At 70.0% G+C, this 49,972-nt stretch carries 50 protein-coding genes and 1 pseudogene; 23 read left to right on the forward strand and 28 right to left on the reverse strand.

Translation table 11 applies throughout. From position 1 onward, the window contains the following. Window positions 1–112: 112 nt before the first annotated feature. Genes ABD747_RS01250 through ABD747_RS01260 form a run of 3 tightly spaced genes read right to left on the reverse strand, consistent with a single transcriptional unit; the run spans window position 113 to window position 1,406 of the window. On the reverse strand, window positions 113–559 hold the full coding sequence (locus ABD747_RS01250; protein WP_344801251.1) for an SRPBCC family protein: 447 nt from the start codon (window positions 557–559) through the stop codon (window positions 113–115). Window positions 560–579: 20 nt separating this feature from the next. After that, the gene (locus tag ABD747_RS01255) at window positions 580–948 is read right to left on the reverse strand and encodes an ArsR/SmtB family transcription factor (protein WP_344801252.1); all 369 of its coding nucleotides are present in this window, start codon (window positions 946–948) and stop codon (window positions 580–582) included. Then, entirely contained in the window at window positions 945–1,406 is a 462-nt protein-coding gene (locus ABD747_RS01260; protein ID WP_344801253.1) for an SRPBCC family protein, read from the reverse strand. Before ABD747_RS01260 ends, ABD747_RS01255 begins: the two co-directional genes overlap by 4 nt. Before the next feature lie 133 nt (window positions 1,407–1,539). On the opposite strand from ABD747_RS01260, the gene ABD747_RS01265 reads away from it, so the two are divergent. After that, window positions 1,540–2,553: an FUSC family protein gene (locus ABD747_RS01265; RefSeq protein ID WP_344801254.1), complete on the forward strand. Its 1,014-nt coding sequence runs from the start codon at window positions 1,540–1,542 to the stop codon at window positions 2,551–2,553. A gap of 22 nt (window positions 2,554–2,575) precedes the next feature. Here the strand turns inward: ABD747_RS01265 and ABD747_RS01270 are convergent, their stop codons facing one another. Continuing rightward, a complete protein-coding gene (locus tag ABD747_RS01270; RefSeq protein WP_344801255.1) occupies window positions 2,576–4,576 on the reverse strand; it encodes a maleylacetate reductase and hydroxyquinol 1,2-dioxygenase domain-containing protein in 2,001 nt (666 codons plus the stop codon). A 134-nt stretch (window positions 4,577–4,710) separates the two neighbouring features. On the opposite strand from ABD747_RS01270, the gene ABD747_RS01275 reads away from it, so the two are divergent. Together ABD747_RS01275 and ABD747_RS01280 are read left to right on the forward strand one after the other, a co-directional pair. Next, window positions 4,711–5,883: a DUF3048 domain-containing protein gene (locus tag ABD747_RS01275; protein WP_344801256.1), complete on the forward strand. Its 1,173-nt coding sequence runs from the start codon at window positions 4,711–4,713 to the stop codon at window positions 5,881–5,883. Window positions 5,884–5,914: 31 nt separating this feature from the next. After that, on the forward strand, window positions 5,915–6,904 hold the full coding sequence (locus ABD747_RS01280; protein ID WP_344801257.1) for an NAD-dependent epimerase/dehydratase family protein: 990 nt from the start codon (window positions 5,915–5,917) through the stop codon (window positions 6,902–6,904). 4 nt (window positions 6,905–6,908) lie between these two features. Here ABD747_RS01280 and ABD747_RS01285 read toward each other — a convergent pair whose 3' ends face one another. Beyond that, window positions 6,909–7,178 carry a hypothetical protein gene (locus tag ABD747_RS01285; RefSeq protein ID WP_344801258.1) on the reverse strand — a complete coding sequence of 90 codons (270 nt, stop codon included), beginning with the start codon at window positions 7,176–7,178 and terminating at the stop codon, window positions 6,909–6,911. 13 nt (window positions 7,179–7,191) lie between these two features. On the opposite strand from ABD747_RS01285, the gene ABD747_RS01290 reads away from it, so the two are divergent. Both ABD747_RS01290 and ygiD read left to right on the forward strand, forming a co-directional pair. After that, window positions 7,192–7,593: a DUF4232 domain-containing protein gene (locus ABD747_RS01290; RefSeq protein ID WP_344801259.1), complete on the forward strand. Its 402-nt coding sequence runs from the start codon at window positions 7,192–7,194 to the stop codon at window positions 7,591–7,593. Window positions 7,594–7,646: 53 nt separating this feature from the next. After that, window positions 7,647–8,510, forward strand: coding sequence for a 4,5-DOPA-extradiol-dioxygenase (gene ygiD / locus ABD747_RS01295; RefSeq protein ID WP_344801260.1), 864 nt, complete (start codon window positions 7,647–7,649; stop codon window positions 8,508–8,510). Between the two features lie 12 nt (window positions 8,511–8,522). Here the strand turns inward: ygiD and ABD747_RS01300 are convergent, their stop codons facing one another. Next, window positions 8,523–9,749, reverse strand: coding sequence for an MFS transporter (locus ABD747_RS01300; RefSeq protein ID WP_344801410.1), 1,227 nt, complete (start codon window positions 9,747–9,749; stop codon window positions 8,523–8,525). Between the two features lie 133 nt (window positions 9,750–9,882). Between ABD747_RS01300 and ABD747_RS01305 the strand changes: the two genes are divergently transcribed. Continuing rightward, window positions 9,883–10,245 (forward strand): DUF1330 domain-containing protein, encoded by a 363-nt coding sequence (locus ABD747_RS01305; RefSeq protein ID WP_344801261.1) that lies wholly within the window; start codon window positions 9,883–9,885, stop codon window positions 10,243–10,245. A 124-nt stretch (window positions 10,246–10,369) separates the two neighbouring features. Next, the gene (locus tag ABD747_RS01310) at window positions 10,370–11,776 is read left to right on the forward strand and encodes a hypothetical protein (protein ID WP_344801262.1); all 1,407 of its coding nucleotides are present in this window, start codon (window positions 10,370–10,372) and stop codon (window positions 11,774–11,776) included. Here ABD747_RS01310 and ABD747_RS01315 read toward each other — a convergent pair whose 3' ends face one another. Further along, a complete protein-coding gene (locus ABD747_RS01315; RefSeq protein WP_344801263.1) occupies window positions 11,777–12,940 on the reverse strand; it encodes an ROK family transcriptional regulator in 1,164 nt (387 codons plus the stop codon). Window positions 12,941–13,179: 239 nt separating this feature from the next. Here ABD747_RS01315 and ABD747_RS01320 point away from each other — a divergent pair, with 239 nt between their 5' ends. From ABD747_RS01320 to ABD747_RS01330, 3 genes are read left to right on the forward strand one after another with little or no spacing between them, the layout of a single operon-like run. Further along, entirely contained in the window at window positions 13,180–13,566 is a 387-nt protein-coding gene (locus tag ABD747_RS01320) for an ArsR/SmtB family transcription factor (RefSeq protein WP_344801264.1), read from the forward strand. Next, on the forward strand, window positions 13,563–14,066 hold the full coding sequence (locus tag ABD747_RS01325) for an SRPBCC domain-containing protein (RefSeq protein ID WP_344801265.1): 504 nt from the start codon (window positions 13,563–13,565) through the stop codon (window positions 14,064–14,066). Before ABD747_RS01320 ends, ABD747_RS01325 begins: the two co-directional genes overlap by 4 nt. Continuing rightward, window positions 14,063–14,617, forward strand: a complete 555-nt coding sequence (locus tag ABD747_RS01330) for a TIGR03086 family metal-binding protein (RefSeq protein WP_344801266.1) — start codon at window positions 14,063–14,065, stop codon at window positions 14,615–14,617. The genes ABD747_RS01325 and ABD747_RS01330 overlap by 4 nt, the downstream gene beginning before the upstream one ends. 7 nt (window positions 14,618–14,624) lie before the next feature. On the opposite strand, the gene ABD747_RS01335 is transcribed toward ABD747_RS01330, so the two are convergent. Beyond that, on the reverse strand, window positions 14,625–15,464 hold the full coding sequence (locus ABD747_RS01335) for an Fpg/Nei family DNA glycosylase (protein ID WP_344801267.1): 840 nt from the start codon (window positions 15,462–15,464) through the stop codon (window positions 14,625–14,627). Window positions 15,465–15,571: 107 nt separating this feature from the next. Here ABD747_RS01335 and ABD747_RS01340 point away from each other — a divergent pair, with 107 nt between their 5' ends. Both ABD747_RS01340 and ABD747_RS01345 read left to right on the forward strand, forming a co-directional pair. Next, window positions 15,572–15,931 carry a hypothetical protein gene (locus tag ABD747_RS01340; protein WP_344801268.1) on the forward strand — a complete coding sequence of 120 codons (360 nt, stop codon included), beginning with the start codon at window positions 15,572–15,574 and terminating at the stop codon, window positions 15,929–15,931. Window positions 15,932–15,936: 5 nt separating this feature from the next. Then, a complete protein-coding gene (locus tag ABD747_RS01345) occupies window positions 15,937–16,701 on the forward strand; it encodes a hypothetical protein (protein WP_344801269.1) in 765 nt (254 codons plus the stop codon). Between the two features lie 76 nt (window positions 16,702–16,777). On the opposite strand, the gene ABD747_RS01350 is transcribed toward ABD747_RS01345, so the two are convergent. The 5 genes from ABD747_RS01350 to ABD747_RS01370 form a co-directional block, all read right to left on the reverse strand. Then, on the reverse strand, window positions 16,778–17,719 hold the full coding sequence (locus ABD747_RS01350; RefSeq protein WP_344801270.1) for a ring-cleaving dioxygenase: 942 nt from the start codon (window positions 17,717–17,719) through the stop codon (window positions 16,778–16,780). Between the two features lie 17 nt (window positions 17,720–17,736). After that, the gene (locus ABD747_RS01355; RefSeq protein ID WP_344801271.1) at window positions 17,737–18,306 is read right to left on the reverse strand and encodes an NADPH-dependent FMN reductase; all 570 of its coding nucleotides are present in this window, start codon (window positions 18,304–18,306) and stop codon (window positions 17,737–17,739) included. Between the two features lie 38 nt (window positions 18,307–18,344). Beyond that, the gene (locus ABD747_RS01360) at window positions 18,345–20,030 is read right to left on the reverse strand and encodes an AMP-binding protein (protein WP_344801272.1); all 1,686 of its coding nucleotides are present in this window, start codon (window positions 20,028–20,030) and stop codon (window positions 18,345–18,347) included. Between the two features lie 138 nt (window positions 20,031–20,168). Further along, entirely contained in the window at window positions 20,169–21,140 is a 972-nt protein-coding gene (locus ABD747_RS01365; RefSeq protein WP_344801273.1) for a flavin reductase, read from the reverse strand. A 30-nt stretch (window positions 21,141–21,170) separates the two neighbouring features. Beyond that, a complete protein-coding gene (locus ABD747_RS01370) occupies window positions 21,171–21,905 on the reverse strand; it encodes a type 1 glutamine amidotransferase (protein WP_344801411.1) in 735 nt (244 codons plus the stop codon). Window positions 21,906–22,061: 156 nt separating this feature from the next. Between ABD747_RS01370 and ABD747_RS01375 the strand changes: the two are divergent. Together ABD747_RS01375 and ABD747_RS01380 are read left to right on the forward strand one after the other, a co-directional pair. Next, a pseudogene (locus tag ABD747_RS01375) lies at window positions 22,062–23,006 on the forward strand (PDR/VanB family oxidoreductase); the annotation flags it as partial. A gap of 38 nt (window positions 23,007–23,044) precedes the next feature. Beyond that, the gene (locus ABD747_RS01380; protein WP_344801276.1) at window positions 23,045–24,109 is read left to right on the forward strand and encodes an aromatic ring-hydroxylating dioxygenase subunit alpha; all 1,065 of its coding nucleotides are present in this window, start codon (window positions 23,045–23,047) and stop codon (window positions 24,107–24,109) included. Window positions 24,110–24,151: 42 nt separating this feature from the next. Here the strand turns inward: ABD747_RS01380 and ABD747_RS01385 are convergent, their stop codons facing one another. From ABD747_RS01385 to ABD747_RS01435, 11 genes are all read right to left on the reverse strand, one after another. Then, complete coding sequence (locus ABD747_RS01385) at window positions 24,152–24,919, reverse strand: SDR family oxidoreductase (RefSeq protein WP_344801277.1); 768 nt, start codon at window positions 24,917–24,919, stop codon at window positions 24,152–24,154. Window positions 24,920–24,974: 55 nt separating this feature from the next. Continuing rightward, window positions 24,975–25,670: a triose-phosphate isomerase gene (locus ABD747_RS01390; RefSeq protein WP_344801278.1), complete on the reverse strand. Its 696-nt coding sequence runs from the start codon at window positions 25,668–25,670 to the stop codon at window positions 24,975–24,977. Beyond that, window positions 25,667–26,473 (reverse strand): sugar phosphate isomerase/epimerase family protein, encoded by an 807-nt coding sequence (locus tag ABD747_RS01395; RefSeq protein WP_344801279.1) that lies wholly within the window; start codon window positions 26,471–26,473, stop codon window positions 25,667–25,669. The genes ABD747_RS01390 and ABD747_RS01395 overlap by 4 nt, the downstream gene beginning before the upstream one ends. A 23-nt stretch (window positions 26,474–26,496) precedes the next feature. Next, a complete protein-coding gene (locus ABD747_RS01400) occupies window positions 26,497–27,960 on the reverse strand; it encodes an FGGY-family carbohydrate kinase (protein WP_344801280.1) in 1,464 nt (487 codons plus the stop codon). A 2-nt stretch (window positions 27,961–27,962) separates the two neighbouring features. Beyond that, the gene (locus ABD747_RS01405) at window positions 27,963–28,460 is read right to left on the reverse strand and encodes a YjbQ family protein (RefSeq protein WP_344801281.1); all 498 of its coding nucleotides are present in this window, start codon (window positions 28,458–28,460) and stop codon (window positions 27,963–27,965) included. Window positions 28,461–28,546: 86 nt separating this feature from the next. Next, the gene (locus ABD747_RS01410; protein ID WP_344801282.1) at window positions 28,547–30,094 is read right to left on the reverse strand and encodes an APC family permease; all 1,548 of its coding nucleotides are present in this window, start codon (window positions 30,092–30,094) and stop codon (window positions 28,547–28,549) included. 148 nt (window positions 30,095–30,242) lie between these two features. Further along, window positions 30,243–31,136 (reverse strand): LysR family transcriptional regulator, encoded by an 894-nt coding sequence (locus ABD747_RS01415; protein ID WP_344801283.1) that lies wholly within the window; start codon window positions 31,134–31,136, stop codon window positions 30,243–30,245. An 81-nt stretch (window positions 31,137–31,217) separates the two neighbouring features. Next, window positions 31,218–32,606: a pyridoxal phosphate-dependent decarboxylase family protein gene (locus ABD747_RS01420; protein ID WP_344801284.1), complete on the reverse strand. Its 1,389-nt coding sequence runs from the start codon at window positions 32,604–32,606 to the stop codon at window positions 31,218–31,220. Beyond that, the gene (locus ABD747_RS01425; protein ID WP_344801285.1) at window positions 32,603–34,279 is read right to left on the reverse strand and encodes an amidase; all 1,677 of its coding nucleotides are present in this window, start codon (window positions 34,277–34,279) and stop codon (window positions 32,603–32,605) included. The genes ABD747_RS01420 and ABD747_RS01425 overlap by 4 nt, the downstream gene beginning before the upstream one ends. A 44-nt stretch (window positions 34,280–34,323) precedes the next feature. Beyond that, window positions 34,324–35,592, reverse strand: coding sequence for a cytochrome P450 (locus ABD747_RS01430; RefSeq protein WP_344801286.1), 1,269 nt, complete (start codon window positions 35,590–35,592; stop codon window positions 34,324–34,326). A gap of 54 nt (window positions 35,593–35,646) precedes the next feature. Beyond that, the gene (locus ABD747_RS01435) at window positions 35,647–36,999 is read right to left on the reverse strand and encodes a glutamine synthetase family protein (RefSeq protein ID WP_344801287.1); all 1,353 of its coding nucleotides are present in this window, start codon (window positions 36,997–36,999) and stop codon (window positions 35,647–35,649) included. A gap of 205 nt (window positions 37,000–37,204) precedes the next feature. On the opposite strand from ABD747_RS01435, the gene ABD747_RS01440 reads away from it, so the two are divergent. The 3 genes from ABD747_RS01440 to ABD747_RS01450 all read left to right on the forward strand — a co-directional run bounded on the left by ABD747_RS01440 (window position 37,205) and on the right by ABD747_RS01450 (window position 39,153). Then, on the forward strand, window positions 37,205–38,041 hold the full coding sequence (locus tag ABD747_RS01440; RefSeq protein ID WP_344801288.1) for an acetoacetate decarboxylase family protein: 837 nt from the start codon (window positions 37,205–37,207) through the stop codon (window positions 38,039–38,041). Between the two features lie 44 nt (window positions 38,042–38,085). Beyond that, entirely contained in the window at window positions 38,086–38,610 is a 525-nt protein-coding gene (locus ABD747_RS01445; protein WP_344801289.1) for a MarR family winged helix-turn-helix transcriptional regulator, read from the forward strand. Window positions 38,611–38,766: 156 nt separating this feature from the next. Continuing rightward, the gene (locus ABD747_RS01450; RefSeq protein WP_344801290.1) at window positions 38,767–39,153 is read left to right on the forward strand and encodes a carboxymuconolactone decarboxylase family protein; all 387 of its coding nucleotides are present in this window, start codon (window positions 38,767–38,769) and stop codon (window positions 39,151–39,153) included. A gap of 15 nt (window positions 39,154–39,168) precedes the next feature. Here the strand turns inward: ABD747_RS01450 and ABD747_RS01455 are convergent, their stop codons facing one another. After that, window positions 39,169–39,924: a gamma-glutamyl-gamma-aminobutyrate hydrolase family protein gene (locus tag ABD747_RS01455; RefSeq protein WP_344801291.1), complete on the reverse strand. Its 756-nt coding sequence runs from the start codon at window positions 39,922–39,924 to the stop codon at window positions 39,169–39,171. A gap of 165 nt (window positions 39,925–40,089) precedes the next feature. On the opposite strand from ABD747_RS01455, the gene ABD747_RS01460 reads away from it, so the two are divergent. From ABD747_RS01460 to ABD747_RS01475, 4 genes are all read left to right on the forward strand, one after another. Then, complete coding sequence (locus tag ABD747_RS01460; RefSeq protein WP_344801292.1) at window positions 40,090–41,565, forward strand: aldehyde dehydrogenase; 1,476 nt, start codon at window positions 40,090–40,092, stop codon at window positions 41,563–41,565. A 126-nt stretch (window positions 41,566–41,691) separates the two neighbouring features. Beyond that, a complete protein-coding gene (locus ABD747_RS01465) occupies window positions 41,692–42,645 on the forward strand; it encodes a DODA-type extradiol aromatic ring-opening family dioxygenase (RefSeq protein ID WP_344801293.1) in 954 nt (317 codons plus the stop codon). Window positions 42,646–42,666: 21 nt separating this feature from the next. Next, complete coding sequence (locus tag ABD747_RS01470; protein ID WP_344801294.1) at window positions 42,667–43,530, forward strand: fumarylacetoacetate hydrolase family protein; 864 nt, start codon at window positions 42,667–42,669, stop codon at window positions 43,528–43,530. Between the two features lie 179 nt (window positions 43,531–43,709). Further along, entirely contained in the window at window positions 43,710–45,215 is a 1,506-nt protein-coding gene (locus tag ABD747_RS01475; RefSeq protein ID WP_344801295.1) for an APC family permease, read from the forward strand. Window positions 45,216–45,219: 4 nt separating this feature from the next. Here ABD747_RS01475 and ABD747_RS01480 read toward each other — a convergent pair whose 3' ends face one another. After that, on the reverse strand, window positions 45,220–46,362 hold the full coding sequence (locus tag ABD747_RS01480) for an MBL fold metallo-hydrolase (protein ID WP_344801296.1): 1,143 nt from the start codon (window positions 46,360–46,362) through the stop codon (window positions 45,220–45,222). A gap of 122 nt (window positions 46,363–46,484) precedes the next feature. Between ABD747_RS01480 and ABD747_RS01485 the strand changes: the two genes are divergently transcribed. Together ABD747_RS01485 and ABD747_RS01490 are read left to right on the forward strand one after the other, a co-directional pair. Next, the gene (locus ABD747_RS01485) at window positions 46,485–47,738 is read left to right on the forward strand and encodes an MFS transporter (protein WP_344801297.1); all 1,254 of its coding nucleotides are present in this window, start codon (window positions 46,485–46,487) and stop codon (window positions 47,736–47,738) included. A gap of 163 nt (window positions 47,739–47,901) precedes the next feature. After that, complete coding sequence (locus ABD747_RS01490; RefSeq protein ID WP_344801298.1) at window positions 47,902–48,375, forward strand: DUF6069 family protein; 474 nt, start codon at window positions 47,902–47,904, stop codon at window positions 48,373–48,375. 22 nt (window positions 48,376–48,397) lie between these two features. On the opposite strand, the gene ABD747_RS01495 is transcribed toward ABD747_RS01490, so the two are convergent. Beyond that, window positions 48,398–48,964, reverse strand: a complete 567-nt coding sequence (locus ABD747_RS01495; RefSeq protein WP_344801299.1) for a cysteine hydrolase family protein — start codon at window positions 48,962–48,964, stop codon at window positions 48,398–48,400. Between the two features lie 54 nt (window positions 48,965–49,018). Continuing rightward, a partial coding sequence (locus ABD747_RS01500; protein WP_344801300.1) for an MFS transporter occupies window positions 49,019–49,972 on the reverse strand: 954 nt, incomplete at its 5' end.

The raw sequence follows: 49,972 nt of genomic DNA on the forward strand, positions 1-49,972 counted from the left end.
TCCGACGTGATCAACTCTGCGGCCGATCACGCCTGCGCACAGTCGGCCCGATGGCCGACGGAGGGGTTGAACCCGATGTCCCCCGATCGGACGACGCCCAAGGCGTGTCTGTCTAGTGCCAGTCGCTGATCTGGACGTCCCGCGGAGCGGGCGCGCCGGTGCCGGTCTCCACCAGCGACTTCAGGCTCATGAGGTACGAGCCCCATTTCGTGCTGCAGTGGGACATGAACTCCACCGGCTCCCGCCAGCCCCGGTGCTCGAACAGCACGATCGTGTAGTCGCCGTCCTGGCGAAGCTGCCAGTCGATGGTCGTGCCGATCCATTCGTCGGGCCCGGCCAGGACGCGCCAGCGCACCCGCTCCCCCGGCCTCTGCTCGAGCACCTCCAGGTCGAAGCCGCCGACCGGCGGAAAGCGGAGCTCGATCGTGCCGCCCACGTCCGGGTCACCGCTCGTCTCGTCGGTCCACCAGCCCGACAGTCCGTCGATCGTCGTCAGCGCGTCGTAGACGTTCGTCGGGTCGGGGGTCACGACGCCGATCCGGTGCCTGATGTCAACCATCTCGATTCTCCTTGTCTGGTTCAGTTCTCTTCGCTCTCGGCCCGTGGGGCTTCCGCCTGGATGGCCTCGGCCATCCGCTTGATCCGGTGCAGTCGGGCGTCCCAGGCGGATCCGACCGACGACAGCTGGGCGACGGCACGGCCGAGCTGCGCCTCGTCGACCCGATAGCGACGCTCCCGGCCGGCCGCGCTCCCGTGGACCAGACCGACCCGGTCGAGCACCGCGAGATGCTTCGCCACCCCCTGCCGCGTGATCGGCAGCTGGCGACCCAGGGTGGTCGCGGTGCCGAATCCGTCGACCAGCAACAGGTCGAGCAGCCGGCGCCGGGTCGGGTCCCCGATCGCCGACCAGAGGTCGTCGTCGACGTCCACCGGCGGCGCGGCCGTCACGGCTTGGCGTCCAAGCGACCGACGTACGCCGTGAGCCGGGGCAGGTAGTAGTCCCAGCCCGTCACGTGCTCGCGATACTGCTGCTCGAGCACCGCGGCCTCCCAGCCCAGCTCCCGGAAGCCAGTCTCGGTCATCCTGAGCAGCGTCCCCGGCCCGGATGGTGTCAGGTCGAACGTGACCAGCAGCGAGTTGCCAGCCGCCGCCGCTTCGTCGGCCGGATGCGTCCAGCGAAACGAGAACGTCCGGGGCGGCTCCACCTCGAGGACTGTGAACGCGGCTACCCCTCCGTCGACCTCTGGGTCGCCGAAGACGATCTCGCCGCGTGCCCCCGGCACGGCCTCGTAGTGCGCCTCGTCCGGCCACCACTCGCGCACATGCTCAGGGCTGCTGATCACGTCGAACACGATCTCGGGCGATGCCGCGATGTACAGCTCACGCTCGATGGTCCGCAGCTCCATGCCCGCCTCCTGCAACGTTCGGTTGCAGATCAGCCTAGCGGTCGCCTCACCAATAGGCAACTATTAGTTGCGCGTTTCGACAAGGCTCGAAGCCAGGGCACGGATCCGGCGGTGCCGAGTAGCGTTGGCCCTCGTGTCGAGCACGCCGGCAAGGGCAGGCCCACCGCGAATCGCCTGGGCCTGGTCGCGGTTCGGCTTCGGCCTCGTGCTCGCGCTCCCGGCCGCAGTGGCGATGCCGTTCGACACCCAGCTGGGGCTCGGCGCCGCCGTCGGGATGCTTCCGGCCGCGGCGGCGGGTGTGCTTCCGGTGCGCCGGACACGCGTGCTGAGCCTGGTGATCTCCGTTGTCGCCGCGATCAGCCTCGCCATCGGAGCGCTGATCGGGCAGCACGCAGCAACGGCGGTGCCCGGCCTGTTCGTCTTCGGCTTCGGCGCCGCGCTGGCCGCCAGCCGGGTCAAGGGCGGCGCGCTGGCCATGCTGCTCGCCGCGCCGCTGGTCGGCATCGGACTGAGTTTCGCGGTCGATGCCGTGCTCGGCGTCGCGGTGGTGATGGTGGTCGGCGGCCTGTACGCCTGGCTGGTCTCGCTGCTCTGGCCGGAGCGGCCCACGGCGCCGCGCCCGGCCGGTCGGATGAGCACGCCCCAGGCGATCACCTACGGGACCCTGCTCGGGCTGGCCGGCGCGACGGCGGCGGCGGGCGGGTTCGCGTTCCAGCTCGACCACAAGGGCTGGATCTGCGGCGCCGCCTTGCTGGTGATGCGGCCGGTGACGACCGCTCTGGTCGCCCGCGGGCTGGGCCGGGCGGGCTCGGTCCTGCTGGGCGGCCTGCTCGGCAGCAGCTTCATCCAGTTCGGACCGGCGGGCTGGCTGATCGGGGTCGCGGTCGCCGTGGCTCTCGGCTGCATGTCGGCCACCCAGGGCAGCCGCTGGTACGTGATGCCGGCGTTCACCACGTTCGTCGTGTTCATCCTGCTGCTCTGGGATCACCCCACCGACAGCGCGTGGCGCTTCGCCGAGCGCAACGCCGAGACACTGATCGGCATCGCGATCGCCTTGTTCTACGGCGTTCTGATCCCGTTGCTGATCAAGCGGATCCCACGCGCGGCCGAGCGCTCCAGGCGCCGTCCGGCCGATGCGCCGGCCTGACCCGGGCGACGACGGATCGGCCTCAGCCCAGCCGCGCCAGCACGATGTCGAACCGGGTCCGCGACCAGGCTGCGCCGCCGAGATCGCGGCCGTCCGGTGCCGGCGTGCCGGGTGGTTGGGCCTCGAAGTCGGAGATCAACGACTCCTTCACCCCGAACACGGAGTCGCCGATCTCCAGCTGCGGATCGTCGCGGACGAAGATGTGGGTGACCAGCGTGCGATATCTGGGCGCGGTGACCATGAAGTGCAGGTGGGCGGCCCGGACCGGTGAGCGGTCCGCCGCCGCCAGCAGCCGGCCAACCGGCCCGTCGTCGGGGATCGGGTACGGCGTCGGCTGCAGTGCCCAGAACCGGTAGGTGCCGTCGGAGTCGCTCTCCAGGTGGGCCCGGCCGGTGACTCTGCCGTCGCCGTACTGCACGTCGTAGAAGCCGTCCGCGTCGGCCTCCCAGACCTCGATCCGGGCCCCCGGCACCGCGTTTCCGTCCGTGTCGCTGACCGTTCCCTCTACCCAGCAGGGCATCCCGGCGGCGCCGCCGGCGATGTCGCCACCCTGCTCGATCGCCGGTGCGTCCGCGACGAAGAACGGTCCGAAGACCGTCGCCTCGGTCGCATCAGCGGCGGCCGGGTTGTTGACGGCGATGGTCTGCATGGAGATCCCGAGAACGTCGGAGAGCAGGATGAACTCTTGGCGCCGCTCGTCGGTGAGATGTCCTGCGTCGGTGAGGAAGGCGATCGCGCGCTGCCACTCCGGCTCGGTCAGCCGGACCTCGCGGACGTACGCGTGCAGGTGCCGGGTGAGCGCCTGCAGCAGCAGGCGCAGCCGGGGATCGGGCGTCCGGGCGAAGCTGTCCACCACCTGCCGCACCAGTTCCGCCTCGCGCCGCGCCTGCTCGGTCGCGGCGTCACCGGCACCGGGCGCCTCGCCGGTCAGCGCGGCGGCCAGCAGGGTGGCGATCGCGGTCTCGGTCACCGGCACCGGGTTCGACGCCGGCGCGGCGGCGACGATCCGCCGGGTCGCCTCGCCGATGCCGGACTCGGAGAACCCGTAGTCGGCCAGCCGGGTCGGGGCCCCGACCGCGCCGTACAGAGCATTGAGCGCCTCGATCGCCCGGACCGCCGGATCGCCCTCCGGCGGCGACCCGAGCGGCAGCGGAATGCTCTCCGACCCGAGCGCGTCGGCCAGCCGGCCGGCGAGTTCGGGCACCGCCGGCGCGTTCAGCGCCAGCACGTGGCGCAGGATCACCGCATGGGTCTGGGCGTGCGGCAGGCCGAAGGTGCCGCCGAGCACGTGGCAGATCTTGTGGTGCAGGCCGGACCCGGCCGAGGCGAACGCGGCGGCGGCGAGATAGCTGCCGTACAGCGCCTGCTCGCGACCGGCGAGATCGTCCGGCGCGACGTGGATCGCCGGCAGCGCCCGGGCCAGGGCACGGGCACCCTCCAGTGCGAGGGCCCGGTTGATCGGGTCACCCGCGGGTGCCCAGAGCGAGTCGATGCAGTGCGCCAACGCATTCAGGCCGGAGGCCACCGACTCCTCCGCGGGCAGGGTCAGGGTGAGCGACGGATCGTAGATCACCGCAACCGGGAGCACCCGCGGGTCGCTGCCGGTGGTCTTGGTCCGGTCCTCGGTCAGGCCCCAGACGTCGGTGGCCTCCGACCCGGCGTACGTCGTGGGCACGGCCACCACCGGCAGCCCGCTGGTCAACGCCACGGCCTTGGCCAGACCGGTGGTCGAGCCGCCACCGACACAGACCAGCAGATCCGCCCGGTGCTCCGCTGCGGCCGCGCGGGCTGCATCGGCAACGCCGACCGGCACATGCGGGCGGACGTCGTCGAACCACGCCACACCGGCCAGCCCCGCACAGATCACCTCGGCCCGGGTCCGCTCGCGCACCGACGCGATCACCAGCGGCCGCCTCGCGGCCAGCCGCTCCGCCTCGGCGGCGAGATTCGCACCCGCGGCGCCGCTGCCGAAGATCACCCGCTGACCGAGCGAGACGTGCGAGAAACTCGTCACGACGCTCACCACAGCAGTGTGCACCAGCCCGCGAGGGGCGTGCCGACACGTCGACCTGTGCACCGTCGTTTCGGTGCAAAGCGTTGTTCGCCTCTAGCATATGGATGCTGCCGCGAACCCAGCACCCCGGACGGAGGACCTGAATGGCGAAGATCAGCCGCCGCGCCGCGCTGCTGTCGATCGTCGGCATCGGGGTCGGCGCCGGCGTCGGGGTCGGCGTGGCAGCCACGTCGCGGGCCAAGCCGTCCGCGGAGCCGGTCCCGGCGGCAACGAGCGCCGCCGCTTCGACGGCGAGCACTCCCACCCCCACGCCCGAGCCGAGCCCGTCGCCGTCGGTCGACACGCGGCCGCGCTGGCCGCTGACCGGCCGGCTGCTGAAGGATCAGCACAAGGCCGAGCACGTCGCGGTCGCGGTGAAGGTCCCCGACAACCAGTACGAGCATCCGCAGCGGGGGCTGGACAAGGCCGACATCGTCTTCGTCGAGCTCGACGGCTACCGCGACGCCTCCGGCTACAGCGGCACCCGGCTGATGCCGGTGTTCCACTCCAAGATGGCCGACACGGTCGAGCCGGCGCGCTCGATCCGGCCGGTCGACATCCCGCTGCTGAGCCCGATCCATGCGGTGATCGGCAACACCGGCGCCGCCCCCTGGGTGATCAATTACGTCAAGCACAACAAGAAGCACCTCGAGGGCATGCTCTCGTACATGAACACGCGGGGCACGGGCTCCTACGGCACCGACCAGTCCCGGGTCTATACGTTCCAGGGGCAGACCTACTACGACCGGGCCACCACCTGCCATCCGGCGGTGCTCGCCAAGCAGACAAAGCGGTTCGCCGACGGGCCGCCGCAGCCGTACTTCCCCTGGGCGTCGGAGGAGAACGAGGTCAGCGCGGCGCAGGGCAAGAAGGCGACGTCGATGAGCATCCCGTACAAGGGACAGAACTACCGGATGAGCTACACCTACGATGCCAAGACCAAGCGCTACAAGCGCAACATGCCGTGGGGTCCGCACGTGCTCGCCGACGGCACCCGGGTGAGCACCGACAACGTGCTGGTGATCAAGTCCAAGCAGAGCTACGGCAAGATCTACAAGGGCAAGGGCCACGACGAGCCGCTGTACGCGATCATCGACGGCGAGGGCACCTTCTTCTACTTCAACCGGGGCCACTACGTGACCGGCACGTGGACGAAGGGCAAGGTGCAAGAGCCGTTCCAGTTCACGCTGGCCGACGGCACGCCGTTCAAGATGGCGCCCGGCCAGACCTACGTCGAGCTCCCCGACGTCAAGGCCAAGATCAAGGTCAAGGGCTGAACACGGAGGCATCGGGTGTGACAATGCCCGGGTGACCTCTCGAATCCTGTTCATCGGCGGCAGCGGCGTGATCAGCGCCTCCAGCGTCCGGCTCGCGGTCGACCGCGGCCACCGGGTGACGGTCCTGAACCGAGGCCGGAGCAGCGCCCGCGCGCTGCCGGCGGAGGTCGAGACGCTGGTCGCCGACGCCACCGACCCCGCGGCCGTGGCCGCTGCGGTCGGTGACCGCGAGTTCGACGTGGTGGCGCAGTTCCGGGCGTTCCTGCCCGAGCACGTCGGCAGCGACATCGAGACGTTCGCCGGCCGGACCGGGCAGTACGTGTTCATCAGCTCCGCCTCGGCCTATCAGAAGCCGCCGTCGCGGGTGCCCGTGACCGAGTCGACGCCGCTCCGCAACCCGTTCTGGCGGTACTCCCGGGACAAGATCGCCTGCGAGGACCTGCTGGTCGCCGCCTACCGGGACCGCGGCTTCCCCGCGACGATCGTGCGCCCGTCGCATACCTATGACAAGACCCTGCTGCCGACCACCGGCGGCTGGACCGACGTCGCCCGGATGCGGTCCGGGAAGCCGGTCGTGGTGCACGGCGACGGGACGTCGCAGTGGACGTTGACCCACGCCGACGACTTCGCGGTCGCGTTCGTCGGGTTGCTCGGCCATCCTTCGGCGATCGGCGAGGACTTCACCATCACCGGCACCCACGCCCCGACCTGGAACCAGATCTACACCTGGCTGGGTGAGGCGGCCGGGGTCGAGCCGGAGCTGGTGCACGTGGCCAGTGACACGATCGCCACGGTCGCGCCGGAGATCGGACCGGGACTGGTCGGCGACAAGGCGCACTCGATGGTGTTCGACTGCAGCAAGGTGCAGGCGCTGGTGCCCGAATTCGCGACCACGATCTCCTACCACGACGGGGCGCGGGAGCAGATCGCCTGGTTCGACGCGAATCCGGATGCCCGGGTGACCGATGCCGACCTGGACGCCGTCTTCGACCGGCTCGTCGCCGGGGCTCGCGCCTTCTGAGGCCCTACCGTGGTGACATGATCATCTCCCGACGTCCGGTGGCGCACGGTCTGTGCGTCGCGGCGCTGATGGTCGCCACGGTCGCCTGCGTGCCGATGTCACCCAGTGCCGGACCGAGCGCCGCAGCCACCACCGACGCGGCCTCCCCCGCTGCGTCGACATCGTCCGCCCCTTCGACGTCGTCCGCCCCTTCAACATCGTCCGCCCCTTCAACATCGTCGTCGGGCAGTCCGTCGTCTGCCGGCAGTCCGAGCGCACCGGCACCGTGCACCACCGGCGATCTCGCCGTGGGTGTCACCGAAGCGGAGGGCGGCGCGGGCGCCGGCAGCAACTACCTGTTGATCACGTTCCGCAATTCCGGCTCCACGAGCTGCACCCTGTACGGCTGGCCGGGCGTCTCCTTGGTCGGTGACGGCAACGGCGCGCAACTGGGCGCCGCCGCCGTCCGGGTGCAATCCGATCAGCGACGCAAGATCACGGTCCGACCCGGCAAGCAGACCACCGCCTTGCTGCAGGTGGCCGAGGCCGGCAACTACGCGAGTGCCGACTGCGACCCTGCCACCGCCGACGGGTTCCGGATCTATGTCCCGAACCAGACCGCGGCGAGCTATGTCGCGCGCAGCACGCCGGCCTGTCGCAAGAGCGGTGCGAAGTTGCTGCAGATCGCCCCGGTCGGCACCTCCGGCTGAGAAACGGCCGGGGCCTTCTGGTCGGCGCCGGCACGATGAAGGATGCTGGTGCGGTGAGCGAGAACCCGTTGATGCCGGCCGCGTTCATCGGCCACGGCAATCCGATGAACGCCCTGGCCGACAACCGCTATACCCAGGCCTGGCACGCGCTGGGCCGGGCCGTGCCCCGGCCGCGCGCCATCCTGGTCGTCTCGGCCCACTGGTACATCAACGCCACCGCCGTGACGGCGATGCCACGGCCGCGAACGATCCACGACTTCTACGGCTTTCCCCAGCCGCTGTTCGACGTGCAGTATCCGGCGCCGGGCCTGCCCGGTTTCGTCGAGGAGGTCAGCGACGTCGTGCACCCGACCTGGGTCGGCGCCGACGTCGACAGCTGGGGCATCGACCACGGCACCTGGTCGGTGCTGATGCACGTGTTCCCGGACGCCGACATCCCGGTGATGCAGCTGAGCATCAACGCCGACAAGCCGTTCGACTATCACCTCGACCTCGGCGCGCGGCTCGCGCCGCTGCGCGAGCGAGGTGTGCTGATCGTGGGCAGCGGCAACGTCGTGCACAACCTGGCCGGGATGAGTGCCGAGCTACCCGACGGCGGTTTCGCCTGGGCCGAGCGGTTCGACGAGCAGGTCAAGGCGACGATGGCCGAACAGCCGACCGAGACCGCGGCGCTGGACGGGCACCGGGACTTCCGATCGGCGGTGCCGACGCCGGACCACTACATCCCGCTGCTGTACGTCGCCGGTCTGGCGGGTGCGGCGAAGCAGGGAGCCGACGTGCTGGTCGACGGCTACGCGTACGGCTCGCTGTCGATGACCGCGTACACCCTCGACCTGGACTGTCCCGGTGCCGCGGACGGCACCGAGCCGGCCGCCGCCCTGCCGGACGGGGTGCCCTACGACGGAGCGAACATCTGAGCCTCGTCCGGCTCACGAGCGCGCCTCGGTCAGGGCGACGTCGAAGGCTCGCTCGCTCGGCCGGTAGCGCCGGTCGGTGAGCAGCAGACCGACGGTGCCGAGCAGGCCGAAACCGGCGGCGACGAAGAAGACGTGCGGAAGCCCGAGCAGGGCCGTACCCAGTCCCCCGATCGCCCCGCCGAGCCCACCGGCGAACATGATCGACCCCATGAACACCGAGGACGCCAGCCCGACGCCCTCCGGATACAGCTGCTGGGCCACGGTCACCCCCAGCCCCGCGATCGCGGCCCACAGCGCCGACATCAAGACCTGGCCCACGAACAGGCCGAGCACGTGGTCGCTGGTGGCATAGACGAGATTCGCTGCCACCCCGAACGCGGCGCCGAGCGCGACCACCCGGATCGCAGGAATCCGGCCGGCCAGCCACGCGAACACCGGCATCAGGGCGAACTCCACCAGCGGCTGGATAGCGATCACGGCGCCGCGGACGGTGTCGGAGACCCCGAGCTGGTTTGCCATATAGAGCGGGAGGTAAGCGAACTTGATGGTGTCACCGTTCATCACCAGCACGCAGCAACCGACGAAGGCGAACAGCGGGATCCGCGAGCTGCGGGCGGCGATCGGGAACGAAATCTCCGGCGCGGCCGCGCTGCCCGCCCCCAGGTCGTGACGCGGGACCCGCATCCGGCCCAGCGGGACGATCTGACCGGCGGTGAGCACAGCCGTCGCGAGCAGCAGCGGCCGGAGACCGAACTGGGCGCCGAACCAGCTGCCGAGCACCGGGCCGAGGATCCAGCCCGCGGTGAACGCCATCCGGAGCGTGGCGATCAGCCGATCGGCGTTGGGGACCCGGCGCCGGGTCAGGTCGTCGCGGGCCGCCGCGAACAGCTGGCCCATCGAGCCGCCGGAGACGCTGAGCGCGACGGCGGCGATCACGAACGGCATCCAGATCTGGGTGGCCAGGGCCATCGCGACCCAGCCGAGACCGCCGACGAGGGCACAGATCCGGTAGAGCCGGAGCCGGTCCGGCTGCCGGTCGGACAGCCCGCCGAGCCAGTAGCCCACGAACGGCGCGATGAAGTTGACCAGGTAGTAGAGCCCGGCCACCGGCACCGACGCGCCGAGGTCGTCGACCAGGAACAGGGTCAGCTGCGGGGTCGTGGCCGACACACCGATCCCGGACAGGAACAGGGCGAGGAACGCCGCCCGCAGGAACGGTGTGCTCAGGACGGTCCGCATCGGCGACACGACGGCGGGTCCTTCCGACAGGATGGAGGTCGATCCGGTCCGCGGGCGGCATCGACCGACGGACGGGCATCGACTGAAACGATTGAGTTCGATTGAACCACACTCGCGAGACGAGGAGAAAACGATGCTGGAACCGCCGACGTACGCGGTGGCGCTGCTGCAGGACCTGCACTTCGGCGCGGACCTGATCGAGTACCTGAGGCAGATCGACGCCACGCTGGACCCGTACGGCGGCCGGTTCCTCGTGCACCAACCGGGGCCGACGCTGGTCGAGGGTGAGCTGTCCGGCCGGACGGCGCTGATCGTCATCGCGTTCCCGGACCGGCGATCCGCGACGCAGTGGTACGACTCCCCCGCCTATCAGGAGATCCTCCCGCTGCGGACCGGCAACAGCCGGGCCTTCGCGCTGCTCGCCGACGGCGTTCCCGAGCACTATCGCGCCGCCGAGGGGCTGGCCGAGATGCTGGCGCGCCGGCCGGTGACCTGAGAACCTGGGACCCTGCACGTATCTGCCGCCGAGCTGCCCGCTCTGGCATCACGGTGGAGGACTTCGGGGGAAGCCCTTCGGTGCATCCACCGACGTCGCCGATCCGTCTCACCTGGAGGTCGTCGTGAGTGCACCGTATCCGTCCGCGTCGCGCCCGCGGCTCGACACCGCCGCGCTGACCGCCCCGGTCGACGATCAGAGCCTGACGGCGTTCATCGCCGAGTCGAAAGCGAGCAAGGCGCCGTGGAGCCGGATGACGACCGGGCTGCGGCAGACGCCGATCTCGGAGCTGGTGATGCAGATCGTCGTCGCCTCGATCCCGCTGGTCGCGATGCTCTACATCCTGTCCCAGGGTCGGGCGTCACTGGTCGACGCGATCTGGCGATTCACCAACGAGGCGCCCTTCCCGCTCAATCTCGTCATCGTCGGCTTCATCGTGGTCGTGCTGCTCGGGGTGGTCGTCGGCTACGTCCGAGTGATCATCGCCCTGGTCCGCCGGCGCATTCCGCGCTGGTGGTGGCAGGCCGCGTTCAGGCTGACCCGCTTCGCCGCGTCGAACGACCTGCGCTACGGCCACGACGAGGCGCCGTCCTACCCGGGGGTGATCTTCGGCACCGGCTCGGAGCGGACGATCGAGCGCCGGCTCGGCACCACCGGCGGACGCCGGGTGGAGATCGGCAACTATCGCTACACGGTCGCCTCCGAGGACCGGAAGAACGACCGGGTGTTCGGCTGGGGCTACGTGGCCATCACTCTGGACCGCCGGCTGCCGCACATGCTGCTGGACGCCAAGGCCAACAACAAGAGCGTGTTCGGGATCAAGACCTCGAACCTGCCGATCGACCTGGCGCGGGACCAGCGGCTCTCGCTCGGCGGCGAGTTCGACGACAAGTTCACCCTGTACGCCCCCAGCGACTACGGCCGTGACGCCTTCTACATCTTCGCCCCGGACCTGATGGCCCTGTTCATCGACCGGCTGGGAACGTACGACGTGGAGATCGTGGACGACACAATGTTCATCTACGGCAGCCGGTTCGACCTGCTGAACCCCCGGACCTACGACTGGCTGGTGGAGGTGGTCGAGACGGTCGTCGCCCGGACGGTGCGACGGACCGGCCGCTACACCGACGACTTCGCCACGCTGGAGACCGATCCCGGCACCGGCGCCGGGTCGGGCGCTGGCGGGCCGAGCGCGGGAGCCGGCGGTGGCGCCTCGACGCCTCGCTCGACCACCGGGTCGGTGCTGCTGTCACTGTTCACCGCGGGCGCGGCTCAGGGTGGCTCCCCCACGCCGTCCGCGGCGGGCGGCGGTGCAGCCGGACCGGGCGCACCGTACCACGACCCCGTCTTCTCCTTCGGCGGCGACGGTCCGCCCCAGGTTGCGACCAACACCGTGTCCGAACGGGGCCGGCGGCTGCGTCGCCGGCGGTGGGGGCTCTGGTCGGTGGTCGGCATCCTGCTGCTGCTGTTCTGGATCTACAACGACTTCGTCGCACCGATCTTCGGGCTACCCCGGCTCGAGAGCCGCTGATCAGCCGGCGATCTCGCGGGCCAGCGGGCCGACGAGGGAGTTCCGGGCGTCGCGGACGGCGGCCAGCCGTGCGCCGTGCAGCGGGGCCTCCTCCCCGAGCGCGGCCAGCCGGACCGGCAGCGCGATGACGGACACCTCGCCCACCCGCTGTGCCAGCCGGTCGACCAGGTCGGCCGCTGCGCTCCACGGTCCCCCGACGACGATGCCGGCCGGATCCAGCAGCGCCGAGATCGAGCCGATCACACCCGCGACCGCCTCGACGATCGCGTCGCGCCGGCGGCGACTCGCGACCGTACGCCCGGTCAGCACGTCGCTCACCCGGTCCACGTCGATGGCTGCCGACCCGGCCTGCAGCAGGTCCAGCGCGCCGAAGCACTCGACCAGCCGCATGGTCCGCCCACCGGGCCCGGCGGTGAGCACGTGCGCGATCTCACCGGCCAGCCCTTCGCTGCCGCGCACGATCTCCCCGTCCCGGACGACCGCGCCGCCGAGGCCGTGGCCGAGGTGGCAATAGCAGAAGTCGGCCAGGTCGCCGGCGGCGCCGGAGTGGTGCTCGGCGAGCGCGGCCCAGTTCACGTCGTTGTCGACCACCAGTTCCGGTCCGAGCCGGTCGCCGAGCAGGCGCCGAGGGTCGAGCTCGTCGACCAGGAACGGCGAGTCGGGCAGGTGCACCAGGCGCCCGGACGCGCGGTCGACCGGTCCGGCGACGCTGAGTGCGGCGGCCCGCACCCGGCCCGGAGGCTCGACCAGCGCGTCGTCGACGAGGTCGGAGAGAAGCGGGTCCAGCTGGGCCGCGGCGACCGGCGCCGAGGTCTCCCGCTGCACCCGGCGCAGCACCTGACCTCGGACGTCGAGAGTCTCCGCGATCAGCCCGTCCGGCCCGGCGCTGAGGGCGACCGCGATGCCGAGATCGTCGCGCAGGGTGTATCCGACACCGGCCCGACCGCGCCGGCCGCTCTGCTGCTGGCCGGCCTCGGCCAGCAGGCCCGCCTCGACCAGCCGACGTACGCTCTCGGAGATGGTGGGCTTGGAGATGCCGGTGCGCGCCGCGATCTCGGCCCGGGTCAGCGTCGGCTCGGTCAGCAGCTGATCGATCACGTGCCGATCGGTGATCTGCCGCAGCAGGTCGAGCGACGCCAGCGGCACCTGCTCCAGCTCGATCACCAGGTCACTCCCCTGCCAATTTTGGCTAGCACGCCTGTTGGTTAGGACTCCTGGCAATACCTTAGCCGCCCCCGACCCCAGGAAACTGTGCGGCTGTTGCAGCCGTCGCCGGCGTGTCGATGCAACAGCTGCACAGTTTCCGGAGTCGGGAGCGGGCGGGGGGGCGTATTCAGCCAGATGGTTGACAATGGGTGCGGGTCGAGGCTACCGTCTATTCAACCGGACAGTTGAGGAAGGTCATGGCTGATCAGCTCTCGCGGGTGTTCGCGGCACTCGCCGACCCGACCAGGCGCGACATGGTGGCCCGGCTGACCGTCGCCGACGCCACCGTCAACCAGCTCGCCGAGCCGTACGCGGTCAGCATCCAGGCGGTCTCCAAGCACCTCAAGGTGCTCGAGGACGCCGGCCTGGTCACCCGCAGCCGGCGGGCGCAGACCCGGCCCGTCCATCTGGAGGCAGAGGTGTTCGACCTGATGACCGCCTGGATCGAGCGTTATCGGCGCCAGGCCGAGGAACGCTACCGGCGCCTGGACGCTGTGCTGGCCGAACTCACCGACCCACCACCGGCCGACCTGCCGACCGGCCGACCACAGAAGGCTCAACCACAGAAGGGAAAGTCGTCATGAACACCACCCTCACCGAGGCCACCATCGAGGCCGACGAGAAACTCCCGGTGATCCGGATCACCCGCGACTTCGCCGCGACACCGGCCCAGTTGATGCGTGCGCATCTGGATCCGGAGCTGTTCAGCCGCTGGGTCGGGCCCGACGGGATGGACAACCGGATCGACGTCTGGGACGTCCGCGACGGCGGCAGCTGGCGCTATGTGGCACTCCGCGACGGCGAGGAGTACGGCTTCCGCGGCTGCTTCCACCGGATCGGCGACGACGCCATCGTGCAGACCTTCACCTGGGAGGGCATGCCGGAGGAGGTCTCGCTGGAGACGCTGCGCTTCGAGGACCTCGGCGACGGCCGCACCCGGCTGCACGCGCAGTCCCTGGTCGACTCGTTCGAGAGCCGTGACGCCTGGTTGCGCAGCGGGATGGAGGTCGGCGTGAACGAGGGCTACGCCAAGCTGGACGCCCTTCTTGCCCGGGACGGCTCGCCCGCCGAGGGAGTCCGATGACTCCCGCCGAGCACCACGCGGCCGTCGCCGCCGGCTTCACCCGCCGCGTGGATGGCGTACGGGACTGGCAGGCGCCGGCGCCGGTCGACGGTTGGGTCGCGCGGGACGTGGTCGGCCACCTGGTCGGCTGGCTACCCGGCTTCCTGGCGGGCGGCGGCATCCTGCTGGACACCGACGGACCGCAGGTCGAGGACGATCCCGCCGGAGCCTGGCACGCCCACGTGACAGCGGTCCAGGCGTTGCTGGACGGACCGGAGTCGGAGCAGGAGTTCAGCCATCCCCAGGTCGGCACGCACCGGCTCGGGTCGGCGATCGACATGTTCTACACCACCGACGTGTTCCTGCACACCTGGGACCTGGCCCGGGCGACCGGTCAGGACGACACCCTCGACCCGGCGTTCGCGGCCGAGGTGCTCGCCGGGATGGAGCCGATCGAGGAGATGCTGCGTCAGTCCGGGCAGTACGGCCCGAAGGTGCCGGTGGCCGAGGACGCACCCGTGCAGGACCGCCTGATGGGGTTCATCGGCCGCGATCCGGCCTGGGGACGCTGACCGCGACTCAGGCGGCGCCGACCCTGGCCCGAGAGCGGAAGCGGGGCTGGCAGCGTGGGCACCAGAACAGGTTGCGGCCCTTCAGCTCTTTGGTGCGGATCGTCGTCCCGCAGACATGGCAGGGCTGCCCGGTCCGGCGGTAGACGTACACCTCACCGCCGTGATCGTCCTTGCGGGCGGCCCGGCCCATCGCCTCCGGCGTGTGCTCCGGCCGCACGGTGTCGATCCGGCCGGTCCGCACCCCCTCGGCGAGCAGGGCGACCAGGTCGTCCCAGATCGCCTGCCATTGGGAGCGGCGCAGCGTGCGGCCGGCGCGCAGTGGGTCGATCCGGTGCCGGAACAGCACCTCCGCTCGGTAGACGTTGCCGACGCCGGCCAGCACCTCCTGGTCCATGATCAGGTCGCCGATCGCCCGGTCGCTGCGCTGGATCCGGCGCCAGGCGCGCTCCGGGTCGGCGTCGGGACGCAGCGGGTCCGGGCCGAGCCGGCCCATCACCTCGTCCCGACGCTCGCGACCGACCAGGTCGCAGAGGATCGCGCCGCGCAGGTCGGCATAGGCCGTGCCGTTGTCCAGCCGCAGCCGGACGGCCCCGACCGGCTCGGGCGCCGGGCCCCGGCGGACGTCCCACTTGCCGATCAGGCCCAGGTGCACGTGCACGAACCGGTCGTCGGCGAACTCAACGAACAGGTGCTTGCCACCGGACTCGGCCCCGACCAGCACGGTGCCGTCGATCAGCGCCGCATCGGCGGCGAACCGGCCCTGCGGGCTGCTGGCCCGCACCACCCGACCACCGAATGCCTCCGCGAGATCCCGGGCCAGCCGATACAGCGTGTGGCCCTCAGGCATCGAGGTCAGCAATCGTACGCACGCGCGCAGTCTGCCACCCGGCACCGACAGATCGAGCCCAAGTCCGGTCCAAGGCGACCCCAAGCGACCGGCCCCAAGGTTGTCCCATGACAAACACCATGGGGCCGATGCCCACCACGCCGTACGGCGCCACGAGCGCCTACCCGTCCTACCAGTCCGCCACCGCCGACCCCGGCCGCACCCTCGGCATCGTCGGTCTGATCCTGTCGCCGTTCGTCGGCCTGGTCGGCCTGATCCTCAGCCTGGTCGCACTCCGCCGCTCCAAGCGGGCCGGCTTCGGCAACGTGCCGGCGATGATCGGTGCCATCGTGGGCGGGCTCGCCACCCTCGGTGTGCTGGTCGCGATCGTCGTCGGCGGCCTGGCGATCGGCAGCGCCGTCGATGCCTGCCGCGACCTCGGCCCGGGACAGCACGTCGTCAACGGCGTCACCTACACCTGCGGCTGACCTGGATGAGCAGCATGATCGAACCGGGCGCCACACGGCGCCGATCAGCGGTGGCGCTGGCCGTGCTGGCGGCCGCGGCCGGCGCCCTGGCGCCCACCCCGGCGGCAGAGGCGGTGAGCGGCTGCCTCATCCCCGCCACCATCGTCGGCACCACCATCACGCCGACGCGGGTGGTCGTCGGCGTGGCCGAGCCGAAGGGCATCACGATCACGACGAAGGTCCGGACCAACGGCTGCCGGATCGACCGGGTCGAGGCCGGGCTCTACGGCCCGGATTTCGTCGACAGCTACGACCTCGCGCCGACCGGCAGCAGCAACGGCGTGACGACGTACGAGACGGGGCTGCGGATCAGCCCCGGCAGCCTGCCGAACTCCGAGGCCGGCCGGTGGCAGTCCTTCATCTCGGTCTGGGGTGCGACCACCCCCAACGCGCCGGGTCCGGACTTCAGCGTGGTCCGGGCGTCGCGGCTGACCACCGACGCGTCGCCGGAACCGGTGCGCAAGGGCAAGACCATCACCGTCCGCGGCAGCGTCCGGCGCGCCGACTGGCAGACCCTGCACTATGCCGGCCCCGGCAAGCAGAAGGTCGAGCTCCAGTGGCGATCCCCGAAGGGGACCTATCACCGGGTGGCAACCGTGACCAGCGCCCGCGACGGCTCACTGAAGGCGAAGATCACCGCGAAGCGGGACGGCTGCTTCCGGTTCGTCCTCACCGGCAGCGCCAGCACCGCCCGCGGCACCAGCAAGGGCGACTGCGTCGACGTGCGCTGACGCGAATCCGCCGCTCGAACCGCCCTGAGCCCGCTGTAGGGCCGGATTCACCGATCGAGCGGCGGAAACGCGTCAGTCACGGAACCTGCAACGGCGGCAAGGCGGCGGCGATCTGCTCGCGACTGGGCTCCAGCCACGGCGGCAACTTCAGGGCCCGGCCCAGCTCGAGCAGCGGCTCGTCGACCGCGAAACCCGGGGCGTCGGTGGCGATCTCGAACAGCACGCCGCCTGGTTCGCGGAAGTAGATCGACTTGAAGTACTGCCGGTCCAAGATCTCGGTGACAGCAACGCCCTGGCCGACCAGTTCCTCCCGCCAGGACGCCATGGTCGCCAAGTCGGGCGCCCGGAAGGCGATGTGGTGAACGGTGCCGCCGGCCTGCAGGCCGGGGTCGTCGACGCCGCCGAGCACGTCGACCAGCGCACCGGTGCCGCCGCCGGCCATCCCGAACCGAGCCCGGGCAGCGTCCTCGCCGGCCAGGTCCATGCCGAGCATCGAGGTCAGCATGTCCGCCGACGGGTCCAGCAGCCGTTCCGACAGGGTGACCGCGTGCAGGCCCCGGACGGCGTGCTCGGCCGGGATGTCGCCGACGCCGTCCCAGCCGGAGCGAGCGTCGCCGTCAGAGGCCACCAGGTCGATCACCATGCCGTCCTGATCACGGAACCTGAGCACCTCCTCCTCGTCTCGGGTGCGAGGCGCGTCGGCGTCCACGCCGAGCGTCTTGAAGCGCTCCTGCCACCAACCCAGGGAGGCGCCGGGAACGCTGAACGCCGTCGCGGTCGTCATCCCTGCACCCTGCAGGCCGCGGCCCGCGCCCGGCCAGGGGAAGAAGGTCAGCAGGCTGGACGGAGTGCCGTGCTCGTCGCCGTAGTACAGGTGATAGCTGTCCGGGGCGTCGAAGTTCACGGTCTGCTTGACCAACCGCAGCCCGAGCGTGCGGGTGTAGAAGTTCACGTTGGCCTGCGGATCCGTGGCGATCGCGGTCACATGGTGGAGCCCGTGCGGCTGAACTGGCGTCATCATCCCCTCCACGACGGCTACGCGGGCCGCGGCAGCACCGTCAACACTCGCGCGACATGGTCGCGGAACTCCGCCATGAACGCGCTCAGGAAAGCTGCCGTCGCCTCGTCGAAGACCTCGCCGTCGGCTCCGTACAGGTCCGGCTTGAACTGGATGTACGCCTCCGGCGACGTCATCTGCCGAGCATTGCAGAACCCCAGCACGGCTCGCAGGCTCTGCTGCCCGACGGCGGTGCCGATCAGTCCGGGCGAGGCACCGATTACCGCCGCCGGGATGTGGTGGAACGAGTTCTTGCCCCACGGCCGCGACGCCCAGTCGATCGCGTTCTTCAGCGCGCCGGGGATCGATCGGTTGTATTCGGGCGTGACGAACAGCACCGCGTCCGATCCGGCGATCGCCTCCTTCAGCGCGGTCGCCTCCGGTGGGTAGGCGCTGTCGTAGTCGGGGCTGTAGAGCGGCAGGTTGCCGATCGGGATCTCGGTGAAGCTGAGATCTTCCGGCGCCAGCCTGATCAGCGCCTTGGACAGGGTCCGGTTGATCGACGCCGACGACAGGCTGCCGATGAAGTAGCCGACCTGGTACGTCATTGAGGATGTCCTTTCCGGAGTGCTCCGATCGCTGGACGTCAGGCGTTCCTGATGGCGGCGGCCGATTCCAGGCCCAGCTCCTGGACCGAGATCTGGCGCATCTCGACCTTCCTGATCTTGCCGGTGACCGTCATCGGGAACTCGTCGACGATCTTGACATAGCGCGGGATCTTGTAGTGCGCCACCTTGCCGGTGCAGAACTCGCGCAGCCGCTCGGGGGTCAGCGGCTCGGCGCCGGGTCGCAGTCGCACCCAGGCCATCAGCTCCTCCCCGTAGCGCTCGTCCGGGACGCCGATCACCTGGGCGTCGACCACGTCGGGGTGGGTATAGAGGAACTCCTCGATCTCCCTGGGATAGACGTTCTCACCGCCCCGGATGACCATGTCCTTGATCCGCCCGACGATGTTGAGATAGCCGTCGGCGTCCATCACGGCGAGATCTCCGGTGTGCATCCACCGGGACGCGTCCAGCACCTCCCTCGTCTTCTCCGGCTCGTTCCAGTAGCCCAGCATCACCGAGTAGCCGCGGGTGCAGAACTCCCCCGTCTCACCGCGGGGCATCGTCAACCCGTTGCTGGGATCGACGATCTTGACCTCCAGGTGCGGGTGCACCCTGCCGACGGTGGACGTCCGCCGGTCCAGGTCGTCGTCCGCCCCGGTCTGGGTGGAGACCGGCGAGGTCTCGGTCATTCCGTAGCAGATGGTCACCTCGCTCATCCCCATCTCCTCGACGACCCGCTTCATCACCTCGACCGGGCACGGCGAGCCCGCCATGATGCCGGTCCGCAGGCTGGACAGGTCGTAGTCCGCGAAGTCCGGCAGACCCAGTTCGGCGATGAACATGGTCGGCACGCCGTACAGCGACGTGCACCGCTCGTCCTGGACCGCGTTCAGGGTCAGGGCCGGGTCGAACCCCGGCGCCGGGATGATCATGGTCGCCCCGTGGGTGGTGCTGCCGAGGTTTCCCATTCCCATGCCGAAGCAGTGATAGTACGGAACCGGGATGCAGACCCGGTCGTCCTCGGTATAGCCGCAGCCCTCGCCGACGAAAAACGCGTTGTTGAGCAGGTTGTGGTGGGTGAGCGTGGCGCCCTTCGGGAAGCCGGTGGTGCCGGAGGTGTACTGGATGTTGATCGGGTCGTCGGCGGACAGCTGGGTCTCTCGCTCGGCGAGCAGCCCGCGGTCTCGGCCCCGGCCGGTCTGCATCAGTCGCTCCCAGGCCGGCTCGCCGATGAAGATCACCTCGTGCAGGTCGGGGCAGTCGGCCCGGACCTGCGCCACCATGGCCCGGTAGTCGCTGGTCTTGAACGACACCGCGCTGATCAAGACCGAGATGCCGGCCTGCTTCAGCACGTACGCCAGCTCGTGGGTTCGGTAGGCCGGATTGATGTTGACCATGATCGCGCCCAGCTTGGCGGTGGCGAACTGGACGAACACCCACTCGGCGCAATTCGGCGCCCAGATGCCGACCCGGTCTCCCTTCGCCACCCCGAGCGCATCCAGCCCGAGCGCGCACGCGTCGACCTCGGCGACCAGCTCCGGGTAGCTGAACCGGCGGCCACTCACGCACTCGACCAGCGCCTCGTGCTCACCGACTCTGAGGACGGTGCGGTCGAGGTTCGCTCCGATGGTGTCGCCGAGCAGCGGGACCGTGGACGTTCCGCTGACGTACGAGGGCAGTTCGGGCGGCTGCCCGCTCGGACGCTCCGTGCCGGTCCGGTTCATCGTCGACTCCCCCGCCCCCTCGTTGGACGACTGCCACCTCGCAGTCTGCTTCAGTGCGGGGAACTTGTCACGGCCCGGCCGCGACGTCGTGAGCCGACGCGGACGCGGCTCGGCTCACCGGAAGCCCGTCCGGATCGCTCAGCCCACCTGGAGCTGCCCGCGGACCGCCGCGAGATGGGACTCCATCGCGGCGCGAGCGGCGTCCGGATCGCCGTCGCGCAGGACGCCCAGCAGCGATCGGTGGGCCGCGACCGCGGCCCTCGCCGAGGCCGGGCTGCCGCGATCGCGGTAGTGGCCCGACTGGACCAGACCGAGCCCGGACAACGTCGCCCGGAGCACCCGGTTGTCGGCGATGTCGGCGATCGCGCCGTGGAAGCCGAGCGCGAGCCGGTTGAACTCGTCCGGCTTGTCCACCAGCCGCTCGGAGCGCCGCACCAGGTCGTCGAGCCGGTCCCAGTCCGCCGGTGTCCCGCGCACCGCAGCGAGCGCCGCCAGCGCCGGCTCGACTCCGCGCTGAGCGTCGAGCATCTCCTCGACGCCCACGCCCAGCAGGTGCAGCGCGACCGCCAACCCGTCCGCGGCGTTGGACAGCCGGTCCGCCGCCCGCGCGCCGGATCCCTCCTGCTCGTTCGCACTGAGCTCTCGATAGCCGCCCGCCCAGTAGACCAGCGGCTCGCCGGCCCGGCCGCCGGCGGCGACCACCCGGCCGACCAGGATCTCGTGGTCGCCGCCCGGCAGGATGTCCTCCACGGCGCAGTCGAACCAGCTGAGCGCACCGTCGACCACGGGCGCGCCGGTCTCGATCGCGCTGGTCGGGACCTCCCGGAAGCCAGCCGGCTCGGGCACCCGCCCGCGCCGGGCGAAGTAGTCGGCGGTCGGCTGCTGCCCGCTGGACAGCACGCTGACCGCATAGGACCCGGCCTCCCGGACGAAGCCGAGCAGCGGGCTGGACCGGTTGATCGACACACTGACCAGCAACGGGTTCAAAGACAGCGAGGCGAACGAGGAGGCGGTCACCCCGTACATCCCGGCCGCGGCATGCGTGGTCACGACGGTCACGCCGGAGGCGAACTGACCCGCGGCCTGGCGGAATGCGCCGGAGTCGCTCACCGGACGCCCCCACTCACTCGAGTCCCTCGCTCATCGGCCCGCGTCCGCCTCGTCGCCGGTGGCGACCCGGTCCAGGAACGCGTCCACCAGCCGGTGCGCCCGCTGCCGGTTGGCGACGTCGCGCTCGCGGGTCTGCCGACGTACGTCCTCGGCGTCCAGCCCGAATGCCGCCGCATCCTTCGTCCCACCCGCTGCGAACCAGCCGGCCAGGATCTCCGACGTCATCTCGGGATGGAACTGCACGGCCAGATTGCGGCCCAGCACGAACGCCTGCGGCGAGCTGTCGTTCCGCGCGACCTCCCGGGCCTTTGCCGGTGTCTGCCAGCGGTCGTAGTGCCACTGGAACCACGGTCCGGACGGGATGAGCGCGTCGTCGTCGGAGTCGATCTCGGCCCAGCCGAGCTCCGGCGTCGCCGAGCGGTCGACGGAGCCGCCGTGGGCCAGGGCCAGCAGTTGGCCGCCGAAGCAGATCCCCAGCACGGGCACGGACTCGGCGTCCGCGCGGCGGAGCAGGTCGAGCTCGGGCAGCACCCAGGAGCCGACGGCGTCGTGGTCGTAGGCGGACCAGGGCGCGCCCATCGCCACCACGGCGTCGAAAGCGGCCGGGTCCGGGAAGTCGGTGTCCACGTTCGGCGTGTCGAACCGGTCGGCCTCCACCACCTGGTGGACGGCCAGCTCGTAGCCACGCTCGGCGAAGCGCTCGCCGACCGAGCCCGGCAAGCAGATGTGGTCGTGTTGGATCACCAGGACGCGCACCCGCAGCATTATAGTTCGGACCCGAACGATCATGGCAAGTGCGCTCGCCGGGGACTTGTGATCGGCGCCGCCAGCCGCTATCGTTCGGATCCGAACAATCACTGACTCCACTCGCCGATGATGACGGGAAGGTGACCGATGGTGGCCACGAAGACGATCGTCCGGGAGCATGAGGCGGACCTGGTCGTCCGGGCCGCGGACACCGTCGCCGACGGTGTGCTGGCGCTGACCCTGGCCGACCCGTCCGGGCAGCCCCTCCCCCCGTGGACGCCCGGCGCCCACGTCGATCTGATCCTCGGCGACGACCTGACCAGGCAGTACTCCCTCTGCAGCAGCCCCGGCCAGCCCGGCAGCTGGCGCGTCGGCGTGCTCCGCACCCCCGACAGCCGCGGCGGCTCGGAGCGGGTACACACCTCCCTGCCGGCCGGCGCCACGGTCCGCGTTCGCGGACCGCGCAACCACTTCCCGCTGGTGGCGAGCCCCCGATACCTCTTCATCGCCGGCGGCATCGGGATCACCCCGATGCTGCCGATGATCGCCGAGGCCGAGGCGTCCGGCGCCGACTGGTCGCTGCTGTACGGCGGCCGCGAGCGGTCGTCGATGGCCTTCCTCGACGAGCTGGCCGGCTACGGCGACAAGGTCACTGTCGCACCGCAGAACGAGACCGGGATGCTGGACCTGGCCGCCGTGCTCGGCACGCCGCAGCCCGAAACGCTGGTCTACTGCTGCGGCCCCGAAGGCCTGCTCGGTGCGGTGGAGAAGCTCTGCGAGGACTGGCCGCCCGGGGCGCTTCACCTCGAACGGTTCTCGGCCAAGCCGCAGGAGGCGGCCGAGGGCGGCGAGTCGAGCTTCGAGCTGGTGCTGGAACGCTCCGGCCTCACCCTGGAGGTGCCGCCCGAGAAGTCCGTGCTGGACGTGATCCGGGGGGCGGGAGTGAGCGTGCTCGCGTCCTGCTTGGAGGGCGTCTGCGGCACCTGCGAGACCGAGGTGATCGACGGCGACGTGGACCACCGGGACTCGGTGCTGAACGAGGAGGAGCGCGCCTCCAACGAGTTCATGATGGTGTGCGTGTCCCGCTGCAAGTCCGCCCGGCTCACCCTCGACCTCTGACCGACCCGCCCTCTGACTGCGGAAGGACGTATCCCGGCATGACACGGACCCATCCCCACAACTGCTGGTATCTGCTGGCCACGAGCGAGGAGGTCGGCCGGACTCCGCTCGGCCGACGGGTGCTCGGCCAGGGCGTGGTGCTGTTCCGGACCACCGACGGCACGGCCGTCGCACTGGAGGACCGCTGCGTGCACCGACCGTATCCGCTGAGCCTGGGCTGGCTCGAGGGCGACACCATCGTCTCCGGCTACTCCGGGTTCACCTACGACGCTCGCGGCTTCTGCGTGCACGTGCCGACCCAGGACGAGATCCCGGTCGGCGCCCGGGTCCGGTCCTTCCCGGTCCACGACGACGGGGTGTTCGTCTGGGGCTGGCTCGGCGATCAGGCGCTCGCCGCGCTCCGGCCTCCCGCCGCGCTGCCGTGGCTGCGCGACGACAGCTGGGTGACCATCGGCGACAGCTGGGAGACGGCGGCCGATCTCGCCCTGCTGCACGAGAACTTCGCCGACATCACCCATGTCGCGGTGGTCGACCCGTTCATCGCACCCCCGGTGCTGCGGAGCTCGCCGCCGCCGTTGGAGGTGGAGGTGACCGAGACGACGGTGGCGTTTTCGCGAACCTACGCCGCCGCCCCGATGGCGAGCTGGCAGGCCGAGCTGGCCGGGCTCGATCCCGCGCTCTCCCACGTCCAGCGCGAGCGCGGGGCGTTCGTCTCACCCGGCGTCTGGGTGGACTCCTGGGACGTCGAGGTGGAGCCGGCCGACCAGTCCGGACCGCACGCGCTCACCTTCCGGTTCACCCACGCGGTGACCCCGATCGCCGCAGGACGGACCCGGCACACCTGGCGGGTCAGCCGCAACTTCGCGCTGGGTGAGCAGGCCAGCAAGGTGCTGCTGCCGATCTTCACCGACTACTACGGGCGGGTGCAGACGATCCTGGAGACGATGCAGCAGGTGCTGGACAGCGACGGCCCCCGGCGCGAGGTGAACGTCAGCGCCGACGCCGCGGCACTCCAGGTGCGCAAGATCATCCGCAACATGGTCGCCGACGAGACGGGCATCCCGACCCGCCGGCAGAGCAGGGCCGCCGCCCGGAACCGCTGAGTCGATCCGGCGCCGGTCGAACGGGGTCAGCCCGTCGGGCGGTCAGACGGCGGTGTAGCCACCGTCGATGATGATGTCCTGGGCGGTCAGGTAGGCAGCGGCGTCGGAGGCGAGGAAGCTGACCAGCCCCGCGATGTCCTCCGGCGAGGCCATCCGACCCTGCGGGATCAGCGCCTCCCAGTCGTCCCGCAGGCTCGGCTGCTGGTCGATGATCTTCTGGGTGAGGTCGGTCAGGACGTAGCCGGGCGAGATCGAGTTGACCCGGATGCCCGCCTTCGCCCACTCGACGGCCAACGACTTGCCGAGGTGTGCGACCGCGGCCTTCGAGGCGTTGTACGACGCCGCCCACTGGGGCACGTTGACGATCGACCCGGACATCGACGCGATGAAGATCGCGCTGCCCGATCGACCGGCGTCGAGCAGGCCCTTGCCGAAGGCCTGGGCGGCGAAGAACGTCCCGGTCAGATTGACGTCGATGACCTTGCGCCAGGCGTCAGCAGTGACGTCGACCGAGTCGCCGTTGATCTCGATGCCGGCCGCGGTCAGCAGCACCTGCGGCACCCCCAGGGCCGCGCCGACCTCGTCGAAGGCGGCGAAAGTTGCCTGCTGATCGGTGACGTCGAGGCGATGACCGACAGCTTTCACGTGGTAGCTATCGGCGAGCTCGCGGGCGACGTCCTCGACGGTGTCGAGCAGGTCCAACAGCGCGATGTCGGCGCCGTCGGCGGCGAGGCCACGAGCTACGGCGAGGCCGATACCCCGTGCTCCGCCGGTGATGACCGCGGTCCGGCCGGTGAGATTGGTGATCATGGTTTTACTCCTTGGTGGTTGAGGTTCTATCGGATCGAGCGGGTGGGGGATCTAGTCAGTGCGGCACGGCCTCCCATCCCGCGCGGGTCGCGGCGATGAAGGTGCGGACGGCGTCGTGCGGGTCGTCGGCGGCGAGGACGCCACTGGTGGAACCGGTGCCGTCCGCCCCGAGCGACATGATCGATCGGGCGACGGACGCGGACGACACACCGCCGGCGTGCATGACGAGGACCTGGGGCTGCCGCCCGCGCAGGGCGCGATTGGCCGGCACGATCCAATCCCGCTCGCCCGGGCCACCGACCCGGCCGATCAGTGCCGGCGGCTCGAGCAGGATGGCGGTGGGATCGAGCTCGGCGAGACCAAGGGCATCCGCCGTCGTGTCCGCGCACACGATCGTCTCCAGGCCGGTGCACCGGGCGCGCTGCATGGCGACGGCGAGCCGGTCGCCGGCCATGGGGTTGCTGTCGTGATTGAGCATCACGCCGGCGGCGCCGGCATCGACCAGCGACTCCGCCGTGATCCGGCCGAGGGTCGCGCCGAGCGTCTCGGCATCCATGGTCTGGGCGAACACGAGCACGCCGGTGTCGAGGTCGCGAATCGGGGCGATCATCGCGGTCGGCACCGTCAGCACGACGGTGACGCCGTGGTCCTGGCCGGCCTGCCCCGCGACGCGGGCGAGCTGCTCCAGGTCGGCCCGCCGGAGGAGATTCTTCGGGCCGATCTCGAAGAACGGAGCACGGATCCCGGTCATCCCTGGATCAGTTCCCGGAGGAAGGTCGCGCTCGCCGGCAAGCTGAGCGACGGGTCTCCTTCGGTCGAGCACTCCAGATTGACGTAGCCCTCGTAGCCCACCTCGCGCAGCGCACCGAAGATGACCGGCCAGTCCAGCAGCCCGTGACCGGGCAGGAGCCTGTTGCTGTCACCCAGGTGCACCTGCCGGATCCGGTCCCCCGCGAGTCGCAGCGCGGCCCCGAGGTCGGACTCCTCGAGCGACATGTGGAACGTGTCGGGCAGCAGTCCCGCGTTCGGGTGGGCCACGGCGTCGACGAGGCGTGCATTGTCGAGAATCCGATTCAGGTAGCGGCTCTCGTACCGGTTGATCGGCTCCAACAGGATTCTCCCGGCGCTGCCCGCGACGATGTCGAGCACGTCGCGATAGAACTCGAGGAACTCCGCCTCCTGCTGGTCGGTCAGTTGCTGGAACGGATCGAACAGTGGCAACGGGATCTGCGGTCCGTACTGGAACTCGATTTCGGTGACCATGCCGAACTCGGCGCAGACGGCGGCGGTCTCTCGATACATGGCCCGGCACTCCCCGCGGAGCTCACGGTCCCCCGACATCGCATTGCCGTAGGTGTCGTTCATCAAGACGAACTCGACCGGCCGGACCCCCGTCCGGGACTCCAGGTCCCCGAGCTCGGCGCGGACGTCGTCGTTCCAGTCCTCGTACGGCTGGAACACCGCGATCCCGTCGTAGCCCCAGGTGCGCAGCTTCTCGGCCTTCTCGGTGAGCGTGGATCCCGGCACCATCGGGGACGAGCAACAGAGCTTCATGGTCTTCTCTCCTTGGATTGTGGTCAGTTGTTGAAGAGCCGGTCGAGGTAGTCCTCGAAGGCGCGATAGCGGCGTTCGTGGCGGTGGTCGCCTGACGGCCGGTACCGCACCACGTCGGGCCGGCTGAGTCGGTCCGCGTCGGTGATGTCGGCCAGGACGCCGAGCTCGACGAGTGCCAGAGCGGCGGCCCCGCGGCAGGTTGCCTCCTGCTCGTGGGGAACCAGGACGTCGACACCGCAGACATCGGACTTGAGCTGGGACCAGAACGCGGAGGCGGCACCGCCGCCGGTGGACACGATCTCGCAGATCCGGTCCCCGCTCGCGGCTAGCGAGTCCACGTTGCGGCGTAGCAGGTGAGCGACGCCCTCCTCGACCGCGTAGGCCAAGTCGAAGCGGTCGTGTCCGAGCTCGATGCCGAGGAACGCGCCGCGGGCGTCGGGGAAGAAGTCGGGCGGGTTCACCCCGGTCAGATACGGCAGGAAGAACGGAGCCTCGGCCGATCGGCGGCCGCGCAGGCCCTGCTCGAGGTCGTCGTACGGCAGGCCGCCGAGGCATTCACGCCGAAACCAGTCCAGGGCGGCGCCGCCGCAGTCGACCCCGGTGAACAGCAGCGTCTCGGCCGGCCGGAGGCCGGCGTGGAAGGAGATCCGGCTGGCGGGGTCGAACGAGAAGTGGGGCGCCAGCATCGACAGCGACAAGACGGTTCCCGCCGACTCGCTGACGGATCCGTCGAGGTAGGACCCGGTGCCCACCATGGCGCAGAAATGATCGAGAGCGCCGGCGTTGACCCGGTAGCCGTCCACCGCTGGTGGCAGTCGATCGCGCACCGCCGGGCGCACCGATCCCACCTCGAGCCCGGCCCGGACGAGCCCGGGAAGCTGCCCCGGGTCGATCGAGCAGAAGTCGAGCATCTCCTCCCAGTAGGAACCGGCGCCGACGTCGTAGAAGTAGCTGAACCCCCGGGTCGTCAGCTCGCCGACCATCACGCCGGTGAGCCGCCGGATGAGGTCGTCCTTGATCATCAGCACTGCGTGCGCCGACGACAACGACGCCGGCTCGTGCTCGGCCAGCCAACGGAGCTTGACTGCCGGCCAGGTGGCGGAAGGTTCGGGCTGACCGGTCACTCGGAACGCCATGCCGGGATCGAACCGTTCGGCCATCTCGGCCGCCTGCCGCCCGGCCCGATCGTCCAGCCACGAGATGCCGGGGCGAACCGGCTGCCCCGACTCGTCCACGAGCACGAATGACTCCGCCTGCCCGGTGATCGCGATGACGGCTCGATGTGCCGAGGTGTCGCCGAAGCTCCTGGCGCACTGCCAGATCAGGTCGATGACGATCTCGAACAGGCGAACCGGATCGAATTCGACCCGCGTACCCGCCCGGTCGTACTCGGCGGGCGCCTGGGCAACGGCACGCCGCCTCAGCATCTCGTCGAAGAGCACGACCTTCACGTTGGTGGTCCCCAGGTCGACCGCATAGACCAGCATCGTCAGCCGCCGATGACCTGGAACCAGACGGTGCGGACACGAGCGCGGACGGAGTCCAGGTCGCCGAAGTAGACCCGCCCGAACTCGCCCAGCACAGGAGCGCCGCCGTGCACCGGGATCGTCTCGGAGCGACCGAGGACCGAGGAGATGATGTGCCCATCGGTGTTAAGACCCCACGAGGGGTGTTCGTCCCGGAGCTCGGCGGCGTTGCGGATGTGGATCGGCCCCGGGTGCAGGTACTGGTTCTCGTGCCGGGTCGGCGGTGCGATCTTGGCGAACACGTTCAGGGTGTCCTGCAGCAACAGTTGGGTCCCGTAGTAGGTGGTGTCCTCCGACTCCTCCTGCAAGATCACGCAGCAGCTCGTGTGCGCGGTGTAGGCGATGGCGATGCCGTCCACGATGCCGCTGCCGCGGACGAACTCGCTCAGCTGCTCGGTCAGGTCGAAGAACTCCTGCCGGGCCGGCGTCTCGATCGTCACTGACGACGATGTGGTGATCATGTCCACTTCTTTCTGGGGTCGGTGCCGCGTCGCCGCTCGGGCGGCGAACGGCGATGCGTCGGGCTGGGCCTGCGGGATGCAGGTGGTCAGCCGGCCGGGACGGCCTCGAAAGCCTCGGGATGGTCCTGGGCATAGCGCGGCCCGGCCTCGCCGGTCCGGAGCCGCCGGCGCAGCACCAGCAGCCACCAGACCGCGGCGAGTCCGATCACTCCGGCGAAGACGTACGCGTTGCCGGCGAAGGCGGGCAGCACGACCAGGGCTGCTCCGACGGCGAGGAACACGATCAGGCTCACTACCAGCAGCGGAGTCCGGGCGCGGCCGAGATCGAACGTGCCGGGCTCGGCGGCGGGGATGCGGCCGCGGCGCGTCGCCACCAGGAGTCCGATCGTCTGCAGGATGTAGGTGGTGAAGAACGCCAGGGTGGCGATGCCCAGGAAGTAGTTGAACGCCCGCTGGCTGACCAGCCCGGAGAGCAGCATCAGCACCGACGCCACACCGAGGCTGACGATGGCGGTCGAGGGCGTCTTGCGCTCGGTCGACACGTGCCGGAGGGCCCGGGAGAACGGCATCATGTTGTCGCGTGACAGCGAGTACAACAGGCGGGTTCCGACGAGCACATTGGCCAGCAAGCAGACGAGGATGTTGGTGAGCGCGACCGCGATCACGATCCGAGCGAAGACCGGGCCGGCCTGCTGGGTGATGATCTCCTCGATCGGCGCCGGTGAGCCGGCGAGCGCCGCCGGGTTCTTGATGGCGAGCACGTAGACCAGGTACATCAAGAACTCGATCACGCATGACACGGCGAACGCATAGAACATGGTGCGCGGGATGACGTGGCGAGCGCGCTTGGTCTCCTCCGCGACGTCGGCGACGGCCTCGACGCCGACCAGACCGAAGAACGGGCCGAGGGACGCGGCGAGCCAGGCCAGGATGTAGGGAGTGGCGCCGTCGGTGCTGCCGGGGACGAAGAGCGACGAGAACGGCTGGTGGACGTTGCCCGGGAGGACGAAGGCGATGAATGCCACGACGAGGGTGACGCCGACCGTCACCAGGATCTCCAGGCTGACGCCGATGTTGTTGATGAACGTCGCCAGCCGCACGCTGTAGGCGTTGATGAGCACGCAGACGATCACGGTGGCGATCGCGAGCATGATCTGGAGCGAGTGCGTCATCTCCCAGCCGAACACGCTGCCGAGATAACCGGCGAAGACATAACCGAGGCTGGTCATCCCGCTGACCCACCCGATCAGTGCGGCGAAGCCGGTGAACCAGCCGTAGCTGGAGTTGTTCAGCCGGCTGGTCCACTGATAGGCGTAGCCCGCGAGCGGGATCTTCGCCGCGATGTCGGCGGCGATGAGGGTCCACAGCAGGAACACCGGAATGGCGAGGAACAGCGTCCAGATGAACGGCGCCCCCGCGTTGAGGTAGCCGGCGCCGAAGCCGCTGAAGACCGCGGTCGTCGCGCTGATGGTGGAGAAGCCGATGCAGAACGACGCGAGCCGGCCGACCGAGCGGTCCAGGCGCTGCTTGTAGCCGAACTCTGCCAGCCGCGCGTCCTCGTCCTCACCGACGACTCTCGGCGGCGGGGCCAGGGACGTGCTCACTTCCCGGTCTGCTGTGGTCCGATCAACCATCACTCACTCCTCGTTCGGTCCTGGGGCGAGGCGATGATTTCGGCCCCGTCGCTTGACCCAGTAGATCGAGGAGCCGGTACTGAACGGAAAGTCTGATACCCGATCTGCTGATAACCCACGCTGATCACCAGTCGGCGTCGGCGGGAGCTCACTGTCGTCGATCGATGCCCATCAGCATGTGCTCCAGAAGCTGCCTGCCCGCGCCGGACAGCCGGCTCGGCCGCCAGGCCAGGGCCGTGTAGGTGACCGGTCGGCCGGTGATCGGCACGAACTGCACGCCCGGGCGGCTGTACAGGCGGACCATCGACGACACGGTGAAACTCAGGCCGACGCCGCGTGCCACCAGAGTCACCTCGGACTCGTACGTCGCCGCCTCGGCCGCAACGTCGGCCGGCTTCCCGTCCCGCAGGTCTGCGGCCAGCCAGTAGTCACGCCAGATGCCGGCCGATTCCGGCGCGGCCACGATCGGCTCGTCCAGCAGTTCCTCGATCGCGATCGACTCCCGGCCCGCGAAACGGTGCGCGCGGGGCAGGCACGCCATCCAGCGCTCCTCCGACACCACGGCCATCTCGGCGTCGGGAACCTCGACCGGTGGCCGGAGCAGCGCGATGTCGACGGCTCCGCTGCCGAGCCCGGCGGTCGGGTCGTCGAAGTTGTACTCCACCGACTCCGCGGTGATGTTCGGGAGCTGCTGATCGACCCCGTCGAGCAACTCGAACAACAGGTCGGCGCCAGTGCCGATCAGGTATCCGACCCGGACGTGTCCGCGGTTGACCAGCGACGCCGCCACCTCGAGCGCGGCGTCGACCTCACGCAGAGCCGCTCTGACGTGCGGCAGCCACTGCCGCCCGACCTCGGTCAGAGCCACCGAGTGGGTGTCGCGGACGAACAGCCGATCACCGACGTGCTGCTCGAGCTGCCGGATCGCCGCGGACAGTGCGGGCTGGGAGATGAACAGCCGTTCGGCGGCACGACGGAAGTTCAGCTCGCTGCCGAGAACCTCGAAGTACCGCAGTAGCCGGAGTGTGATGTTCTGGTTCACGTCGACCCCCGCCTGCCGATGTTGTGCACGCCGATGGAGATCAGGCTCGCACAATCCAAGCCGTCGGCCGATGCCTGCGGCTCAGGGGTGATCGGGTGCGGTGGTCTCGCGCAGGATGTCGAGCACCTGCTCCGCCCGGGTCGCGGGATTGACGAAGACCAGCCGCAGGGTCGTCCGGCCCTGCCACACCGTCGGTACGCAGAGGATCCGGCCCTCGACGGCCAGCCGCTTCGACCAGCGCTGATAGTCCTCCGCGGCCCAGCCGGGCCGCTCGAAGATGATCACCGACAGTTCGGGCTCGAGCAGCACCTCGAGGGTGTCCATCGCGGCGATGCCGGCCGCCACCTCGCGGGCGGTGGCGATGGTCTGCTCGATCGCGCGGACGTACCGGTCGGTGCCGTGCACGGCGAGACTGAACCAGAACGGCAGGCCGCGGGCCCGGCGGGACAGGTGGACGGCCAGGTCGGTCGGGTTCCAGGCCTCCCGGTCGATCGCGTCCAGGTAGCCGGCGTGCTGGGCGTGCGCAGCCCGCGCCAGCGTGACGTCGCGATAGACCAGCGCACAGCAGTCGTACGGCGCGAACAGCCACTTGTGCGGATCGACGATGAAGCTGTGCGCGCGCTCGACGCCGTCGTAGCGCGAGCGCACCGACGGCGCCGCCAGGCCGGCGCCGCCGTAGGCGCCGTCGATGTGCAGCCAGACGTCCGACTCCTCGCAGACGTCGGCCAGATCGCCGATGTCGTCCACGATGCCGCCGTTGGTGGTGCCGGCCGAGGCCACGACCGCGAACACGCCCTCGTGCTCGGCGATGGCCGCCCGGGCGGCCGGACCGGTGAGGTGGCCGCGGGCGTCCTCCTCGACCAGGATCACGTCGGCATCCATCACCCGCGCGGCGGCGACGATCGAGGAGTGCGCGTCGTGGGTGCAGACGATCGCGCGGGCGGCGTCCCGGCCCCGTTTGTTGCGGACGTACGCCCGGGCCGCCACCAGCGCGGACAAGTTGCCGATCGTGCCGCCGGACATGAAGCAGCCGCCGGCGGTGTCGGGCCAGCCGAGCAGCTCGATCAGCCAGCCGATCGCCTCGTTCTCGGCGAAGATCGCGCCGGCCCCTGCCTCCCAGGTGCCGGCGAAGATGTTGAAGCTGCTCACGGTCGCGTCGAAGGCCCGGGACGCGATGGTCGGCGCCGCGGGCACGTAGGCGAGGTTCAGCGGATCATCCTGCGCCCGGGTCGCCGGAGCCAGCACGTCCTCGAAGATCCGCAGCGTCTCGGTCGCGCCGAGCCCGCCGGCGGTGATCGTCGCACCCACCTCGGCGGCGAGCTCGGACGCCGGCCTGGCGGTGGTCTTCGGGTCGGCCGGGCGGGTGATCCGACGGGCCGCCGCGTGCACGGCGGCCCACGCGATCTCGGTCTCGTCGCCCCAGACCTCGGGGACCGCGCGAGACGGGGTGATCTCCTCCGAAGCCGTCATCGCTTCAGCAGCGGCGGCGGCACCCGCTGCACCCACCGGGTCGTCCGCTCCCACGCCGCGGCCAGGTCCATCAGGGAGAAGTCGTCGTGGTTGCGACCGATCACCTGCAACCCGATCGGCAGCCCGCCGGCGCTGAACCCGGCCGGCACGGCAAGCGTCGGCGCGTTCAACAGCGTGCCGATGGCGGTGACCTCCATCCATCGATGGTAGGACGACATCGCCACCCCGTTGATGTGCTGGGGCCAGTGGATGGTGGCGTCGAACGGGAAGACCTGCGCGGTCGGCAGCACCGCGTAGTCGTAGGTTTCGAACAGCGTCCGGAACCCCTGGTAGAGCCCGGTCCGCTTGACCGAGCCGTTGTAGGCGTCCAGCCCGCTGATCGCGGGGTTGCCGTCGGCCCCGCTGAGCAGACCGTCGATCTCATAGATCGCCTCGGGCTTCATCGCCGCCCGGAACGTCGGGTTGTCGTACAGCGGCTTGAGGATGCCGCCGATCAGCCAGTGCCGGAAGATCAGCCAGGTCGGCCACAGATCGGCGTTGCCGGCGAAGCTGCCGAAGCTCGGCAGCGCGTCCAGCCTGGTGACCGACATGCCGAGCGACTCGAAGCTCTTCAGTGCCTTGGTGGTCACCGAGAGCACCTCGGGCTCCATCGGCAGGTAGCCGCCGAGGTCACCGAGCCAGGCCACTTTCTTGCCGCGGAACTTGCCGTGCAGGTCGGTGAGCGGCGCCGGGTCCTCGGTGATCGACAGCGGCGCGCGTGGGTCGTAGCCCGACATGGTCCGCAGCAGCAGCGCCAGGTCCAGGGCCGTTCTGGCGATCGGTCCCTCGACGCCGCCCTGCTGGACGAACGCCTCGGCGTTGTTGCCGGGCACCCGACCGAACGACGGGCGCAGCCCGAACACGTTGTTCCAGCCCGGCGGGTTGCGCAGCGAGCCGAAGAAGTCACTGCCGTCGGCGACGGGCAGCATGCGCAGCGCGACGGCGACCGCAGCTCCCCCGCTGCTGCCACCGGCGGCCTTGCTCTGGTCGTACGCGTTCGTGGTGGTGCCGAAGACGCTGTTGTACGTCTGCGAGCCCAATCCGAACTCGGGTGTGTTCGTCTTGCCGATGAAGATCGCCCCGGCCGCCCGGATCCGTTCGACGTTCAGCGAGTCCGCAGTCGCCGGTGCGACGTCGAACGGTGGCCGGAAGAACCCGGAGGTGGTCTTGATCCCCTTGACGTTCGCCAGGTCCTTGACCGCGTGCGGAAAGCCGTGCATCCAGCCCTGGTAGTCACCCGACCTCAGCGCGGCGTCCTTCTGCGCGGCCTCCGCGAGCAGGTCGGCCCGCGGTCGCAGGTTCACGATCGCGTTCACCTTGGGGTTGATCACCGCGATGTGATCGAGATACGCCGTCATCACCTCGACGCAACTGACTACCCGCCGGCGGATCGCGACCGAGAGCTCGGCCGCGCTCCAGTCGACGATCCGGGCGAGATCGCGGGGCCGCTTCACCGACGGCCAGTCGATGCCGCCGGAGTGACCGCCGCCGGCCGCGGGCGTGGCAGCCGCGACGCCGGTGCCCCCGAGCAGGCTCGCCGCGACCACTCCGGCGGCGGCACCGCCGAGCAGGCCACGCCGGCTCAGCTGGCCCCGTTCAGGGCGTGCATCGTCAGGGCGCGGAACATCGTTCATCGTCGAACGGTCCTTTCGGGGGGAACTCTCGGAAACGGGGTGGGTCAGCGGGGGGTGACCGCGACCGGGAACTTCTTGATGCCGTTGACGAAGTTGCTGCGGACCCGGGTGACCTCGCCGTTCAGCTCGATCGAGCCGAGCCGCGGGATCAGCTCGGTGAACATCAGCCGGATCTCCATCCGGGCCAGTGCGTTGCCCAGGCACAGGTGCGGGCTGCCCTTGCCGAACGTGACGTGGTCGATGTTGGTCCGGGTCACGTCGAAGGAGTACGGGTTCTCGAACATGTCCTCGTCCCGGTTGCCCGAGGCGAACCACATCACGACCTTGTCGCCGGCGGAGATCTGCTTTCCGCCCAGCTCGACCTCGCGGGTCGCGGTGCGCCGGAAGTGATAGACCGGCGAGGCCCAGCGGAGGAACTCCTCGACCGCGCTCGGGATCAGCTCGGGCCGCTCCTGCAGGATCTTCAGCTGGTCCTGGTGCTGAACCAGGGCGAGCATGGCCTGGCTGATCGTGTGCCGGGTGGTCTCGTTGCCGGCGATCACCAGCAGCAGGAAGTAGTTGTCGAAGTCGGTCGCACTGACCGGCTCGCCGTCTTCGGGGGTCCGGTTCACCAGCATGCTGATCAGGTCCGTGCCGTCGCCGCCCTTGCGTTCGGCGGCGAGCTTGCGGCCGTACTCGAACACCTCCAGGGCGGCCGGGGACCGGAACGGCAGGTGCTTGTACTGGTCGCTGTCCGGGTCGGTGATCAGGTGGTCGGTGTAGTCGGGATCGGTGTTGCCGATCATCTGGTTGCCCCAGTCGATCAGCATCCCGGTGTCGGAGACCGGGACATCGAGCAGCCGGACCAGGACCTGGATCGGGAAGTCGGCGCTGACCTTCTCGACGAAGTCGAACTCGTTGTTCTGCAACGCGTTGTCGACGGTCTCCTTGGTCAGCCCGCGGAGGAAGTCCTCGTACTTGCGGGTCAGTGGACCCTGCGAGAACTCGCGCTGGATCAGCTTGCGCAGCGCCCGGTGCCGCACGCCATCGGTCTCCAAGATGGAGCGGCGCAGGTCCATCAGGTCGTCGTCGACCTCTTCGAGATTGACGTACTTCTCCGAGGTGAAGGTCTCGGGATCCTTGTCGACCGCGCAGATGTCGGCGTGCTTGGTGACCGCCCAGAAGCCGTGGTTCGGCGCGTCCTCCTCGGTCCAGTGCACCGAGTCCTCGCGGCGGAGCGTGTCGAACATCGACCAGCCCTCGTTGCGCGCGAAGGCATCGAGATCGGTCAGGTCGACCTCGGCGAGCGGGATCTCGGGGGTGGGCAGTGACACGATGTCTCCTTCGTTGTGGTCGACGGTGGTTTCGAGAGTCGGGGCTGGCCGGGCTCAGAGGTGATAGGCGTACTCGCGGAACTCCCAATCGGTGACCCAGTGGTTGAAGCGCTCGAGCTCGTTGCGCTTGTAGGTGAGGAACGTCCGGCCGAACTGCGGCCCGAGGATCTCGCCGAAGGCGTCGTCGGCCTCGAACGCCGCGAGCGCGGTGGCCAGGTCACCGGGCAGCATCTCGGCCTTGCTCGGGTCGTAGCCGTAGCCCTCCAGCGCGGCCGGCGGCTCGAGCTCGTCGCGGATGCCGAGATAGGCGGCGGCCAGCAGGCCGGCGATCGCCAGATACGGGTTGGCGCTCGCGTCCCCGAGCCGGAGCTCCAGCCGGGAGGCCTTGCCACGCTCCGGCGGCACCCGCACCATGGCGCTCCGATTGTCCAGGCCCCAGTCGATCAGCCAGGGCGCGAGGGTGTTCGGACCGAACCGCTTGTAGGAGTTGATGGTCGGGTTGCAGACGGCGGCCAACGCCGGGGCGTGCGCGAGGATGCCGGCGATCGCGTGCCGCGCGACCTTCGACAGCCCGTCGGGTCCGGACGGGTCGTCGAACAGCGGGTCCCCGGCGTCGTCGGCGGTGGAGAAGTGGATGTGGAAGCCCGAGCCGCCCTCGTCGTTGAACGGCTTCGCCATGAAGGTGGCCAGCTTGTCCTCGGCGCGGGCGAGCTCCTGGATCGCGGTCTTGAACCTAAAGGCGCGATCGGCCGCGTCCAGCGCCTCGGAGTGCCACAAATTGATCTCGAACTGGCCGCTGGAGAACTCGTGATTGGCCGCGACCACCTCGAGGCCGTACGCGGACAGGTGCCGCAGGGTGCGGATCAGGACGTTCTCCGGGTCGCCCTTCAGGCCGGCGACGTACACGTTGCCGGTGGCCTCGCCGTAGCGCTCCCAGCCGGTCGGGTTCGCCGTGGTCCGTTGCATGACGTAGAACTCGAGCTCAGGGCCGACGATCGGCCGCATGCCGAGCTCGGCGAACCGCTCGATCACCCGTTTGAGCACCGCGCGCGGAGACTCCTCCGAGGGGGTTCCGTCGGCGTTGAACATGTCCGCGATGACGTGCGCGACGCCCGGTTCCCACGGCACCCGTTGCACCGTCGAGATGTCCGGGAACGCGAGCACGTCCGGCAGGCCCGCCTCGATCCCGCCCTCGATCTCCACCACGTCGCCCATCGGCGTGGTGCCGTAGACCGAGCGGCAGAAGGCGACTCCGCTGCTGACGGTGCGAGCGAAGCGGTTGACGAGCACATCGCGACCTCGTTCGCTGCCGATCAGGTCGGCATAGCCGACCCGGAGAACGTCGATGTCCTTCGTCACCAGTTCGGCGGCGGCGTCCTCCAGACCGCTCGTATCGAAATGAACCACGCGAATCCACGCACCTTTGCTGTTGGGGTCGGCAGTCGAGCAAGCGAGTCGTTCGGCCCCGAACAATACCGAGGCGTGGATCACATGGCAAGCGCCGGACCTGTTGCGATCCGTCCCGGTGCGTGGGTATCGTACGGATCCGAACGACCTGGCCGACGACGCGCCAGCAGGGCAAGGCCACCCATCACGACAAGGGAGTTGCTGCATGACCGACGTCAAGGGTTTCTTCTACCCCAGGACCGCCAGCGGCAGGTCGTCGCTGATCCCGTCGCCGCCGTGGTACTACTCCGGCGACCTGCTCACCGTCGAGTACCGGACCGATCCGGCTCGGGTGGCCGAGCTGTTGCCGGCGCCGCTGGAGCTGGCTCCGGAGGACCCCGGCGCCGTCGCGTTCATCTGGGCTGACTGGCAATCCTGCTCCTCCTCGCGCGAGGAGCTGCTGGACCCGGTCCGCTCGCAATACAAGGAGGCGTTCGTCGTCGTCCGCTGCAGCTTCGGCGGTCAGACCTACTCTCGCTGCGTCTTCATCTGGGTCGACAAGGACTTCGCCATCGGCCGCGGGATGCACCAGGGCTACCCCAAGAAGCTGGGCTCGATGTGGCAGACCCGACCCCACCCCTTCGCCCAGGGTGCGCCGCAGATCGCCGCCGGCGGCACCTTCGGTGCCACCTTGGCGGCCGGCGACCGTCGGCTGGCCGAGGCGGTGCTGACGCTGCGCGAGGAGTCGGAGACCAACGGCTTCGTGAACTCCCACAAGATGGCGCACCACCGGGTGTTCCCCGGGATCGCGGCCGGCGCCCCCGACGCGTACGCGGAGCTGATCGAGTCGGGCTCGAGCGAGTTCGAGGCGGGTCCGGCGTGGTCCGGCGACGCCGACCTGCGGCTCTTCGAGTCACCCACCGAAGAGCTCGACCGCCTGCGCGTCGACGAGATCATCGGTGGGTACTACCGGCAGGTGGGCGTGGTGTGGAACGGCGGTCGCTCACTGGCAACGCTGTCCGGGGACACCCGCTCCGGCGCAACAGTTTCCGAACGGGGGTGAGTCGGCACCGTGCGCGAGGGTGAGGCGAGCCTACGATGACCGTCATGCCCGACCGACACACCCTCGCCGAGACCGAGAAGGCGATGAACGCACACGTCGGCGGACTCGCGCTGAACTTTCCCGCAGCCGCAGCCGTCTCCAGCCTGTACCGGGCCGCGAACGCGGTCCGGCTGCACCTGACGAACACGGTTCTGCGCGAGCGTGGACTCACCTGGACCGGTTTCGTCGTGCTCTGGGTCGTGTGGATCTGGGACGGCGTGGAGACCCGGCACGCGGCGGAGAGCGCGGCCATCTCCAAGGCCACCCTGACCGGGGTGGTGAAGACCCTGGAGGCCCGTGGGCTGATCAGCCGGCGGGTGAGCGAGACCGACCGGCGGCTGGTGAACCTGGACCTGACCGCCGAGGGCGACGCCTTGATGCGGGAGCTCTACCCGCTCTTCAACGCCGCCGAGTCCGAGGTGGTGGCCGGTCTGTCCGAGCGGAGTCTGAAGGACCTGACCCGAAGCCTGCGCTCGATCGTCACCGAGCTGGAGGCGCTGGACTCCGGCACCGACGCCGCCGAGGACTGAACGAGCCGTTCCGGCGTCGGGCCCCTCACCCCGCCCGGGTGAATGAGCCGCGCCGCCGGAACCGGCCGTGGACGCTCCCCGATCGGCCTGGCAAGATCTCTCGACGGCCGGGAAAACGCCCGGCCGCAGAACTCGATCCAGCCGGAGGTCGCACCGATGCCCGAAGACCAGCCCGTCCTGAACGCCCTTGCCGAGATCACCGCGGTGTCGCTCGTCCGGGGCACGCTGCCGGCCCGTGAGCACGTCCTGGCCCGGCTCGCCGCGCTGGTCGCGGTGGACGCTCCGACCGCGTCGTACGTGATGAACGTGGACTCCGCGACCGCGACCGGGGTGACGATCGAGGATGTCCAGGGTCTGCTGGTCGCCGTCGCTCCGATCGTCGGCACGGCCAAGGTGGTCTCGGCCTCGGCGAAGATCACCGAAGCCCTCGGCTTCGTGATCGAGCTCGCCGTCGCCGAGTTCGAGGCCGAGCTGGCGGCCGAGCTGGCCGAGGCCGGCATCTCGGTCGACGATCTGGCCGGCGAGGCGGAGCAGACCGACTGAGCGCGCCCGGCAGTCCTACGGGGCCAAACGAACCTCGTCAACCCCTGATCTCACGCGGGTCGCCGCCGCGCCGACGAAGCGCGCGAACAGCGCCGCCTGCACCGGGTCGGTCGCGGCGGAGTCCTCCGGGTGCCACTGGATGCCGAGATACCAGCCGTCGTGATCGCGCAGGGTGACGGCCTCGATCACGCCGTCGGCGGAGTACGCCGCCGGCATCAGTCCGCTGCCCAGCGTGGCGATGCACTGGTGGTGGTAGCACGAGATCGTCGTCGCCGACCCGACGATCTCCCCCAGCGGTGAGTCCTCGGCCACCCGCAACTCGTGCACTCGGTTGAAGTGCGTGCCGGTGGTGTCGGCCATGTCCTGGATCAGATCGCCGCCGAGCGCGACGTTGACGATCTGGTTGCCGCGGCAGATCGCCAGCAGCGGTATCCGGTCGGCCAGCGCGACCCGAGCGACTGCCAGGTCGAACGCGTCCTGCTCCTCGTCCACGCCGTACTGGCTCGGGTGCGGTTGCTGGCCGGACCATCGCGCGGCCACGTCACCCCCACCCGGGAGCAGCACGCCGTCGGCGAACCACAACCGCTCGCGGACCGCGTCGATGTCCACCTCCGCGCCCGGCGCGGACGGATGGATCACCACCGGCTCACCGCCGGCCGCGTAGACCGCCCGGACGAGGGCGCGCGCGGTCACCTCGGCCTCGTAACGCAGCGCCGTGGCGTGCTCGGAGAACCGCGCGGGAATGACGATCAGAGGGCGGCGGGCAGTCATCGACACGGTCTCCTCGAGCTTGTCGGCGGGCTTGACCAATCGCCCGAATCCAAATACGTTTGGGTCCTAACGATACCGGTTCCGACCGGTCGGACGTCAACCTGGGTGGCGATTCCCCGGCCCGACGAACCCAGCGAGCCACGGTCTGCAGAGAGGCGGATACGGATGACGACAGCCCCCATCGAGTGCGTCACGGTCGAGGGCGTCGAGGTCGACACCCGGCACTGGATCGACGGGCAGCGGGTCGCCTCGGAGTCCACGTTCGACGACATCTCCCCGATCGACGAAACCGTGATCGCCACGATCCATGCGGGCGGGGCGAAGGAGGTCGACGCCGCGGTCGCCGCCGCGCAAGCCGCCTTCCCCGCCTGGGCCGGGCTGCCGCGCGCCGAGCGGGCCGAGATCCTGCGGGCTGTGGCCGCCGGCATCGACGAGCGCGCCGAGGACCTCGCCCGGGTGGAGACCCGCGACAACGGATCGCTGCTGCGCTCCCACCGGCGCGGCGTGATGCCGCGAGTCGGGAACAACTTCCGGTTCTTCGCCGACTACCTGGACTCCCTCGATCATCCCGACGGCGACATCCGCGGTCACCGCGAGCGGGTGAGCTACGACCCGGCCGGGGTCGCCGCGATCATCACCCCGTGGAACGCCCCGCTGATGCTGGCGACCTGGCGGATCGGGCCGGCCCTGGCCGCCGGCAACACGGTGGTGGCCAAGCCGCCGGAGTGGGCGCCGCTGACCGCCTCGCTGCTGGCCGACATCACCAAGAAGGCGGGCCTGCCGGACGGGGTGTTCAACGTCGTCCAGGGCACCGGCGCGGAGGCCGGCGCGCCGCTCACCGCGCACCCGGGAATCCGCCGGCTGTCCTTCACCGGTTCGGTCCCGACCGCCGGCGTGATCGCCAAGGCGGCCGCCCCTAACATCGTGCCGCTGTCGTTCGAGCTCGGCGGCAAGTCGCCGCTGGTGGTCTTCGCCGACTCCGACTTCGAGCTGGCCGTCAGTCTGGCGGTCGAGCAGTTCGACAACTCCGGCCAGGTCTGCCTGGGCGCGTTCCGGATCCTGGTCGAGGACTCGATCGCGGAGCGCTTCACCGAGGCCGTGCTCGAGCGCGCCCGGGCCGTGGTCCAGGGCGATCCCCGCGACGAGGCCACCGACATGTCCTGCCTGATCAGCCGGGCGCACTTCGAAAAGGTCGACGGCTTCGTCCGACGGGCCGTCGCCGCCGGCGCCCGGCCGATCCTCGGCGGTGGGCCGAACACCGAGTTGGGGCATCTCTACTACCGCCCGACGATCCTGGTCGACGCCGAGCCGGGCAGCGAGATCCTCACCGAGGAGGTCTTCGGACCGGTGCTGACCATCCAGACCTTCGCCGGGGAAGAGCAGGCGATCGAACTCGCCAACAACACCCGGTTCGGGCTCGCGGCCACCCTGGTCACCGGCGATCCGGAGCGCGCGGAGCGGGTCAGCGCCCGGCTGAACGCGGGCACGGTCTGGGTGAACTGCTTCTTCGTCCGCGACCTGGGCGCGCCGTTCGGCGGCAACGGCCAGTCCGGCATCGGACGAGAGGGCGGGATCTACTCTTTCGACTTCTATACCGACGTCAAGAACACCGTCTTCGCCCCCAACGGCTGGACTCGATAACGACTCACCCGCCCTTCGACGATTTGAAGGCACATCACGCACGCGCCTGAGCTGGTCGAAGGGCAGATGCGCAAGCACCCTTCGACAAGCTCGGGGCGCATACCCGACGAAAGGAATGGAACGACCATGGGTCAGGTGGTAGGCGCGGGCTTCATCGCCCACGTACCGACGATCATGCTGCCGGAAAAGATCCGGCGCGAGCTCAACAACGGCGAGGACTCCACTCTCGTCTCCGGTCTCCAGCAGCTGCGGACGGAGGTGTTCGACACCCTGGACTACGACACCGTGGTGGTGCTGGACTCGCACTGGGCGACGACGGTCGAGTTCGTCGTGACCGCGCAGCAGCGCCGGGCCGGGCTGTTCACCTCCGAGGAGCTGCCGCGCGGGATGACCCGCCGCCCCTACGACTTCCCTGGCGATCCCGAGCTGGCCCACCTAATCGCGTCCAAGGGCGCGGACCACTCCACCTGGATCACCGCGATCGACGACGACCACCTACCGATCTTCTACGCCACCACGAACCTGTGGGAATACCTCGGCCAGGGCCTGCCGGACAAGAAGTGGATCTCCATCGGGGTCTGCCAGACCGCCGACACCGAGGACAACCTCCGTCTCGGCCGGGCCCTCGGCGATGCCATTGCCGAGTCCGACCGGAAGGTCGTGCTGCTGGCCTCCGGCGCGCTGTCCCACACGTTCTGGCCGCTGCGCAAGCTTCGCGACCACGAGGCGGCCGGCGTCGACCACATCTTCACCCCGGAGGCCGCAGCGGCCGACGCCGAGCGGATGGAGTGGTTCGAGGCCGGCGACCACGCCCGGGTGCTGGACACGATGGACGAGTTCTACCGGTTCCGGCCGGAAGCCCGGTTCGGCCACTACCTGATGATGATCGGCGCCCTCGGCGAGGGTGACTGCACCGCCACCGGCCGCCGTTACGGTGAGTACGAGAACTCCGTCGGCACCGGTCAGGTGCACTACTGGTTCGACCGGCCCGACGGCGGCTTCCCGGGACCGCGCCGGACGCCGACCGACCCCCAGTACGTCCGCCAAAACGGCGGCCCCGACCTGCCCGCCGCAGGCTGAGAACGCGGAAGGAGCCTCGCCATGAGTGTTCGGGAATTCCGCCGGATCCTGCTGGACGGCAACGTCGTGGACGTGGTCCGGCACGGCGACGAGCTGGTGGCCGGCGACGGCCGTTCCGTCGGCGTGGGAGAGGCCGTGCACCTCTCCCCCGTCGTGCCGTCGAAGATCGTCTGCGTCCATCTCAACTACTCCTCCCGGGTGGCGGAGATGATGACGAAGCTGCCGCCGGCGCCGACGTACTTCCACAAGCCGGTCTCGGCGCTGAATGCGCACGACGCGGCCGTGGTCCGTCCGGCCGGCTGCAAATGGCTGAACTACGAGGGCGAGATCGCCATCGTGATCGGCCGCACGGCGAAGAACATCTCGCCCGCGGAGGCGGGCGACTACATCCGTGGCTACACCATCGGCAACGACTACGGCCTGCACGACTTCCGCGACACCGACTCGGGGTCGATGCTGCGGGTCAAGGGCGCCGACACCCTGTGTCCGCTCGGGCCGGGTCTGGTCGAGGGGTGGGACTTCCACGGCAAGCAGATCCGGACCATCGTCAACGGTGAGGTCCGCCAAGACGGCAACACCGACGAGATGAAGTGGGACATGCACTATCTCGTCGCAGACATCGCCCGCACGATCACCCTGCAGCCCGGTGACGTCTTGATGTCCGGCACGCCGGCCATCTCGCGGACGGTCTATCCCGGCGATGTGGTGGAGGTCGAGGTCGAGGGTCTGGGCACCTTGCGCAACCACATCGTCGAGGGATCGGCGCCGATCCGCAGCGACGTCGGCGCGCAGCCGACGGAGTCCGAGGAGGTGCTCTCCACCGCTCAGGGCGGGGACTGGGAGTTCCGCGGGATCCGCAAGCCGGATCTGTCCGGCACCCACTGACGCCGGGGCCGGGGCTTCGGCCCCGGCCCCTTCTCGCCCCACGTGGTCACGGGGCCTTATGCCGCCCGACGAAACAACCGGGACTTCGCCCGAATCGCTCGCGCTGTCGTTCGGATCCGAATAATCTTCTGTCGGCGAATGCGCCGCCGTCACCCACCTACTCCAACGAGGGAGTTCTCGTGAGCCAGCAACACGACTCGGCCTCGGCCGACATCGCCAAGCGCGATGCGCACCAGCTTCGCCGCGGCAGCCTGGGCGTCTTCGGCATCGCGTTCTTCGTCATCTCCGCCGCCGCGCCGCTGACGGCGATGGCCGGCGGTGCTCCGGTCGCGATGCTGCTCGGCAACGGCCCGGGAATTCCGCTGGCGTACGTCGTGGTCAGCGTGATCCTGCTGATCTTCGCGGTCGGCTACACCACGATGGCCCGGCACCACACCAGCACCGGCGCGTTCTACAGCTTCGTCGCCCGCGGCCTCCGCCAGCCCTCGGGCGGAGCGGCGGCCCTGATCGCCCTGCTCGGCTACAACGCCATGCAGATCGGGCTGTACGGCCTGTTCGGCGCAGCCGCGGCCGGGTTCTTCGCCGACAACCTCGGCATCACGATCCCGTGGTGGGTGTTCGTGTTCGTCGCGATGGCGATCATCGCGGTGCTCGGCTACCGCCAGGTCGACCTCTCGGTGAAGGTGCTGTCGATTCTGGTCAGCCTCGAGTTCTTGATCGTGCTGATCTTGGACATCGCGATCCTGATCAAGGGTGGCCAGGGCGGCACCGCGCCCCTGACCGCCGCCCCGTTCACCTGGTCCGCCTTCACCAGCGGCTCGATCGCGATCGCGCTGCTGTTCAACTTCGCCTCCTTCATCGGCTTCGAGGCGACCACGATCTACAGCGAGGAGGCGAGGGACCCCAAGCGCACCGTGCCGCGGGCGACGTTCGTCGCCGTGCTGACCATCGGCCTGTTCTACACCGTGACGACCTATCTGATGGTCGAGGGCCAAGGAGCCGCCGGGCTGCAGGAGTACCTCGCCGGGCTCACCCCGGATCCGACCGTGTTCTTGTTCCAGCTGGGCGCGACCTACATCGGCACCGCGCTCACCACCGTGATGTCCCTGCTGTTCATCTCCAGCGTGTTCGCTGCCCTGCTGGCGTTCCACAACGCCGTTGCGCGCTATCTGTTCGCACTCGGCCGCGAGGGGCTGGTGCCCGCCCAGCTCGGCCGGACCCACTCGGTGCACCTCAGCCCGCACATGGGTTCGCTGAGCCAGTCCGTGCTGGCCTTCGTGATCGTGCTGATCTTCGTCGTCACCGGCCAGGACCCGGTGCTGGCGCTGTTCACCTGGCTGACCCAGCTCGGCACCCTCGCCATCATCGTGCTGATGTCACTGGCGTCGGTGGCGGTCGTCGCGTTCTTCGCCCGGCACCGGGAGCTGGAGTCCAACCCGCTGCGGACCCTGGTCGCCCCGATCGTGGGCGGCCTCGCGATGGCCGCGGTCGCGGTCTATGCCGCCTCGCAGTTCGGGCTGCTGATCGGCAACCCGGAGAGCCCGTTGCGCTGGATCCTGCCGGCACTGATCGTGGTGGCGGCCGTGGCCGGCGTGATCACCGCCGTCACCCTCAAGGGCCGCTCCCCCGAGCTGTACGCCCAGATGGGCCGGCACCGCGACATCGACCTGCAGCCCGGCGCCTGACCGGTCAGCGGCGGCGCCGCCGGATCGGCAGCCGGTCCAGGTCGTTGCCGACGTGCACCGTGCCACCGAAGCCCTGCTGACACTTGCGCCGGTACTCGGCGTCGCTCACCCACTTCGGGTTCGACGGGACCAGATGGGACAGCACGAGCGTACGAACGTGCGCCCGCTGGGCCAGGGCGCCGATCTCGGTGGTGAGCGTGTGCCCGACCTTGAAGTGCTCCAGCAGCGGCGCCGGCACGCCCAGTTGCTCGTAGAACTCCAGGTCCAGCACCTCGTGCACGAGGAAGTCCGCCCGGTGCGCCAGCCGGACGACGTTGTCCGAGGCCCGGGTGTCGCCGCTGAACACGACGGAGCCGTCATCGGTGTCGAACCGGTAGGCGAACGACGGGAAGACCGGTCCGTGCGGGACGAGGATCGCGCTCACCCGGACTCGATCGTCCTCGAACACGTCGAACGGGGCCATCGGCGGCGCCGTGTCGCCGAGCGCGCTCGCCCCGGCGGAGGCCGGGGGCAGCACATCGTGGACGTCGATCAGGGTGCGCACATCCCGGATCGCCGTCTCGCGGATGAAGATGTTGTGACTGTAGGCGTAGCCCTCCGTCAGTCGCGCGGTGAGATCGCTGATGCCCGGGGTCGGGTTCTGCGGAGCGACCGTGTCCGCCGGCGGGCTGACCGGGGGTGGGAGTGCACCGGCCGGCCCGGGGCCGTAGACGTGCACCGGGCCGGACAGGTTGTCGTTCGAGTCGTTCGTGACGTTCCCGCCGAGCAGGAAGTAGTTGTAGTAATCGGCCAGGTGATCGGCGTGCTGGTGGGTGATGAAGATCGCCTCGAGGTTGGCGAACAGCAGGCCCGCGTTGAGGTACTGGGTGACGCTGCTCCGACCGGCGTCGATCACGTAGTTGCGGCCACCCACCGTGAGCACCGAGGAGATGCCGGTTCGGACGTAGTCCGGCGGCGGTCCACCCGAGGTCCCGAGCAGGATCAACTGGGTCGACCGCGGCTGGTTCGAGCCGACCGGAAGCGCGGGATGGCGTGGATCGGACCGCGGGTGCGCCTCGGCCGGCGCCGAGACCCCGGCCAGGCCGGCGGCGGCGACCGCCGCCGATGCGCCGAGCAGTCCGCGACGGGATACGTCGGAAGCTGTCATCCATCGACCTCTCTGTCAGACGATGCCTGGCCGAACGTACGGTCCCAAACGAACGGCTGTCAAGGGTTGCCGCCCGGGCGGCAACCGCCGCACCCGCTCGGCAGAGTCCTTACAATCTCGTCGTGCGGGTGACGAGGACTCCGCGGCGGACCGACGTGCCCGGCGCGCTGTGGCGGATGGCGTTCGCCGCCGGGCTGGCGTCGTACCTGGACGCGGCCACCATCATCTCCATCTCGGTGTCGCTGGCGATCTGGCGCAGCCATTACGGGCTCGAGGTCTGGCAGGTCGGGTTGCTGACGGCGGGCCTGGCCTTCGCCATCGCGCTCGGCGCCGTGCTCGGCGGCTGGCTCGGCGACCGGATCGGACGGAACCGGGTCTTCAGCTACGACCTGGGTGTGTTCGTGGTCGGCACGGTCCTGATCCTCGCCGCGACCGACGCGCCGATGCTGATCGGCGGTGTGATCGTGGTCGGCCTCGCCGCCGGCGCCGACGTCCCGACCTCGCTTGCGGTGATCGCCGACGCCGCGCCGGACAGCGCGCGAGGTCGGCTGATCGGGCTGACCCAGACCATGTGGATCGCCGGCATCCTCGCCACCTTCGCCCTCGGCTTCGCCGTGTCCACGCTCGATTTCCGCGGCACGCAGATCATGGTGGCGCACCTGGTCGTGCTGGCCACGATCACGCTGGGACTGCGGCTGCTGCTGAGCGCACGGGACCGGTCGAGCTCGGCCACCACCGTCGTAGCGGTGCCGCCGAGCCCGGACCGGCGCGCCCTGCTGAAGGGGGACGTCGCCCTCCCGTTGCTGGCGACGGGCGGCTTCTTCGTCTTCTGGAACATCGCCTCGACCACCCTGGGCAACTTCGGCACCTACTTCTTGATCACCCAGACGCGCTTGTCGCAGAGCCAGGCGACCGGGCTGGTGCTGATCGCCTTCCCGCCGGCGCTGGTGATGTCGCTAGTGTTCGTCCGGCTCGCCGACACCGTCTGGCGCGACCGGTTGTTCGTGGTCGCGATGGTGCTGCAGATCGCCGCGTTCGGCGTCGGAGCCGTCACGGCGGGAGCGGTCGCCGCCGGAATGGTGGCCCTGGTCGGTCTCTACAGTCTGTCCAACGTCTTCGCCGGCGAGGCGATCTACAAGGTGTGGAGCCAACTGCTGATTCCGGCCCCGGTGCGCGCGTCGGCGCTCGGGTTGACCTACGGCACGGCGCGCGCGGTGGCCGCCGCCTTCATGTTCGCTGTGCCGGCGCTGATCGACGCCAACGGCGGACTGCTGATGGGAATCCTCACGGTGTGCGTGATCGTCTCCGGAGCAGTCGGGCTGGTCATCACCCGGCATCCGCGGCTGTCCGGGCCGCTCCGGGCTCGGCGCGCCTGATCCGAGCCCGGCGACGTCGTCCGGCCCGGGATGTCCTCCGATCGGGGGACGCCCATTCGTCCGGGCGCCCGGACGATCGGCCGATGGCGATCGCGGTCGGCCCGACCGATGATCGATCTGTCGCCGGCAGAGAGCCCGCGGCTCACAAGCCCAGGAGGAACCCATGACCACATCCAGCCACGAGGCAACAGCATTCGACCTGCCAGCTGTCCCCACCTCTCCCGTGGGGCGGCGCACCATCGACCCGAGGCGGTTCTGGGTTGGCAGTGCGCTGTCCGCCGCCATCGCCGCGATGGTGGCGCTGGTCGCCTTGGTGATCGCGCACGGGCTGCTGCACATCCCGGTGCTGGTGCCCGACGACGGCAGGCTGGTCGCCGTCGGCTTCGGCGCGTACTGTCTGCTCGCCGCCGCGATCGCGGTGGTGGCCTCCGCTCTCTACACCGTGATCCTGCACTTCGCGCCGCGACCGCGGCTGTACTTCGGCTGGATCGCCGCCCTGGGCACGGCCCTCGCCGTGCTGCTGCCCCTCACCACCGGCGCCGCGCTGGTCGACCAGCTGGCGCTGGCGACGACCAACTTCGTCGTCGGCATGGTGATCACCTTCCTGGTCCCGGTTGCCGCCGCCCGCGCGCGGTGAGCGGCCGGGAGCCGACGACGAGTCAGCCGGTGGTGACCGGGTCGAAGGAGACCTCGGCGCTCTGCACCGTCCCGGCCGTCCGGCCCGGCGCGCTCTGGAAGTCCCAGTAGAGATTCGTGTGCGCGATCACCTGCTCCGGCGGCGGCGCCCCGTAGGCGGTGAGGTCCTCGGTGGTGTGCGCGTCGGCGACCAGGATCGTGTCGTAGCCGCGGGTGAAGGCGCCGTGCAGGGTGGACCTGACACAGGCATCGGTCTGCGCTCCGGTCACGATCAGCCGGCCGACTCCGCGCTCGGCGAGCACCGACTCGAGCTCGGTGGCCTCGAAGGAGTCGCCGTAGCGCTTCGGGATCAGCGGATCGGCCTCGCCGCGGCGCAGCTCCGGGACGTACTCCCACGCGTCGCTGCCTTCGACCAGTTCGTCGCTCGAGTGCTGCACCCAGATCACCGGGACGTCGGCGCTGCGGGCGCGATCGACCAGCGTCTGGATCGCGGCGACCACCTCGTCGCGTCTCGGCGCGCCGGCGACGACGCCGTTTTGGACATCGATCACGACGAGAGCGGTGTTCGGTCGATCGGTCAGGGTCGTCATCGGATCCTCCTGAATCGGCTGCCCCGGCCGGTCGCCGGGTCTCTGCGTCCGAGCCTAGGGACGGGTACTGACAGTCATGCCCGACCGGCCGTCGCGACCGGCGGACCGACGGCGGGAGAACCGCTGCCCGGCACCCGCCACGGCCATGGCCAGGAGTGCGAGGGCGATCACCACGGCCACGGTCGCCGGCCAGCCGCGGGACACCCAGACGAAACCGACCAGCCAGCCGATCACGGCCGAACCGGTGTAGAGCGCGACGTTGTAGAGCGCGGTCGCCTGGGCGCGGCCGACCCGGGCGCGATGGCCGACCCAGGCCGACGCGGTGGCATGGGCGACGAACGTGCCGGCGGTCAGCACCAGCAGTCCGGCGACGACCAGGACGAGTGAGGGGCCGAGGGTCAGCACGGCGCCGACGATCATTGCCGCGGTGCCGGCGAGGAGCACCGCCGGCCGGCCGAAGCGCGGGATCCAGCGCCCGACCAGGCGGGACGACACCGTGCCGGCGCCGTACGCGGCGAAGATCAGCGATGCGACCACCGTCGGCAGCCCGAACTCGGGCCCCTCCAGCCGGAACCCGAGATAGTTGTACACCGCGACGAACCCGCCCATGATCAGCATCGGCTGGAGATAGAGCGCCACCAGCAGGGGGTCGGATACGCAGGCCCGGACGTTGCCGGCCAGCACGCGCAGGGACGGCCGGACCGGTGCGTACGCACGGGCGGGCGGCATCAGCCGGAGGAACACGACCGCAGCCGCCAAGCACACGGCCGCGACGCCAGCCAGGGCGAGCCGCCAGCCGGCCACCGCGGCCAGTGGGCCGGCGATCAGCCGGCCGCAGGCCCCGCCGACAGTGGTTCCGGAGATGTATGCGGCCGCGGCGACCGGGGTATGCCGCCCGTCGACCTCGTCGTGCAGGTAGGTCATCGCCAGCGCCGGTAGCCCACCGAGGGCCAGTCCCTCGACGAACCGGAGCGCGAGCAGCGTCTCCACGTTCGGGCTGAGGGCCAC

This window comes from Microlunatus ginsengisoli (assembly GCF_039537205.1).
GTDB lineage: Bacteria > Actinomycetota > Actinomycetes > Propionibacteriales > Propionibacteriaceae > Microlunatus > Microlunatus ginsengisoli.

What these genes read in the sequence shown, in the direction of transcription:
- ABD747_RS01445 (WP_344801289.1), top strand. Translation starts at nt 38,086, where the DNA reads ATGCCCGACCGACACACCCTCGCCGAGACCGAGAAGGCGATGAACGCA.
- ABD747_RS01275 (WP_344801256.1), top strand. Translation starts at nt 4,711, where the DNA reads ATGGCGAAGATCAGCCGCCGCGCCGCGCTGCTGTCGATCGTCGGCATC.
- ABD747_RS01385 (WP_344801277.1), bottom strand. Translation starts at nt 24,919, where the DNA reads ATGATCACCAATCTCACCGGCCGGACCGCGGTCATCACCGGCGGAGCA.
- ABD747_RS01465 (WP_344801293.1), top strand. Translation starts at nt 41,692, where the DNA reads ATGGGTCAGGTGGTAGGCGCGGGCTTCATCGCCCACGTACCGACGATC.
- ABD747_RS01335 (WP_344801267.1), bottom strand. Translation starts at nt 15,464, where the DNA reads ATGCCTGAGGGCCACACGCTGTATCGGCTGGCCCGGGATCTCGCGGAG.
- ABD747_RS01305 (WP_344801261.1), top strand. Translation starts at nt 9,883, where the DNA reads ATGCTGGAACCGCCGACGTACGCGGTGGCGCTGCTGCAGGACCTGCAC.
- ABD747_RS01330 (WP_344801266.1), top strand. Translation starts at nt 14,063, where the DNA reads ATGACTCCCGCCGAGCACCACGCGGCCGTCGCCGCCGGCTTCACCCGC.
- ABD747_RS01380 (WP_344801276.1), top strand. Translation starts at nt 23,045, where the DNA reads ATGACACGGACCCATCCCCACAACTGCTGGTATCTGCTGGCCACGAGC.
- ABD747_RS01300 (WP_344801410.1), bottom strand. Translation starts at nt 9,749, where the DNA reads ATGCGGACCGTCCTGAGCACACCGTTCCTGCGGGCGGCGTTCCTCGCC.
- ABD747_RS01495 (WP_344801299.1), bottom strand. Translation starts at nt 48,964, where the DNA reads ATGACGACCCTGACCGATCGACCGAACACCGCTCTCGTCGTGATCGAT.
- ABD747_RS01460 (WP_344801292.1), top strand. Translation starts at nt 40,090, where the DNA reads ATGACGACAGCCCCCATCGAGTGCGTCACGGTCGAGGGCGTCGAGGTC.
- ABD747_RS01360 (WP_344801272.1), bottom strand. Translation starts at nt 20,030, where the DNA reads ATGAACCGGACCGGCACGGAGCGTCCGAGCGGGCAGCCGCCCGAACTG.
- ABD747_RS01480 (WP_344801296.1), bottom strand. Translation starts at nt 46,362, where the DNA reads ATGACAGCTTCCGACGTATCCCGTCGCGGACTGCTCGGCGCATCGGCG.
- ABD747_RS01325 (WP_344801265.1), top strand. Translation starts at nt 13,563, where the DNA reads ATGAACACCACCCTCACCGAGGCCACCATCGAGGCCGACGAGAAACTC.
- ABD747_RS01345 (WP_344801269.1), top strand. Translation starts at nt 15,937, where the DNA reads ATGAGCAGCATGATCGAACCGGGCGCCACACGGCGCCGATCAGCGGTG.
- ABD747_RS01395 (WP_344801279.1), bottom strand. Translation starts at nt 26,473, where the DNA reads ATGAAGCTCTGTTGCTCGTCCCCGATGGTGCCGGGATCCACGCTCACC.
- ABD747_RS01405 (WP_344801281.1), bottom strand. Translation starts at nt 28,460, where the DNA reads ATGATCACCACATCGTCGTCAGTGACGATCGAGACGCCGGCCCGGCAG.
- ABD747_RS01470 (WP_344801294.1), top strand. Translation starts at nt 42,667, where the DNA reads ATGAGTGTTCGGGAATTCCGCCGGATCCTGCTGGACGGCAACGTCGTG.
- ABD747_RS01410 (WP_344801282.1), bottom strand. Translation starts at nt 30,094, where the DNA reads ATGGTTGATCGGACCACAGCAGACCGGGAAGTGAGCACGTCCCTGGCC.
- ABD747_RS01350 (WP_344801270.1), bottom strand. Translation starts at nt 17,719, where the DNA reads ATGACGCCAGTTCAGCCGCACGGGCTCCACCATGTGACCGCGATCGCC.
- ABD747_RS01390 (WP_344801278.1), bottom strand. Translation starts at nt 25,670, where the DNA reads ATGACCGGGATCCGTGCTCCGTTCTTCGAGATCGGCCCGAAGAATCTC.
- ABD747_RS01440 (WP_344801288.1), top strand. Translation starts at nt 37,205, where the DNA reads ATGACCGACGTCAAGGGTTTCTTCTACCCCAGGACCGCCAGCGGCAGG.
- ABD747_RS01490 (WP_344801298.1), top strand. Translation starts at nt 47,902, where the DNA reads ATGACCACATCCAGCCACGAGGCAACAGCATTCGACCTGCCAGCTGTC.
- ABD747_RS01400 (WP_344801280.1), bottom strand. Translation starts at nt 27,960, where the DNA reads ATGCTGGTCTATGCGGTCGACCTGGGGACCACCAACGTGAAGGTCGTG.
- ABD747_RS01260 (WP_344801253.1), bottom strand. Translation starts at nt 1,406, where the DNA reads ATGGAGCTGCGGACCATCGAGCGTGAGCTGTACATCGCGGCATCGCCC.
- ABD747_RS01320 (WP_344801264.1), top strand. Translation starts at nt 13,180, where the DNA reads ATGGCTGATCAGCTCTCGCGGGTGTTCGCGGCACTCGCCGACCCGACC.
- ABD747_RS01250 (WP_344801251.1), bottom strand. Translation starts at nt 559, where the DNA reads ATGGTTGACATCAGGCACCGGATCGGCGTCGTGACCCCCGACCCGACG.
- ABD747_RS01370 (WP_344801411.1), bottom strand. Translation starts at nt 21,905, where the DNA reads ATGCTGCGGGTGCGCGTCCTGGTGATCCAACACGACCACATCTGCTTG.
- ABD747_RS01450 (WP_344801290.1), top strand. Translation starts at nt 38,767, where the DNA reads ATGCCCGAAGACCAGCCCGTCCTGAACGCCCTTGCCGAGATCACCGCG.
- ABD747_RS01420 (WP_344801284.1), bottom strand. Translation starts at nt 32,606, where the DNA reads ATGACGGCTTCGGAGGAGATCACCCCGTCTCGCGCGGTCCCCGAGGTC.
- ABD747_RS01455 (WP_344801291.1), bottom strand. Translation starts at nt 39,924, where the DNA reads ATGACTGCCCGCCGCCCTCTGATCGTCATTCCCGCGCGGTTCTCCGAG.
- ABD747_RS01355 (WP_344801271.1), bottom strand. Translation starts at nt 18,306, where the DNA reads ATGACGTACCAGGTCGGCTACTTCATCGGCAGCCTGTCGTCGGCGTCG.
- ABD747_RS01340 (WP_344801268.1), top strand. Translation starts at nt 15,572, where the DNA reads ATGACAAACACCATGGGGCCGATGCCCACCACGCCGTACGGCGCCACG.
- ABD747_RS01425 (WP_344801285.1), bottom strand. Translation starts at nt 34,279, where the DNA reads ATGAACGATGTTCCGCGCCCTGACGATGCACGCCCTGAACGGGGCCAG.